The sequence below is a fragment of the Microcoleus sp. Z1_A1 genome (assembly GCF_036700305.1).
GTDB lineage: Bacteria > Cyanobacteriota > Cyanobacteriia > Cyanobacteriales > Microcoleaceae > Microcoleus.
Genome location: NZ_JAUBOR010000001.1, coordinates 197,103 through 254,773, shown reverse-complemented (window position 1 = coordinate 254,773; position 57,671 = coordinate 197,103). Strand labels below are relative to the sequence as shown.

The window sequence follows — 57,671 nt, the reverse complement described above, 5'->3', positions numbered from 1 at the left end:
AGCAAAACGATCGCCCAAATAGCCTTAGCTTACAACAGCGGTAAAAAAGTATCAGATTTGCAAAAATCTGTCAAGCAAATTATAGAAAATCAAGTCACAACAGGGGAAATAGACAGCGCGGCATTAGTTGGAAAAAACAGGCAGATAGTGGTTAGCGTCAACTCTAACCAGAAGGGAAAAAGTTTTAACCTGCAAAAAATAGTCGATCGAGTATTCGCTACAAAAGAGCCAATTACCGCCACCGAAATCATTGCTAAATCGGAAGTTCAGGAACAATTGGGATCTTTGCCGCCCGGAAAGGGATCTCGCCCTGTTCTCCTCCACTACGCAGCAATTCCCATAAAAGATCCCAAAAATCAGACCGTGATTGCTGCCTTAGTTTTAGGAGAAATTATCAGCCCAACTTCGGCAGTTGCTAGCACCGAAACCCTCAATTTACAGGGCGGGGGATATCAGGCTATCTACGCACCGCTGGCTGACGGCAAATTTGTTTTGGCAAGTTCGCAAGCAGTTACCAAAAACCAACAGTTACCAGACTTGCTGGCAGAGAAATCGCTGCTGACATCTGCACTCGCAGCAGGCGGCAAACCAGTCGCCGGAAACGTACAAACAGGCAGTCAAACTTATGCTGTAGCTGCCAAATCCCTTGGCAATTTAGCCGGAAAACCAGCCGCAATTTTAGTGCGATTCATCCCCAAAACATCAATAGAAACTTGGGGGGGCAATAACTGGCTGCTGGCAATGTCTGCGGCTGCCGTTATCCCGTTCGCCTTGGGAGTTGCCGTCACCCGCCGAATTGCCAAACCCGCTAACTCAGATTTATCAACAGCAGAGGGGAATTGGGCATTTAACTCCAGCGCCGAACCGCAGCGATCCCGGAAGTTTGATCTCATTTATGACAATTTAAATTTCGGCGAATTTCCAGATTTATTTCCCAAAAAATCGAGTTTAGATGGTAAATTAGCGGTCGATTTTCGATATAAAAAATTGGCTGACGATCGCCAAATCGCAAATCCCCACATCCCGCTCGCTTTCCAACCCCTAGAATTGCCCGAAAACTCCGTCTCAAACCAGTCGCGGCAGGTAAATACAGAAAATACAGAATTAGAAAAAAGCGCGATCGCCTTAAATCAAGTCCAGGAAGCTTGGCAAGACTTAAATCGCCTCAACTGGGAATTGCAGCCAGAAATACTCGATCGCCAAAACACTCAAAAAGCCCTGCGAAAGAGCGAAGCACTGCTGCAAGCGATTTTAGACAACTCAACAGCAGTAATTTACATCAAAGACCTTGACGGAAAATACCTGCTCACCAACCGCCATTTTGACAATTTGTTCGACATCACCAAAGAGCAAATAACAGGTAAAACTGATGGCGATATTTTTCCCCTAGACTCTTCAGCAGCCTTGCGAGAAAACGACCTGAAAGTTCTCGAATCCTCCTCGCCTCTAACCATCGAAGAAATCATCCCTCAAGACGACGGCCCGCACACTTATATTTCTCTGAAATTTCCCCTCTGCAACTCCGAAGGTAAAGCTTATGCAGTCGGTACAATTTCTACAGATGTGAGCGATCGCAAACTTGCCGAACTCACCCTAGAAAAAGCCAAAGCAGAACTAGAAATAGAAGTCGAACAGCGCACTCTATTCCTCAAACAAGCCAACGAACTCTTGCAGTTTGAACTCGCAGCCAGAGTCCGCGGCGCCATCACAGTCAGACAAATGACCGCTCAGGTAGCCCGACACGCCAGAACAGTTGACGGCATTCTCGGCGCTTCTCTTGACCTAATTTTTCTAGTGGATCGATCGGGAAAATACACCTATGTCAGCCGCACCGCCGCTCAAGCTGCCGGCATGAACCCCAGAGAAATGATTGGCAAAACCTGGCAGGAATTAGGCTGGTCGCCAACAATTATGCAGCGGGTTCACCAAGAATGCGACGGCCTATTTGCCACAGCCGAGCCCGTGAAAGGCGAAGTAATTGTCCCCACGGCAAGCTGGGGAACCCGCGACTACGAGTACATTCTCAGCCCGCTTTGTGCGACAGACGGCAGCGTCGAAGCGGTGGTGGCGACACTGCGGGATATCACCGAACGCAAAGACGCTGAGGAAGCATGGCAGTTGGCTAAAGAAGCCGCAGAACTCGCCAACCGCGCCAAGAGTGCTTTTCTGGCAAACATGAGCCACGAGTTACGCACTCCCCTCAACGCGATTATCGGCTACAGCGATATGCTGGTGGAAGATGCCGAAGAGTTGGGCAACTTAGAGGTTGTCTCGGATTTAGACAAAATTCGCACTGCTGGGAAACATTTGCTGCGCCTAATTGACGACATTCTCGACATTTCCAAAATTGAAGCTGACAAGATGGAGATTTACCTCGAAAGCTTCGATGTCGGCGGCTTAATCGAGGAGGTGGCAACAACTATCAAACCGCTAATGGATAAAAACGGCAATACTTTGGAAGTATTGAGTTCTGACAATATCGGCGCGATGCACGGCGATTTGATGAAAGTGCGGCAGGTAATGCTGAATTTGCTCAGCAATGCTGCTAAATTTTCTGCTAATGGGGCGATCGTACTTACTGTCGAAAGAATTACCAGCGAAGAATTAAAAAATAAGTATCAACCCAGAGTTGCTCAAATGTTAATTTTGGATGCAGACTTTTTAATTTTCCGAGTGACGGACACGGGCATCGGCATGACACAAGAACAGCAAGAGCGACTGTTCCAACCTTTTACTCAAGCTGACGATTCAACTACTCGCAAGTACGGGGGTACTGGTTTGGGACTGACTATCAGCCAGCGTTTCTGTCAGATGATGGGTGGCGATATTGAAGTTTCTAGCGAGTTAGATTGCGGTTCTACTTTTACTGCTTGTCTGCCTGCTTCATTGTTTAGGCGATCGGAATTTTAATATTGTAGGGGCGGGTTTTACTAACAATAAAAGCCAAAAACAAACAATACTAATAAACCCGCCCCTCCGCAACACAAAATCGCAATTTACATCTTTTGCATATCGTAAAAGGTAAGGTTGATGTAGATTATCTGCTGTGCGGGGGCGGGTTTTCTAGATGGCGACTTGCCGACATAAATGGTTGGTAAAACCCGCCCCTACGGGAAATATATAAAAAAGAAAACAATAATTATGAAATACGATGTTGATACCCGCAAGAATAGCATTTTGACAAAAAGTTTATTTTTGTTCCCGATCGCCTGTTATGCGTGCCTCGGAGCCTTGCTATGCGAGCAATCTGCGGCTTTTGCCCAGGAGCCGGTCTGCCCGACTGGCAGCGCTGCTAATTTCCCGTCGCCCCCGCTTTCGCAAACGGAAAAAAGCGTGCCGAGTCTGTGGTTAGCTCAAAAACTCTATGGCGGCAAATTGCTCGATCGCTGGTTTGTCGATCCCGGCAATACTTGGGTAATTATCATAGTCAATCGCCAACTTTGGAGTTTGCTCGATTATATGGAACGCTATCAGTTTGTCAACCGCTTCGGCACTGTCGCCAGCGATTATGGTTACAATGTGCGAGTTTGCAACCGTCAAGGCACTGCTTTGGCAGTTTATTCGTGCAAGGGCGATCGGCTTAACTGTCGGATTGATTTAGAATCTCTGTCAAATCCAGGTCTTCGAGGAGGGGTGAAAGGCTTTTAGATTAGTGTCCTTACAAGAGTTAGGACACGGCGCCGTGCCTTTGGGAGTGTCAACTTAAGGTCAAACCCATAGTCCGGCAAGGGTTGAAACCCCTGCCTCAAAGCTAAAGTCGTCTGAAGACGACTAATGAGTTCTTCAGTCCTCTTTGAGAGGACTTTAGCTATTAGACAGGGGTTTCAACCCCTGGCGGGCTCGCGGGATGACTGTAATTTAACTTCTCACTACTTGCCGAATTTCTTGCCAGAGCGATCGATACAGCGAAATGCCCGCATCCCCAAACGGCAGCAGAAAGTCGCTAGCAGCAAGAATCTTAGCATCCGGCAACAACACAGAATTAGTGCGAACAGCTTCCGGTAAATCTTCGGGTTTCATGCCGACAATTATCGGCGAACTAGCCTTAGCCAGCAAAGATAATTGAGGAGCAACCCGAGGCTGCAAGCAAAAATCAATCCATTTCTCCACTAAAGAAACTGGATTCCCTGATGCTGGTTGTACCCACAAATCTGTCCACAGTGCAGTTCCCGAAACTGGAATTACTAAAGCAATATCCTTTTGAGTTTGCAGCAGCGGCAGCAAGTCCCCAGAGGAACCTACTGCCAACCAAGTATCGCCTAAAATTAATGGTTGCAGGTAAGCGTCCGAACTATAAAGTTTAACTTGTTGGTGCAAATTTGCGAGTTCTTTTTTGAGATTTGGGACTTGATCTAATTGCTGCGTATTGTAAGATTTCCCTAGTTTTTTTAATGTTAAACCGATAACTTCTCTGGCACTGTCTGGCAGAGAAATTCGATCGCGCAATTCGACTCGCCACAAGTCTTTCCAATCTGTCGGAGTCCACCCCAAAGCCTTAAATTTGTCGGTTCGATAGGCAATTACCGTACTTCCCCAGCGGTAAGGTGCAGCCCACACTTTACCTTGAGGATCTAATTTACCCTCATCGTTGCGCCTGACGAGTTTTTGCCATCTTTCGGGCAATTGTGACCAATTAGCAAACTTACCAGGATCGATCGGCTTAATCAATTTTTGCCTAATTGCCAAAGTCAGCCAGTAATCTCCCAACATCACCAAGTTAGCTTGATTTTTGGATTCGGGAACCCGTTTCCACTCCTGCAACAGGGCGAATAATTCTTTTAATTGTGCTTCTTGCGTTACCTGCAAAAGCGGAGACGGTTGTACATCGCGGCTAAATTTGCTTACCAGTTGGGCCGGAATACCGTTTTTGAGCGATCGAATTTTGAGAATCGGCTTCGAGTCGCACCCTGCCGCCAATTGACTTAAAGTTAGGGTGGCGGCCCCCAATAGCAAAGACCTTCGTTTCACCTGTCAATCCGCTTTTCTAAATATTGACCCATCGTTTTGTGTTCTACAGCCGGGGAAATAATTGTTTGTCGAGTCCGGTAGTGGGCGCCGATTTGTCTTATTTCTTTTTCAAACACAGAGCCATTGTACTCGGTTCTGCTGCCAAGAGAGTCTGTTTGACCGAAAGCATCCAGGATACAATCCCCCGAATTTATCCATGGGATCAATTCTAAAATCTAAAATCTAAAATCTAAAATCTAAAATCTAAAATCTAAAATCTAAAATCTAAAATCGCGCAATCGATTGGCTCTTGCCCTGATTTTACCTTCTACATTGTCGATCGAGCTTTCCGATGCCGAAAACTCCGTCAACTTAACGCCTAATTTCTGTGCTGCAAGTTACTTTGAGCCAGTTTTGCTCGTCAGCCCGGTCGATCGACTGCATCTGTGTTACATTTTTTAATATAACGAAACAACGAGAGCGCTGCCATCTGCCGTTAGATGACGCTTTTTACACAACCGAAGTGAAAAAGTATTTTTATATCGGCGACAGATTAATAACTAAAAAAACTAAAAACCAATTTATCTAAATCCTGAAAGCACTAGCGAGAGCGAAGTCAATCTAATAGGACGCTCTGCCATCCGACTCTCAGAAACCCGACGTTTTATCTCTGATTCAAGGTTTGAACGAAGTATGGAGGTTAACCAACCCGGTTCCTGTGTCCAAGACTATGTAAAACCTAAAATCTAAAATCTACAATCGACTCACGAATGGCGAGCGATTATCTTCAGGCTGGCTCCCTAAATCTACCGTCAGAATTAGAAACACAACAATTACGTCAAAAATTAAATAATTTAGTGATAAATCCAAGTTATGTAAAGATTTACCTAAAATGTAAAGATATTAAGTTACGAGCCAAAGGATAATTGTATGGAAGCGCTCCGCCAGCAAGTTACAGTATTGAGCCAACAAGTCGAGGCCCTCTACAAACTCATAGAAAACCTCAATGAAAAGCTCTTGGAGTCGGCCAAGGAGACGAAGCTGACTCAGCAACAGAGAAACGATCGCTCTGGAACGCTAGGAAATGATCAAACCTCCCCCTATCAAAGCTACAGCAGTCTCGACGGCCTCCTCGAACACAAAGACATACTGTTAGATGACAGCTACTTCGACAAAAATTCTCAAAGCCTGGAAAAAGAGCTGAGCGCTGAGATTCAAATCCAGCGCTTAACAGCTCAGCTAACAGCAGCTTACAATCGAATTGCCGCCTTGGAAGAACAGTTGCTCTCCAAAAGAATGCACTCGCAACATCTAGGCGGGCCTAATTAAATATTGCTACCGGGTATCGGGTATTAATTTCAGAAAAAATACAATTTGCGTCGATTTATGCTCGTCTACTTATAGAGTGATTGTAGGGAGTTTTTGGTCTCGCACAAGTAGGATGGAAATAGCATATTAAGGCGAGATTTGGTATAGAAATAGCAATCCTCTTTGTTTGGTGAACAAGATTTTTTTTGATGAACCGCAGAGGGCACAGAGGGCGCAGAGAGAGAGCACAAAGAGCACAAAGAGCACAAAGAGCACAAAGAGCAGAAAGAGAGAAGTTCGCAAATCCGGGATCGATTGCTATAACTACGTACTTAATTTTTAACTTCACACCGCGAGGCTAAAGCTTCAACAGCGTGGAGGAGTTGAGTTGGAGTCCAATTTGCAGTCAAGCCACTGGCGATCGCACACGATCCCGCACCGACCCCTTCTTTAACATAGCCGCGATCGTAAGCTTGCAGTTGCCCGTAGCGAGATCCAGCAAAACTTAGCTGCGCCGCCAACAGAGGCACACCGCCGATATCATTCGCAAGTCCTACAGTGTCTCCTGTAGGGTCTTCGGCCACCCAGCGCGTAGTCCCCACCGCGACTTGTTCGGGACTCCATAGCAGAGCATATTCACGGGCTAAGGCTTCCATCAAAGCGTACACTGCCAGCATTTGCGTGCCCCCGGCCAGAAGCACCCCGCAAGTCCGACTCGCGGCGATCGCCATTCCCGCCACCGCTATTTGCATCGGATCGCCTACCGCCGCTACCAATTCCAAGGGAGTGCTGTTTTGTCCGCCCATTTCCCACTCGGCATTATTGAGTCCCGCTGTCACTGCAGCCAATTTTTGAGCGTGATTGCAGCGAGGATGAGAACTATTAACTTTGCCCGCCGCTGCAATACCCAAACCCATTAACACGCCCAAAGCAGTAGTCGTTCCCCCAACTACGCACTCCCCTAAAATTAAATAGCTACCATTAGTTTGAGCAGCCAATTTAGCTCCCCAAATTAATCCTTGTTCGAGCAAATGTTTGACTGTTTCGAGTTCTAAAGCATTCCCAGAAATCAGACACTTTGCCGGAGTGCCGCCCAAGTCAATTGCAGGTACGGGAGGTGGGAGGGGCAAACCAGCATTAAATAGGTAAAGCGGAAGTTCCAAAGCTTCGACTACAGCGCGAGATATCAGTACCGGCGAGGCACCCGCTTCTAGGGGCGGCAAAGGATATTGGGGCGACGGTTGGGGGCCGTTATACAAAAATTCTGCATCGGCTAAACAAGTAAATTGTCGATCGTGCGGGGTTGCTCCTGCTGCTGAAATCCCCGGAATTAAGCCTGTCGCGGTAAATCCTAACACGCAGGCAAATATCGGTTTTCGTCCTCGATAGCGATCGAGCCATCGCTGCCCCTGTTCAATTTCTGTATAAATACCAATCATAAATTAGTCATTAGTCAGTAGTCAGTAGTCATTAGTCAGCAGTCATTAGACCTCTGCAATAATTATTGTGGAACAGGCATCTTGCCTGTTCAAGACTTGCTTTGCAGGAGAGGTCTATTAGTTATTAGTCATTAGTTATTTAGTAGCCATTAGCAATTAGCAATGCCCGATGCCCCATGCCGCATGCCCCAGGCCCAATAACTACTCTTCTTGACACTCCCCTGGCTAAAGCCGAGGGGATTCTTGATTCGCAGAATCAACTTGCCGATGCAGAATTACTTCAACATCGGTAGCGGTCAACTCTCCACAAGCGTTCGGATCTAAGATCCAAGTTCCGACGTGCCCCGCCGTACTTAATCCCCGACTTAGGATATTTCTACCTGCGTTGTGATCGCGATCTAATACACATCCACACCGACAAGCGTGAGTTCGCGTTGATAGACTTTTCTTAACCATGGTTCCGCAGCTAGAACATTCTTGACTCGTCCCGTGGGCTGGCACGGCAATTGTAATCCTTCCGAATACTTTACCGAAATATTCCATCCACACTCGAAACATATACCAAGATGCGTCGTTAATCGATTTAGCTAAGCAGTGATTCTTCACCATGTTTTTGATTCTCAAATCTTCATAGACTACACAGTCGTTTGACTGGATGACGCATCTTGCTAATTTCACAGCAAAATCTTTACGCTGTCTACTTATTTTGAGGTGGCGTTTTCCTAGAATTACCCTAGCTTTTTTTCTATTTTCTGAACCTTTGACTCGCTTTGAAAGCCGCCTTTGGGCTTTCTTTAGTCGGCGCTCTCCTTTGCCCAGAAAACGCGGATTTTCGACTGTAACACCATTAGAGTCTGTGTAGAACTCTTTGAGCCCCACGTCTAATCCAATAGCATTACCTGTAACTTCAATCTTCTCGGAACGGTCAACTTGAACGCAAAACTGGATGTAGTATCCATCGGCTCGTTTGACTAAGCGTACTCGCTTAATCTGGGTAAGCTGATAAAAATGTAAGTCGCGCGTCCCTTTCAGCTTAAGTTTTCCGATGCCTTTTTTATCGGTAAAAGTGATAGATTTTCGGTCAGTTGCCATCCGCCACCCGGTCGTTTTATATTCGACCGACCGATTGTCTTTCTGAAACTGCGGAAAACCCTTTTTCCCGGTAATTTTATTTTTACAGTTGTCGTAAAATCGGGCGATTGCCGACCACGCTCTTTCTGCGCTTGATTGTCGAGCCATGCTGTTGAGTTCATCGCAAAACGTCCATTCTTTAGCTAAAACAGCACTGTACTTATTCAAGTCATACTTGTTGACTTTTTGGTTTTCCATCCAAAAGCGCAATGCTTTGTTACGGATGAATTGTACTGTTCTAATTGCTTCGTCTACAGCGGCAAATTGCTGCTTTTTTCCGTATGCTTTGAATTCAAAAACTAGCATGACTTCGACCTCATCACGATATGCTTATGCTAACAACATCGGCTTAATATCGCTTGAGTTGTTCACAAAGCTTTACACGTAAGTTTCGTATACTATAAAGTTAGTCGTAAAAACTTGGTTCTAACAAAGGAAATGGGAGGCTTTAGCCTCCTTCTGTTTTTCTTCCCCGGACTAAAGTCACGGGGTTTTCATGCTTGATCGTTATAATCGATCAAAACTTCCACCCAGCTTGGTGGGCGCGGAATTGGGTTTCCCAAACGATCTAATAGCAGCAAAGCTACTAAATGCACTACAAATAAATAGACAATATTGTTAACCAAAATCATCCCGGCGGCGATCGCCCCAATTGTGTTCAAACTCGGTACATTAAGCCAGCCCAGCTTCACAAACACCCATTCCACCATCTCTGTTACCTGGGCCGTTACGTAAACCCATAGATCCTGACCCACCAACGCTGACAGCAGCCAAAACCGAAAAAAGAAGCCGACAGTACCAATGAGAGCGCCCACACTAATAGAGAGTGACCAACTCGCTTTGCGCCTCCAAAGTCCTCCCAGCGCAACTCCCATAATTCCAAAAGGCATCACGTATAAAATGCTCCGCGTCGGGCCCATGAGTACCGACAGCAGCAAACCCGATACCAAAGCTGCCATCCAAGCTGCTCGGTTGCCCCAGCGCAAGTAAACCAGGGCGATGGGTATCGGAAAAAAAACCCGCAGCAAAGGCCCCAGCGGAAAGTAATAATTTACCAGCCAAATTAAGCTAGCGGTACTTGCCAAAAAAGCCGTTTCTACCAGCCTTAAAGGCGCTTCCCCAGAGATGTGCTTCCCCGGATCGGGATTTGGGCGATCGCCAGTCATTGCTGAAATATCGGCGGTTTGGGGCTCGTTATTTGTACTGGGTGAACTACCCGAATTAGACGCAGCATCTGCTGACAAAAAATCACTCATCCGATTTTAGATTTTAGATTTTAGATTTTACGGGACTGGCCCCCGATACGGCTGATTCCCGGTTTCAGTGTTTGGATGCCTCGCCGCCAAATTTAATATTGCTCGCAGAAACCGGGAATCAGCCAGGAGCGGAAGTCTTACAGCGGATTCCAGGTTTATAAAGTACACCCCAGAAACCGGGTTTCTTCTGGATTTCTCGCCAGAAATCGGTTTTATTCAAGAAACCCGGTTTCTCTGTACTTCACTTACCTGGAAAGTGCTGTATTTTCGATCGATTTTTTCAGCAAACATTTTCAGCAGCATTATTTTTCAATTTTGCCTTCCTGGATTACCAAAACCGAACAAGATGCGTGGTGAACGACATAATTGCTGACACTGCCGAGGAAAGCTTCTGCGAACCCCGTGCGGCCGCGCCTCCCCAATACTATTAAATCTGCGCCCCAATTTTCGGCTGCTTCACAGATACAATGCCCCGGATCGCCGTCCTTTTTGCAGTCAAATTCTACCTGCAATCCTTTTTTTGCTGCAGCGTCGCAGTAATTTTTTAGCAAACCCGAAGCGTGTTTTACGTCGCTTTCCAGCCGCAAACGTTGAGCTTGATAAGCTTGATCCATTAACTCGACATTCATGCCCAAATCTACCGGAATTGGCACTGCCGTCTCCCCCAGCGTGCTGACAGTAACGCAGTTAAATAGCATCACCTGGGCGCGATCGTTCAGAGCTAATTCTAAAGCTTGCGTGAAAACACGGTGGCCCAGTTCAGAATCATCTAAGGCGGCGAAAATTTTCTTAAAACTCACAGCTTTACCTCCTGCAGGAAATCATTAATATCACTTAGTTAACAGAGAGTGCTTTTGAATTAGATTCAATAAAAGCAAACTCTGATACTTCTAGACTAACAGACGCTCTAAGGCGTGCAGGTCGGGAATGCACAAAACGTCACGTTCGCGCTGAATAGTTCCTTTTTTTTCCAGCTTGCTGAGCACTCGCGTTACTGTTTCGCGAGCCAGCCCGCTGAGGCTGCTTAATTCTCTGTGTGGCAGGTTCGGTATTTCTGTACCTCCTGTTTCCAGGATTTTTTTGCCTTGCCCTTCGGCCAAAAATAAGAGAATATCTGCTACTCGCGAGGTACTGTCGGACTCTCGTAAACGCAGGCGGCGGTTGACTTGTCGCAGGCGACGCGCCATCAGTTGAGCTAGGCGAATGCCTGCTAGAGGCTCGGTATGAATGAGCTGCACAAAATCCTGAGATGGCATATTGCCGATCAGTGTCGGGGCTAGGGTGATCACATCTGTCGATCGCGGTGCTTCTTCGATCGCGGCCATTTCCCCGAATAATTCTCCTTTCCCTAAAATATTCAGTGTTACTTCTTTTCCGTCTAGGTTGTAGGTGCGAATTTTCACCCAACCATCCAATATAAAATACACTGATGTTCCCCAGTCATTTTCGAGTAAAATCACTTGATTTGACGGATGACTTCGGGTAACGATGTGGACAGTTGCTCTCTCGATTACAGGATCGGGTAATCCTGCAAAAAAAGGAGTAGAAACTATCAATTGATTTATATTAGAATTCGGGTCTCGGGTGTTAAAGCGGTCTTCCATGAGGCCATCATTTTAATTTATGCGCTTGAGCTGCGCTGGGCAGTTACAAATAGCTTGCAGCCGAGTCATTCGATTTGAGATTCCAGATTTGAGAAACAAGGATCTAAAATCGGCAATTTTACCTCTAAAGTTTTGCGGTCAAAGGCTCAATATGGTAATTAATAGCCTCAAGCTCTGATTGGGAGCTAGAAACTAAAGAATATACCATAATTTTTTAGATACATACCACTGAGCAAATTTTATTAACAAAATTTTAGCTATGTGGCAAACGACTGAGCCGATCGAATTACCTTTGAAAGCACTTCGCGAAGACAAGCTTAACACTGCTGAGAGATTTGTTGTCACTCGGCCTTGCTTTCGAGAAGGCAGAATCCACGATCGCAAGGGGTGCCACGGCAGACAGATCCCAAATCCGAGCAACTGCCTAGAATCTGGCCAATGTCAGCACGATCGGCAAAATCCACAGCCATTGCAAGCCTAAATACTGGCGCTCTTGGCGAGCGAAACCCTCCCACTTCCCAGCAAAATTTTCTGCTACCCAAGATTATTGTACCATTAGTATCTAGCCATGAATACAGATAATAGGCTATAATTAAAGGTTACTCAAATCCAGTATACGGGGATAATCCCGAATCTCGGTATCCCAAATCGCAAATTGTTTGAGGTTTTTTCCAAGTCGGTGAAAAATGAAGAGACAGTGGCGCGCAGACATCCTAACGAAACTCGCGGTGACAGTGTGGGGCTCTTTGTTCAAGCGGGTGAAGGCAAAAGTTGGTCGGGATCACAGCTATTCCGAGCAGGAATCAGCCTCCGGGTCAGGAAACTCGCCCCTGAGTCGCAGAATTTGAAAGCACTTGCAATTGATAGAAGCGGGCATTTGGTGCGGAAGTACCGGTTAACCTATGATAGGCAATAGAAGTTATCCGAAGACAAAAGGTTAATTAACTGTTGTCAGAAAATATTAGTGAATTATTGAGCGAAAGCATCCAGGATACAAGCCCCCGGATTCATCCGTCCAGAAATAAAAAACCTGTATCCGAGAAACTTGCCGAACGTATTTATCTCGCGCAAGTCAATGCTTCAATCTAAAATCTAAAATCTAAAATCTAAAATCGATTGACTTCAGTCTTTTGTCGGTAAAGTTTCTCCCAAGCCGCATTCCCAGAGGTTCCGCCCTTGAATTCTCAGAAGTACAAAATTCAAGCACTGATTGCTGAGATAGACGAGGTACTCAGCAAGCCCGCACCCCGCTTGCCTTGGACGGGTTCTCTTGATACTGTCCACCAGCGCCAACTTTTAGAGCGAGTTCGCGCTTATCTGGTTTCCTCAGACTCAAAGCTAACGGCCCCAAAGGCCGCGGCCCGCCAAAATGTCCGCCCCGAACCAGTTCCAGTACCCAAAGTGCCTCTGCCCCCCCCTGGCCCCTCAGCAGCAGAGCAAATCATGCTGGCAGTAACCGGAGAAATCAGCCACCTGCGTTCCAGCCTGACAGGGCCGCTCCAAGAAGACATAGAAGCTCTGCGGCAAGAGCAGCAAGCTCTCATTCAAGAAATCAAACAGCTAGAAGCAAAACGGCAGCAGCAACAATCCCTAGCTCAGCAACAAGCCAACCAACAGCAAATCATTGCTGAATTTTTGCAGGTACTGAGTGCCCGCTTGGAAGAAACCTTGACTAGCGATTTCTCCCAAATTCTAAATTCCCTAGAAAATCAGTTATTGCAAAGTATCTCAGCACCATACTCTTTGGGCAGTGCGCCTGATGAAGAATCGGCTATTGACGTAACACTTCACCGACAAACCTCAGAAGAACACCCGCTGCTGACGCCGGCTCAGAGGTTGGAGCAAATGCAACTTTTCCAATCTCATGCTGACAGTCTGCTGATGAGCCTCGATTCGAGGATGGCTATCGTGTTCGAGGCTTTGCAAGCAAATCTGCAAAGCTATCAAGCTTCCTTGAGACAAGAACTCGAAAATATGTACGGTTTGAACCAGCAGAGCGAGGCGATGTTCGCGGCTTTGGTCAACCACTTAGCTGCACAGTTGGGGCGAGAAGCTTCTTCCTACGTTCAACAGCCGATCGATTTAGCAAATAATCTCGAAACCGTTACCCCAACGGCCGCCGATCGATCTCCTGTCGCTCCAGCCCTTTCAAATACTGCGATCGAACACTCAGCCCCAGAGACTCAGACGGGAAACTCGGTGCAGTCCATTCGCAGCGGCGAATTCGGAGAAGAAGACAGATTTCCCTACGCCGGTACAGAAATTTCTCCGCAATTCAAACAGTTGAGGCGCGAACGCGATCGCATTCAAGCCCCAATTATGCTCCCGGAGTTGGAAGATAATTTGTTGGGTTATACACCCGAAATATCTCAAAATTCAACTCTAGATACGGGGGAAGAATCGGACAATAGGTTTACAGAAACAGACGAAGAGATTGAGGATTTGTATGCAAGTTTGTTCGCGGGAGAAGCGGTTCCTGAAGTAGAATTACAAGTCGAAAGTTTCCTGGTAGAAAATACTGAAATCAAGACAAAAACAGAAGGCTTAGAATACCGAGCGACGACGGATCTGGAAACTGCCGAATCGCTAAAAATGACCGAAGATTTGTTTGTAAATCTGCTGGATGAAGGCGAATCTTTGGAAGAGATTTTAGGAGATGAAAATTCAGACTTTGTAATGGGGAATTCTGTAGAGTCTCTAACTTTAGATAGTGCAGATTTATTTGAACCGCAAGTGGAAACAGTAGCTGAAGTGTCAGAAGCACCAGCCTCAACTGCTGAGGTGAAAATTGACGGGGACGATCGAGAAAATCTAGAAACGGGTCAAAACCAAGGCGAGCAGTTCGACGCTGCGATGCCTGAATCGCCACCTTTGCCGTTGAGAACGCCAGCCGAAATTAGCCCAAACCTCCCCAGTGCCGAGTCTCATGTGCCAAGTATCGGTGAGGTTCAAACTGGCGAGTCCGGCACTTCGTCGCAGCGACTCGATGAGGAGTACATCCAAGCTTCGCCGGACGAGGATTTGCTGCCGATAGAGGAATTAGAAGATGACCTCGATCGAGCTCTAAATTTGGACAACAACACTCTGGAACTTTTGGAGGCAGACCTCTACAATCTGGAGGAAGTGGAAAATACTAGCTCCCGGCGATCGAATTTCTCAGTCGCTAACAGCTTGGATTTATCGGCGAGTTCCCCCGAAGGCATTGCAAACAATCCCTTTGCCGAGGTGGCAGAGGAAGAACTCGGCACGCTGGAGGATTTGTTCTCCGATGTTTTGGAACTATCCTCGGATGATCAACCTTTTGTTTTGGAAGACGAACTTGAGGATGATTTGTTGGCTGAGGAAGACGACTCGAATTTGACGCTAGACGAGATTTTGGCTAGTTTGACCGAAACCGATCGACCTTTGACTGATTCTCCCCCTCCAGAAACTGCCGAAACTAACGAACTGCGATCGAGTCCTCCAGAAAGTCAAAAAAAAAACCTAATTTCGACAGAGAGTAAAGCAGGAGTTGTTGAGGGGAAAACCGATTTTAGCGAGTTTGCCGAAACACAGCAGCAAGAGGCGGCTGGGCATTCTGCAGCAGGTGCGATCGCCCCATCCCGACAACGCCGGAATTCTAGCTGGTATTTGGGCATTGATTTTGGTTCCAGCGGCCTGTCTGCGGCTTTACTCGATCGCACCAGTGGCGAATTGCACCCGATTTACTGGGAAGCATCGCAGGCTGAGGCTTGGCCAGCAGACGCCAGTTGTCGGATTCCCTCGGCTGCGGTGCTGACCCAAACATCCCCAGGTAGCCCAGGGTCAGAGGTGACAGTCAAGTCGGTGGGATTCCGACCCCAGGCTTTGCCTGCAGGAGAATTTTTACTGGAAAATTTTAAATTGCCTTTAAAGGTGGGCATTCCTTATCAGCGGGAGGCTGCTGGGATGTACGAACCGCTGTTGCAGTGGGATCCCTTGCAGGCTTTTTCGATCGCCTTGCCGCTGCAATGTGTGCGGGCGCTGCTGGCTACTTTGAATCCGAGTTTGCGGGGACAAAAATTTGCCGAATCGGGGGAAATTTTGGATTCTGCACCAAGGGCGAATTTTGCAGGATTGCCAGTTTCTAATTTAATTTGTAGGGCTTCGGGACTGACGCCAGAAACTCTTGATGCGGCGCTTTTAGACTTGCAGGGTGTAATTTTGGGGACTCCGGCCGGCTGGTCGGATGTTTATCGGTTTAATCTGCGGGAGGCGGTTTTGGGTGCGTCTCTGGTGGCTTCTGGTTCGCAAATTTTTGTGGTGGAAGATGCGATCGCCACTTTGCTTGCTGCTGTAACTCCTGTGAAAAATCGCATGGAAGTCGAGTCGTCAGCCGTGGATTCTGCTAAGGGCACTGAAGAAGCTGCACCGCTGACTGTGAATGCTTCGTCTTTTAGCGGGGGAACTTTGATTTTGAATGCGGGGGCGGCGACGGTGGAATTAGCTTTAGTTGAGTTGCCGTCTAATCTTCAAGATTTAACTCGTGCTGATTTTACTTGCCACAGTTTTGATGCGGCTGGCGATGCTTTCGATCAGGATATTATCTGTCAGTTGTTGGCTAAAAATGAAACTTGGGGAATGTCGATCGATTTGCCACGTCCTGGCCATCCCGATTTGCCGAGTCGCTATCAATTGCAGCAGCGGTTACAAGGTTCTGCTTTTGGCCTGCAATTGTTAGAGGCAGCAAGACAAATAAAAGTTACTTTGCAACATCAAAAAAGTTTTGCTTTGGATATTGGTCAGCAGCATTGGGATGTGAAGCGCAAAGATGTAGAAAGTCTGGTTTTAGTGCCTTTTGTGCAGCAGTTGAACCGTGAATTGAATGCTTTGCTCAGCCGCGCGGGAATGTCGCCGGCGGGGATTAATCAGGCGATTTGTGCGGGGGGTATGGGTGCTTGGCCTGCGATTGCCCGCTGGTTGCGGCAGAAGTTGCCGAATGCGATCGTGGTTCAAGACCAGGAATTGCAGGGCGATCGAGATATTTTTGAGATTCACAATTCTGCATTAAATTCTGTATCTCAAAGTACAAGTTCCCAAAAAATTGGTCGAGTTGCCTGCGGGTTAGCGAGTTTGGCTCTCTATCCTCACATTTTGGATGTGTCGCAGCAGCAGTACAGCGACTTTTTTCTGCTGTGGGAATTAATGAAGGTTTTGGGCGGGGAAACTTTGAGCTTTCAGGAAATTTTGCAGTTGTTGGAGGGCCAAGGCGTGAATACCCGCACCTGCGAACCCCGGATTTTGCGGATTTTGGAAGGAAATTTGCCGGCGGGACTTGTGCCTGCGGAGGAAGATTTCATCCTGCTTGCCGAGGAGTCAAGGCAAAATCCTGATTGGGAAGAAATTTGGGCTGAGCCGCTTTTCTTTGAAGATGTCTCACGCGGTTATCGTTTGAATCTCGAACACGCCTTTGTTGTTCGCAAATATTTAGGCAAACTCGCCTCTAGCAGCCAGCAAAAATTGTTAGAACCGCTAACACTTGCTTGGGATGTTCGCACCGATATTTATCGCTAAACGGCAAAAAACCCGGTTTCTCAGTAGAATCCTCCCTGTCTTCCGGGAAGAGTCCTAGCCGAAACCAGGTTTTTTTGCGTCCCGGACTAACTTTTTTCTGTAAATTTACGTAAGTTTACAGAAACTTTATACGTTTTTATAAAAAATACATAGAAACTTTATAAAAGTGTGATTGCTTTTTAAAGATTGTGCAAAGCTGAGTATTTCAGGTTCAGCAGATTTGGGATGGCTAATAAGATGGACGTAAGAGATCGTTAAAGTTGAGACAAATGATATGAAATTTCCGATGGGTGCCTCGTCGAAATCATTATTATCAGAAATGATGTCGTTATGTTTTCCAGAATCTACTTACAATGTCTGTGTATCAAAACAACACGCTCACCGATCCGTAACGAGCAAGGTAAAACGGTCGATCGATATTTTGGGTGCGCTGCTGGGACTGGCAATTGCTGCTGTGGTGGCGGTGCCGGTGGCTGTGGCGATGCTGTTGGACAATCCGGGCCCGCTGCTGTACAGTCAAGTCCGCTGCAGCTTCAAAGGGCGACATTTCAGAATATGGAAATTTCGATCGATGGTTGTCGGTGCAGAAAATCTCAAACATTTAGTTAGCAACCAAGCCAAGGGTCACATTTTTAAGAATGAAAATGACCCGCGAATTACCCGCGTCGGCCGCTTCTTGCGGAACACGAGTTTGGACGAGTTACCTCAATTCTGGAATGTGTTAGTTGGCGACATGAGTTTAGTGGGAACTCGACCGCCAACTCCCGATGAAGTGGCTGCCTATGACGAGTTCCACTGGCAACGTTTAAATGTCAAACCCGGTCTGACTGGGGAGTGGCAAGTCAACGGACGGTCTAGAGTTAAAGACTTTGACGAGATTGTCCGCATGGATCTCGACTATCAGCGCAAGTGGTCTGTTGTCTACGACATCACTCTGATTTGCAAAACAATTTCGGTTGTGTTGAGCAAAGACGGCGCGTGTTAGGTAAACTGTTTTGGGTTGTGTGTTTGTTTGTTATGAGCTGCGATGCGATGAATATAGAGCTAAAATCTGTTTTTCTAAAAGTTAAACAGCTACAAAAAATGTTAAATTAAGGGCAATCTTTTTACAAGGTTGCCCTTAATTTTTTTCCTCAGCCTTCTTCCTTTTTCCTTCTTCCCTCTTCCCTCTTCCCTCAGCCCTCTTCCCTCTTCCTTCAGCCTTCTTCCTTCTTCCTTCTTCCTTCTTCCTTCGTTTTATGATGAATTTGCCTAATTTGATTACTTTTTCTCGCTTACTGGGAGTGCCTTTTCTGCTCTACGGTTTGTACGACCCAAGCGCTCAAAGCCGCTGGATTTGCACCGCGATTTTTGTGGTAGCTGCGGCTACTGATTGGCTGGACGGCTATTTGGCTAGGAAGCTGAATCAAATTACCGATTTGGGTAAGTTTCTCGATCCTTTGGTGGATAAATTGTTGGTTCTCGCGCCGCTTTTAGTGTTGATTGAGTTGGGGAAAATCCCGGCTTGGGGAGTGTTTTTGATTTTTGGTCGGGAGTTGACAATTGCGGGGTGGCGTGTTAATAAAACTACGATTTCGGGAGCTAATATTTGGGGGAAGTTGAAGACGGTGAGTCAGATTGTGGCGATCGCACTTTTAATTGCTCCTCTGTCGGAAGCGTGGAATTTTCCCGCATTAATTGCTTTTTGGGTTTCTGTGGCTTTAACTTTGATTTCTGGCGCTATTTATCTGTGGCCGGAAAAGACTGGTGAGGAAAAGTAAGCTACCTTCTTGATTACTCGTTCCCAAGCTATTCCTGGTAACGAGTTAAATTCCTATTAAACTAAGCCGAAATCAAGCGACCTTTCGGTTGAGGAATAGAACGCCCCAATTCCTGAGCCGTCTCAATCCACTCCTGCATAACAATCTCGATATTTTGTAGTGCTTCTTGATAAGTTTCGCCATCCGCAGCGCATCCGGGTAATTCCGGCACTTCGGCAATAAATGCTTGGTCTTCTTGACCAGGAATTTCTTGATGGTACAAGCCCCCGGATTTATCCGTGGAATCAATCCAAAATCGAAAATCTAAAATCCTCAAGCCCCCGCATTTATCCGTGGGGTCAATCTAAAATCTAAAATCTAAAATCTAAAATCGATTGACTCCAGTAGAGGATAATTTCATAGCGAAGCATCGTTTTCACCTCCTAGTTGGTGTTTGAGAATTACCTCACGAATTTGCCGGACTTGATAGGCTTTGGCTTGCGAGCCTTTGGGTTGAAGATTTAGGATTTCTTCAACACCATCTTTAGCAAATACAGCATATTCCATGTATATGTAGTACACACAAGAAAAGCGATCGCCCGTGTAAGGTGCGTCGCCACCCGTCAATCTTCAAGTTTTATCCAATATCTCGGAGCGACGCACCCTACCGATTAACTATTAAAATCATCAGTCCTCTAAAGAGGACTTTTGCTATTAGCCGGGGGTTTAAACCCCCGGCGGACTTGTGGAAAAGCGAGGATTTATCAAGATTACTTCACTTTAATAATGACTCCCAGATTTCCGGTAATGCACCGCTGTTACGCCGTCATTATTGAGCAAATGACCGTTTTCAACCGCTGCATATACTACCCAGTGATCGCCACATTCCATCCGACTTATCACTTGGCATTCCAGATAAGCTAGAGCATCAGTCAACACCGGACAGCCGTTGCTAGCTTCCATTGTTTCGACTCCCGCAAATCTGTCTTCTCCCGGAGCAAAGTTTTTCATGAAATACTTCCGCAACTGTCGCCCTTCGGCTAAGATATTCAGCACAAACTTATCTCCGGCGTACATCAAAGCTTCGATCGATCGATCTTTCGCCACCGCAATCGTCACACCGGGCGGATTAAATGTTGCTTGCGACACCCACGAAGCCAGCATCGCACTGGCGACTTCCCCCCGCTTCGCCGAGAGTACGCACAGCGAACCAACCAATCTCCCTACTGCTTGTTCAGTGCGATCGCTCCCTGCTGCTAACTGCGGTTTCGGTGCCCGCAATTTTTGCGATCGAATCAAAGCTTGAGCAAAATCCGTTCCCGCTTCTTTACACTCGTGAATCGTCGCCGCCGTCGGCTTAAATTTGGCTCGAATCGGCTCAAATCCAATTCGATAGCCGGCATCTTTCAGCTTATTTTCCACTAAGTCGATCGCCTCTCCACTCCAGCCAAAAGAACCGAAAACCCCCGCTAGTTTGCTCTTAGTTGCTGTAGATAAAACAATTCCCAAAGCAGTTTGAATTTGCGTCGGAGCGTGTCCTGCTAGCGTGGGAGTTCCGATGATAAATCCCGCGCATTTTTCGATCGCCTCTTGAATTTCTCCCGGTTCGGCAAATTCGCAGTTAATACTTTCCACCGCCACGCCGGCTTTCGTAATTCCTTTGGCGATCGCCTGCGCTAAAGTAGCCGTATTTCCGTAAGCCGAAGCATAAATCAAAGCAACTGTCAAGTCTTTTGAATTTTGTTGCTGGCTCCATTCCCGATACAAATTGCTCAGTTCATTAAGGCCGTAACGGACGATCGGGCCGTGACCGGGAGCATAAAATGCTGCGGGTAAATCGGCGAATTTATCCATTGCCGTCAGCACTTGTTTTGCCTGAGATGCGTGCAGGGAATCGTAATAATAGCGCCGATCTTCGCTGTAAACGCTCCACCCTTCATCAAATACTTGGTCGCCGCAAACGTGAGCTCCAAATAGTTTGTCAGTGAACACGATTCGAGTGTGCGGATCGTAGGTGCAAAGTTGGTCAGGCCAGCGGGGAGTCGGAGTCGCGATGAATTTTAAGGCGTGACCTTTTCCTAAGTTGAGAGTTTCCTCTCCCCGAACGACCATAATGTTTAATTCTTGGTCGGGGAAAGCGGCGCGCAAACTAATTGCTGCTGGATTCGTGCAAACCAAAGCTGCTTCAGGAGCTAATTCTAACAGAGCTTTAATTGTTACTGATCTGTTAGCATTGAAATGCCCCAAAATTATGTAATCCAGCTTGGTCAAGTCCACCCGTTGCTGTAAAAAATCGATGTAATTTTGAGTAAAAGATTCCCCCGGCGGATCGAACAAAGCAGTTTTGTCAGCTTGAATAATATAGCTATTGGCTGTCGTCCCCTTTTGCAGCGAATACTCGACTTCAAATTTGAGTCTGTCCCAAGTGCGCGATCGCACAATAAAAGTATCGAGTGCGATCGGGATAAACTGCACATCGCGGGGTTTGGCATCCGATGCGAGTCTAGGAGTCAAAGTATTAGTCATTTATTGCACCTATGAGAAACTGAACTACAGAACTTCTTTTGATTTCGTGCCAAAACTTGGTATCTACAATGTCAAACCTTGCACCTCTACCCTGTAAATTGGTATCCAGGTCAATCAGAAATTCCCTGGTTTTCAAATCGTCGCCAATTTGGATAAAGCTCACTCCAATTTCTTCATCTTTATCTATTTTATTTGCCGCACTTACAAGAATTTCGGCAACAGCAGCGGTATTTTCGGGTTTTTGATCTAAAACTGCAACAATTATTGTTCCGTTTTTCCCTTTGGCATTTGGTTTGCTTGCAAAATAATCACTAAAAGTTGCTTTCAGAGCTTCTTCCAAATTAATTGCAGTGGGGTTTTCTGAATCCGGTTCCGTATTTTGTCGCTGCAAAATTTGAGCTAACCGCGCAACATTGGAATTTTGATACTTCCACATAGGAGTAGAAGCTTCGTAAACGGTGATGCCGTCGCTGTCAAATTGCTGACATTTTTTTGCTAAGTCGATCAGAGATGCCTGTGCTTCTACCCAATCCTCGTACCAAGGATGGTGAGGGTCTCTGCTGGCATCGCTTCTGGCAATAATAATTGTGTAATCTCGGTCTTCTAAAAGATTGGCAGGCATTGGCAATTCCCCTATTAAAATGAAGTCTAAATGACAACGGTTTGCCCGGTTTGCTGCTGGTGGCGCACCCAACACCCAGAAGCCGGTAAGGTGCGCCACAAGCACCCAAAGTTGAGAGTTTTTGGCTAGCCAGTTGTGTCCTGGACTGTAATTGTAGGGTGCGTCAGTAGATAGTCGATGATGAAGTCGAATAAAACATCGGCTGACGCACCTTACTAATACGTTTGGGGTATGTTGACTCAGACAGTCAATCAATATATCGTTGAATTTCCCCTTTGCACCTGACAACAGTCAACTGTCAACTATCAACTGACAACTGTCAACCGTCAACTGACTTCCTAATAGTGATTTCCCACTTTGCGGTGGTGAACAGCAGGCAGTGCATCGGGATTGGATACGCGGCCGCTATCAACGATCGCATATACGATATGATGATCCGAAAGTTCCATCCGGCTGACTACTTCGCATTCCATGTAAGCTAAAGCATCTGTCAGAATTGGAGAACCGTTGGTTGCTGGTTGAGTTTTAACTCCGGCAAATCGATCGGCACCAGGAGCAAAACGCTTTAAAAAGTGCCTCATCAAAGTTTGATAATTGCCTTCTTCCAGCACGTTGAGAACAAATTTATCTCCCGCGCGCATCATCGATTCGATCGCCCGATCCTTCGCAACTGCTATTGTTAAACCCAGCGGTTTAAAGCTGGCTTGCGTTACCCAAGAAGCTAGCATCGCACCGCTAACCTCGCCTTTTTGAGCGGTAATGATGTACAGTCCGCCGCTGATTCTTCCCAAAGCTTTATCGAGGTCGCTGTCGAGGGATTTCATCTGTTTGACTGCTTTGTCCCGCGTCAGCCACTGTCCTAAGTCAGTGCCGGCTTCGTCGCAAAGTTGATAACTCGCTTCAGTCGGTGATTCTTTAATTAAAATGTTGGGAAATGCTTCTTTTAAACCCAACTCTTTGAACTTGTTTCGCAGCGGGTAAATCGATGCGTCATCGCCGCCGCCGGATTCACACAAACCGAAAGATTGTTTGTTGTTAGCTGCAACTAAAATTGTGTTGATTGCGGCTTCGGCATTTACAGCAGCAGTACCGCCACTCGGTGGCGAACAAATTACGATACCGGCAGCATTACTGACAAGTTCCGCAACTTCTTGTAAGTCGGCGATTCTCAAATCCATCATTTCCACAGCGACACCTGTTTTGGTGATACCGTGGGCGATCGCTTGGCTGAGTCGATCGCTAAATCCGTAGTCGGAGGTGTAAAATACCGCTACAGTGGTTTCTGCCTTAGCTTGCGCTTGGCTCCACTTTTTGTAGCGTCCGGTAAGTTCCACCACATTGTGCCGCAGCAGCGGCCCGTGACCGGTCGCAACTGTACCGATTTCTCCCAATTCTGCCATCCGCTTCATCGCAGCGAGTACCGATCGAGCATTGGGACCCATCAAACACTCATAATAAAAGTGGTAATCTTCCTCAATTGCTGCTAAATCGTCATCGAAGGTGCTGTCGGAACAGTAGTGCATCCCGAAAGCGTCGCAGGTAAACAGCACTTGAGTTTTGCTGTCGTAGCTGAAAATAGTATCAGGCCAGTGCAAGTTCGGCGCCGATACGAATTCGATAATGTGGCCGTTTCCTAAATCTAGTTTGTCCCCGTTTTTGACCACCAATCGCTCAAATGGTTGGTGTACAAGGTTTTCTAAAAATTGAATTGCTACTTTCGCCCCCACGACAATCGCTTGGGGTGCCAGCGCCAGCACGTCTTTGACTAAACCGCTGTGGTCTGGTTCGGTGTGGCTGATAATTAGATAGTCAATCTCTTTGGGGTCAATTTCGCCCGTTAGAGTTTCCATGTATTGCTGGCGAAACTTCTCGTGCGAGGTATCCACGAGGGCCGTTTTTTCACCGCGAATGATGAATGAGTTGTATGTTGTACCGTTTTTGAGTCCGAATTCGATGTCAAAGCGGTCTCTATCCCAATCCAGGCATCGAATTGCCGTTGTGTCAGAGGCAATTTCGACTTTTTCCACCGTCAATCTGCGTTGGACTCGTTCAGTCAGCGCTACCATCAGTGCCTCCTTGTCTTTTACCCATTACCTTATTGTCTTCATTCTGACACGTTTTTTTTGTAAATCTTTATAAAATTTCCTATCACTCAGTTAAGCATCCCAAAACTGATCTCTATGTATTGACAAAAACCTAATATGTGTGCTATGGAAACCAAGTTCGATCGCCCAACCGATCGAACTTGGTTTTGCATGGAAATTGTGATCGAGCAGTCAGTTAGGATCGCGAATTAAATAACTTACAATTTTAATTGTTATTGTGGGATGGGCGTCCCGCCCGTCATGAGTGGACGGGCGGGACGCCCATCCCACTTTCAAGAGTGGAAGTTATTTAATTCTCATTCCTTAGTTAGTACCAACTTAAAAGCTGTACAAAATGTGCAGTAAGACGATCGAATAAAAAAAGCCCAAATCCACAGGGCAAAATCGATTCAGTGAAGTAAAGCTATGTCCGAAAGTTCCTTTGATAAAACTAAAAACTGCCCAAAATATACCGAATGTCAAATTGCCATCTTGGTTTGATTCCCCCATCTTGGGGGCGATCGCTAAACCCACCTTTTGGTTAATCTTAGCATTGCTCCCAGTCTGGGCGAGTTGGCAGATTTGGCAACTGTTACGTTTTTACAAAAAATTAAGGATTAAGTAGGTAATAGCAAAAAACACTAAGCTGTTGCGGCCTTTAAATTGTATGTCCAAAAAAATCAAAGTCTTGTGGGGAGTAAGGGTTGGGCGTCCAGCCCGCCCTGAATATACAATTTAAATGTGCAACAGCTTAATATCCAATCGATAATTTTCGGGGCGAATTTTTACCAACAAGAATTGCCCAAAAACTACGCTCTCAAAAACTCCATCCCAATGGCAAATCGCCATCTATTTTTTTCAAAATATAGCAATCCTCGCATCAGTTGTAAAAATATGTAGGGGTAGTGCTAAGAGTGACTACCCCAGCCTGCATCGGGGCAACCGGGCGTTGGTTTTTCCCTACAAGAATTACACAAATCATTTAGGATCGCTATACAAGAGTTCAAGGTCGTACTCGAATAACGCGCGTAGCATCTAAGAGTACGACCTTGAAATGGTTCTATAAGACCGAACTAGCAAATGGGTTGGAGGCAACGAAACTAGGACCTACCCCAGCAATAAGATTCGGGTCAGTACCACCCACAATGGGCGCTGTAGGTGAAGGAAACCAGTTCTGCGTGGCATTGACTGTCATAGTAGGATTAGCGATCGCCGCCCCGTCGAAAGAGTTGGTGATGAAATTGCTCATATCCACTGTTCCCGGCCCTGAACCACCAAGCAAGCTGGAATCCTGTAGCCCGCTATCACCGATCGCACTAGCGGAACGAAAGCCAGTAAGTAGGTCGGGGGTCATGCTCGATGAAGTTAAGTTAGTCATCACAGCAGGTGCAACATCATTGTCTACGATGTTCAAAATGGCGGTGCTTTGCGTTCCAATCGTGGCATTGCCTGTAGCAATAGCCAAACTTAAGTTGACTGTTTCGTTAGACTCTGGCAAACTATTCTCCTGGATTGGAATAGTGATGGTTTTGGCCGTGCTGTCCCCAGAGGCAAAATTAACAGCAATGGGACTAATATTGATGTAGTCATCAGGGGCAACAGCAGTACCATCGCTCAAGTTCACCGTGGCTGAGACGGCGCCAGTAGCACTGCCAATGCGTGTAACTGTCACGGCTGCATTCCGCGTGCCTTCGTTGACGCTAAAGAAGGCAGCACTAAATTGCAGCGTGCTGTCATCGTCCGCGATGTTCAAAATGGCGTTGCTTTGCGTTCCAATCGTGGCATTGCCTGTAGGGTTGATCAAACTTAAGTTGACTCTTTCGGTACCCTCCACCAAAGTATCGTTGACGATCGGAATATCGACAATTTTGGGTGCAGCATCCCCATCAGCAAAATTGACAAGGATGGGAGCATTGTCGTAGTCATCAGCAGCAACAGCAGTAAGATTACTGAGGTTTACCGTGGCTGAGACTGCACCAGTCGTACTGCCAGTGCGTGTAACTGTTACTGCTGAAACAATCCTTCCGTTTTCATTAACCCTGAAAGTAGGAGCACTAAATTGCAGGCTGCTGTCATTGTCCACTATGTCCAAGTTAGCGGTGCTTTGCGTTCCAATCGTGGCATTGCCTGTAGGGTTGGTCAAACTTAAGTTGAGTGTTTCGATACCCTCCACCAAAGTATCGTTGGCGATCGGAATGGTGACAATTTTGGGTGCGGTGTCCCCAGCGGCAAAATTGACAGTCAGGGGAGTAATGGTGTAATCCCCAGGGGCAACAGCAGTACCATCGGTCAAGTTCACAGTGGCTGAGACGGCGCCAATAGCACTGCCAATGCGAGTGACAGTCACGGCTGCAATCGGCGTGCCATCTTCGTTGACACTAAAGGTAGGGGAACTAAATTGCAGGCTGCTGTCATTATCTGCGATGTTCAAAATGGCAGTACCTTGCGTTCCAATCGAGGCATTGCCTGTAGGGTTGGTCAAACTTAAGTTGACTCTTTCGGTACCCTCCACCAAAGTATCGTTGACGATCGGAATATCGACAATTTTGGATGCAGCATCCCCAGCGGCAAAATTCACCACAATCGCCTGATTGTCGTAATCACCAGGGGCAACAGCAGTACCATCGCTCAATTCCACCGTGGCTGAGACTGCACCAGTGGTACTGCCAGTGCGTGTAACTGTTACTGCTGAAACAATCCTTCCGTTTTCATTAACCCTGAAAGTAGGAGCACTAAATTGCAGGGTGCTGTCATTGTCCACTATGTCCAAAGTGGCAGTACCTTGGGTTCCAATCGTGGCACCATTCGGGTTGGTCAAAGTTAAGTTGAGTGTTTCGGTATCCTCTACCAAAGTATCGTTGACGATCGGAATGGTGATGGTTTGGGGTGCAGCATCCCCCGCGGCAAAATTGACAGTCAGGGGAGTATTGGTGTAATCACCAGGGGCAACAGCAGTACCATCGCTCAATTCCACCGTGGCACTGGCGGCACCAGTGGTACTGCCAGTACGTGTAACTGTTACTGCTGCAACTGTTGTGCCATCTTCGTTGACGCTGAAAGTAGGAGCACTAAATTCCAGGCTGCTGTCATCGTCTGCGATGTCCAAAGTGGCAGTACCTTGGGTTCCAATCGTGGCACCATTCGGGTTGGTCAAAGTTAAGTTGAGTGTTTCGGTATCCTCTACCAAAGTATCGTTGGCGATCGGAATGGTGATGGTTTGGGGTGCAGCATCCCCAGCGGCAAAATTGACAGTCAGGGGAGTATTGGTGTAATCATCAGGGGCGATAGCAGTACCATCGCTCAATTCCACCGTGGCACTGGCGGCACCAGTGGTACTGCCAGTACGTGTAACTGTTACTGCTGCAACTGTTGTGCCATCTTCGTTGACGCTGAAAGTAGGAGCACTAAATTCCAGGCTGCTGTCATCGTCTGCGATGTCCAAAGTGGCAGTACCTTGGGTTCCAATCGTGGCACCATTCGGGTTGGTCAAAGTTAAGTTGAGTGTTTCGGTATCCTCTACCAAAGTATCGTTGGCGATCGGAATGGTGATGGTTTGGGGTGCAGCATCCCCCGCGGCAAAATTGACAGTCAGGGGAGTATTGGTGTAATCATCAGGGGCGATAGCAGTACCATCGCTCAATTCCACCGTGGCACTGGCGGCACCAGTGGTACTGCCAGTACGTGTAACTGTTACTGCTGCAACTGTTGTGCCATCTTCGTTGACGCTGAAAGTAGGAGCACTAAATTCCAGGCTGCTGTCATCGTCTGCGATGTCTAAAGTGGCAGTACCTTGGGTTCCAATCGTGGCACCATTCGGGTTGGTCAAAGTTAAGTTGAGTGTTTCGGTACCCTCTACCAAAGTATCGTTGGCGATCGGAATGGTGATGGTTTGGGGTGCAGCATCCCCAGCGGCAAAATTGACAGTCAGGGGAGTATTGGTGTAATCATCAGGGGCGATAGCAGTACCATCACTCAATTCCACCGTGGCACTGGCGGCACCAGTGGTACTGCCAGTACGTGTAACTGTTACTGCTGCAACTGTTGTTCCATCTTCGTTGACGCTGAAAGTAGGAGCACTAAATTCCAGGGTAATCGGATCTTCAGTTCCTTGATATTCAATGTTCCGCACCAGGTAGTCGGAACCATCGTCTTTAAAGGGGGTAGCGACGTAGGCAGCGGTGGGGCTATCGTAGGCTTTGGTGGAGAACCGCAGTTCGTCAAAAGTAGCGCCGCCCAGAGGGTTTGCATCTATCTTGAATTGGAAACTGCCATCGGTGCGATCGCCAATGAAAGTAACCCCATCTGGAGACACAGCGATCGGTTTTGCAGCGATCGGAGCGTTGAGGCGAGTGAAAGTAAAATTGCTAATCGATACCGGAGCCCCATTATTAAAGAGTTGTAGGAAACCAACTTCATTACCTTGATCGCCCAAACCAGGACTTGTTTTGGGACTCAATGAACTTAGATCGATCGTGGCGCTAGTAATGTCTTGGTTATCTGCCCATTTCACCTTCAGCGCCTGAGATTGATCGGTGTTGGGGTTATGGTTGATTTCTGCCCGAATTTTCTTGGCGTCGGTGAACCAACCATCATAAGAAGATGGGACACCAATACCACCAGTAGTGCCGTAGCTCAACCAGCTTTTCGGGTTTTCGTTACTTGCTAAGGTGAGGTTGCTGATGACAGTAGGGTTAAGGTAGTCAGTTTCCACGCCATCAAAAGCTATCCCAGACAGTTTGATGCCTTGATTTTGGGTGGCAGTAGGCCATTTTGCGATCAGCTCATTGAGAGCGCTGTAATTATTGGTTTGACCCAAAGAACCAGTGATTGGAGTAGCCATAGCTTCTGTGTTAATGATGAGTAATTAAGGATTAGAAGTGACTGAAAACCAGAGGTTGGGCTTTCTTTATCGTTATCGGTCACTGCAAGAAAAATTTCGTCATAAGTAGGTGCAGGTAAATCCAATAAAAATGCTTACCCTGCCCAAATGCTTGCCCAATAAGCAGTTCAAGGCTTGATTGCCCCTGATTAAATGTTAAGTGTAATTACTTCCCTACTTAATATAGATGCTTATTCTGGCGCTGCTGAATCAAAGCTTGTAGGGGTAATTCTAAGTGCTTAGCCCGTCAGCGGTGTGGCAACCACGGGGGTATTTGCCCTACAAATTGCATACCCTATTCAGCAACGCCGGTTCACAATATCTTTACAATCTAGATATCGTGGGTTGACTTTCCCCTCTCTCTATCATGGCTTAGAACCCCTGTCTCTGTAAGTCGGAAAAGTCGGATCCTAAAGTCGGAAAAGTCGGATCTTTGCCATGAGTACATAATTTAGGATGTTGCTGAATACAGGTATGAATTCAAGATTGCCAAATGACTATAAGCCCGCTTGAGGGTGAGTTGTGTAACATCAAGCGAAAAGTTGATTTATACCTGTATTCAGGAACGCGATTATTCCTTACTTTCATCATCAATAAGTTTTATCCGGAAAAATTGCGATCTTTTTTTCTGCCCCATAAAAAGCGGGTTTTCCATATCTGTAGAGGAGAGCTTAAATCCCACATTCGCCGCCCCCCAAGAGGCAGCTTTCACTGCTTCAGCGGACAAAAGTGAATCAGCAGAGACAATTATTAGTAAAAATACTTAGAATTTTAGGCGTTGCTGATTTACAGTATGAAACGCTAAATATGCCCGTCATAGAAACCTGTATCCACAAAGCTTTTGGATTTTAAAGTGATTTTTTTCATACCCTGATTAAGCAACGCCAAGATGTCAAATGAGTTCTATACTACTGTCAGAGTGACAAAACAGAGTTAATCTGACTAAAGCACGAATTATGCACTTACCCTCTGATTTTTCAGCGGCAACTCTACAATAAACTCAGTTCCTTCGCCAACCTGACTGACGCAACGGATCTTGCCACCGTGAGCTTGGACAATTACCTGATAGCACACGGAAAGTCCCAAACCAGTGCCTTTACCCACAGGTTTAGTAGTAAAAAATGGGTCAAAAATCTTGTCTTGAATTTCTGCAGGAATTCCACTTCCCGTGTCGCGGACAGAGATTGTTACCCAGTCCGGCTCGCTTTGCCAACTGCGGATAGTTAATTCCCCCGGTTTGCTCGTTGACTGAAGCGCGTCTAAGGCATTGTCAATCAAATTATAAAATACTTGGTTAATTTGACTCGCATGACATTGGACTGGCGGCAAACTGCCGTATTGCTTGTCTATTTTGATATGAGTTTTTAGCTTATTTTGCAGCATCAAGAAACTGCTTTCTAAACCTTCATTCAAATCTACTGGTTTTAATTCAGCGTGGTCTAAACGAGAAAAATTTCGCAGCGTCATCACGATCGAGCGAATCCTCCCGCTGCCTTCTCGCATTGAATTGAGCAGTTTACCAAAGTCTTCTCGAATGTAATCGAGTTCTAGTTCTTCATTGATTCTGACAATTGCCTCTGTCGCTTCCGGGTAGGCATTTCTGACCTGTTCTAGAGCTTCGTTCAAGGCTTTAAAATATTCTTGAGCGTGAAACAAGTTAGCGTGGATGAAATTGTTGGCGTTGTTAATTTCATGAGCAATTCCCGCTACCATTTGCCCCAAACCTGACATTTTTTCGCTTTGAATCAATTGCTGCTGTGCCGATCGCAATTCTTCTAACGCAGCTTGCAACTGCTGGGTTTGAGCTTGAGATTTTACCGCAGCATCTTGGACTTGGCTGTAAAGTTCTGCTTGCTGAATGGCGATCGCCATTTGGTTGGCTATCTGAGAGAGCAACTCCATTTCTTGCCACTGCCAATTGCGGGTATCTCGGCACTCGTGAGCAATCAGCAAACCCCACAGCCTACCGGGAAATTTAGGATTATAGTTTCCGGCTGTGTCGGAGGTATTTTCTTCAGTTCTTGCTGTAACAATTGGCACTATCAGATTAGCTTTTACCTGCAAACTATCTAAGAAATCTACATGACAAGGCTCTAAACCAGCATTAAAAATATCATTAATTGCTTTGACTCGCCCTTGCTGGTAAAGATCGGCGTAATCTCCCCGGAAACACTTATCAGCCCCCATATCTCCTAAAATTGAAGGCCAAGGAACTGTCATATTTTCAACAACAACTTTTCCTTGCCAGTTGTCTTGAAACTGATAGATAATTACTCGATCGCACTGCAACATTTGGCGGACTTCCCTCACCGCTGTTTCCAGGATAGTTCCCAGATCCAGGGTACTGCGAATTTGATTGCCGATCAGCCGTAGCAGCGATTCTCGTTCGGCTTGACGCCTGGTTTTGCTATATAGTTTGGCTTGATTAATCGCGATCGCCAATTGCGATCCTACCCCTTCTAAAAGCTGCCTTTCCCAATCAGTCCATTCCCGTTCGCGATCGCACTGATGCAAGCCAATTATGCCATTCACTTCACCTTGATAGCGAGTAGCTACTGCCAGCATTGACTTAATCTCCAAAGCTTCGACAATTTTTCGGGTTTGTGGGTTCAATCCCGGAAAATCGAGAAAGTTCGTCAGTGCTAGGGACTCTTGCTGAGACACGACGGCAGCCAAATGCGGGTTGTCACTCATCGGTACTTTCATTCCCAGTTGAATCGGATAGTCCCCCGCGTTGTACTCTCCGCGCGTGACTAAAGTTTTTTCTGTATTTGATTCTTTGACCAAAATGCTCACGCGACTTGCCTGTAGCGCTTGTCCCAGCAATCTGCAGGCTGATGTCAAAATTTCTTCTATGTCAAGTGTACTGCGAATTTCGTTATTAATTTGGTTCAGCAAGTTTGATAACTGAACTTGCTGCTGCATCTGTACAATTATGGCTTTTTGTTGGTCTACTTCCGGCAGCGAAAGACTTTCTTGCTGCATCCAGTTTTCAGATTCAGGCAACCGCGAAGTTACTCTGTGCCAGGGGTTTTCGTGTTCTTGTATTTGTAAAGACATATTTACTCAGCAGTTGTACAGTATTTTGATTGAGTCTGGTTTTATAAACCTGTGCTTACCCCGCCAACAGCCCCATCGCAGCTACCAGGACTTTTGGAATATCTTAAGACATTATAAAGGATGCCGCCTGAGCAAAGCAATTATTTGCTTTACAAATATTTATATTTAGCAACTCTGCCCTCTGCCGCCGACAATACTATTTGGCGCATGGCATGGAAGTTGGTCAGATGTCAAATAGAGTTAACCGCCCGCTTAAGCGAATAAAATTAATCTAAACTCTATCTTTAGTTCAATGTTTGCGCCGGCTAGCTCAACATGGAAAACTCAATTCCCGACAATTTTCGTTCGCCAGCAAGCACCGACAACATTACTTCTGGATTGACAGGTAAAGCCCAGATTAAAATAGCTTTGGCGATCGGCAACTCCCGACTGCACTGGGGATTATTTGCGGGCAAAACTCTGAAGAAAACATGGGATACAGAGCATCTCAATGCTGATACTGTTTCCTCGCTCTCGGAGCAGGAAAAGGCAGAATATTTGGTGCAAACAGTAATGAGGTCGATCGAGGAAATATCTGCTCAAAATCTCCTTTGTCTTCCTGCTACTCCCGCTTTTTCTAATCCTCACACACTTTCTTTCGTGCCACTGCCTCTAATTTTGGCTTCAGTAGTTCCCCAGCAAACAGCAATTTGGCAGAGTTATCCAGATGTCCGAATTATTACTTTAGACCAGTTGCCGATCGGGGGACTCTATCCTACCCTGGGAATTGACAGAGCTTTGGCTGTAGTGGGCGCTGGCAACCAATTGGGTTGGCCAATTTTACTTATAGATGCTGGTACAGCTTTAACATTTACTGGGGCTGATGTCAATAGGTATTTAGTTGGGGGCGCAATCTTACCAGGTTTGGGTTTGCAGTTATCGTCGTTAGGTAAAAAAACTGCTGGATTACCTTTAATCACTTTACCACAAAATTTGCCATACCGCTGGGCGACAGACACTGCTGGGGCAATTCAAAGCGGAGTTGTGTATGCGACGGTGGCAGGAGTTAGGGATTTTATTGAAGATTGGCGGGGTTGGTTTCCTGATAGCAAAATTGCCGTCACGGGGGGCGATCGCACTATGCTTTTAAAATACCTCACCGCAGCCTTTCCTGATACAGCCTCCGGCTTAATTGACGCACCAGAGGCTATTTTTTGGGGAATTAGCCTGTTAAATGTTGACTGTTGACTGTTGACTGTTGACTGTTGTCATTTTATCAATGACCAATGACCAATGACCAATGACCAATGACCAATTCACCTAGCAAACTCGCGAATATAGTTAGCAACAACATCCGGGACTTCCTGGGGCAAATTGCTTTCCCCCGGACTGACTAATTGTAGTTCGGCATTAGGAGCCAGAGCAGCATAGGATTGACACAGAGAAGAAGCTGCGGGAGTCTCTTCAGAACCGTGCAACAGCAAAACAGGCGCTTTCAGCAAAGGCAAATTCTCATCAACTAATTCCGCTGTAATTTCAGCCCGCCGCCGCCCGAACAGCAACTGCACAGCAACAGGGGACTCCATCAACTGCTGTCTGAAGTTGAGCAATCCGTCAATCTTTTTTTGGCTACCCAGCAACTTAGCAATTGGATAGATCGATCGCAGCCACCACAAAGCCAGCGGAGGTTGGCCGATTAGCCAGCTAGCCGTCTGCCACCGCCCCCGCCGGTTGCCAACCTTGACGCCTTCTGGGGCCAACAACACCAAACCCTGAACTCGATCGGGATATTTGATAGCGTAGCTGGTGGCCACCCAGCCACCCACAGAGTGAGCGATTAAATAAACCTCTCGCAGCTTCAAAGTATCGAGGTATTGGGCGAGACACTCTACTTCCAAGTCGATCGAATAATGAAGATTCGGGCGTTCCGAGTCGCCAAACCCCAGCAAATCCGGTGCGAAGCAGTGGTAGTAGGCGCTCAAATGTTCGATCGTCCTCAGCCACTGACTGCTGTCGTGCCAAGAACCGTGCAAAAATACTAAATTCGGGCCTTGACCGACTTCGTGCCAAAAGATTTGCCCTACAGAGAGTTTTACCCTAGAATTGCGTAGCGGTGAGTACATCCGGTTAAATATTTAGTAATAAAAAGATGATTAATTTAATGTTCAGAGATTGTGAATAAAAGTAGGAAAACAGTGAAAATTAATTCCACATTCATAACAGACAATTTTTGACCGCGAGGTAATTTCCGACTTTTCTCAAATTTGGATGCCCTGCCGATTTACGCCAAAGTTGTTCGGCCTTGAAAATAGTCCTGTAAGTGTTGGTCGTTATCGTGGCTGAGCTGGCCCTCCGGCAGCGATGCGGGTAAAAAAGCCTCAACCTCGCTGACTTCAAGCGTATCCTGAACTTGCATCTTGCCCTGCACCTCTGCCGCCACCACGATACAAATCGAGTGCAGGCGAGGGTCTCTATCGGCAGCCGAATAAACGCCCACCAAGCGATGGATTTTGACTAACTCGAGTCCTGTTTCCTCCGCTAATTCCCGGCGCACAGTTGTGGGAATATCCTCTCCCCAATCCACCATACCTCCCGGCAGTCCCCAGCGACCGTTGTCGCGGCGGCGAATTAACACAATTCGCCCGTCAGGCAATACAGGAATCACCGCAGTACCAGTGACGGGATGTCGAAAAATCAGTCCCAGCACAGTTTGTACAATTTGCCACAATCGACGCATAAACTCAAAAGCTTGTTTAGGAGATAGTAATTTCAGGGCTCCTAGCTCGCAGCTCCGGAGTCTTAATTTTTAATTTTTCATTCAGGCCAGAGGTCTGGCAAATCTGCTAATATCTCCGCTGCGTGAGATTCTGGTTTGACTTTGCGGTAAACCTTTTCAATCCTACCATCACGGTCGATCGCGAAGGTCGATCGAGTAATTCCCATAAATTCTTTTCCCATAAACTTTTTGAGTCCGTAACAGCCGTAGGCGGTAGCAACTTCAGCGTTTAAGTCGCACAGCAAGGGAAAAGGTAGTTGATATTTAGCTGCAAACTTGGCGTGGGCCCCGGCCCCGTCTGTACTGACGCCGAGAACTGCTATATTGCGCGACTGGTAGTCTAAGTAAATGTCGCGAAAGCCGCAAGCTTCTTTGGTACAGCCAGGGGTATTGTCCCTAGGGTAAAAATACAGTACAACTCGCCGCCCTCGAAAATCTGCAAGGCTGACGATATTGCCTTGCGCGTCGGGCAGGCTGAAGACAGGAGCTACGTCACCGGGATTTATAGTCATTGGTCGTATTTGTCAAGAGTTTATAGAAATCTTCTGCAAGATTGACAACATTGCGTCCCGATCACACCCAGATTCCCAGCGACTTGAATCCCCGTGTTCTTTTTTCTGGGTCTTGTACCGGGTGTGCTATGATCGTCATCGGTCTAAAATTGAGTATAACTAGCCAACGTAAAAACTTAACTGGATTAGTTGAGTGCGTAGTCACACCTAACGGTGTTGCGGTTTAGGAAAGCTAAATTTGAAGAAAACCTAACTACATAAAGAGAACTGATCGAGTACGGTAGGACATACCGGAATTTACGCTTGGGGAGAAGACACCTATATTTTGGCTGGAGAAATCCTGTCACAAGCAAGTGAATTCGCTGAACCAAGAATCTCAGTCACCAAGAGTGCACAGAGTGTCAAACTTAAGAATCCCCGTGCGTGAAAGCCCGGGGACTGTCAATGTTTATTAGTGAGGTCAGAATGGCTAAGCGCCGCAATCTCAAGAAAGAAAAGGCACAACGAAATCAAGCATACGCTCGCAAGTTTCGCAAGCGGAGAAATCAAGATATGTTCTCCAACAAGAGAAGGCGATTTGACGGCGGTAACGGCGGTGGCATGGGCGCCATGAGCGGTGGCGGCAGAGACAAAGACATGGCTGCTGCTGAAGATTAATTGATTCAGGCTATCTGCCGAACTTAGAACCAGAGTGGAAAACACGATAGTTCTAAGGAGAGATAGCCAGCCGGAATTTGTCCAATAATTCAACGATGTTTAGGCGATCCGATCGCGCGCAGCGATAAGTGATTTTCTCACTTGTTCAAACCCGGTACCCCCGTAACTATTGCGAGCCGCCACCACTTGCTGAGGTGCGATCGCGCTGTAAATGTCTGTCTCAAAGGCTGGGTGCAAGTCTTTCCACTCCTCAAGTGTCAAATCTTTGAGGAGTTTGCCCCCCGAAAGGCAAGTTTTGACGACTTTGCCGACAAGGTTGTAAGCTTCCCGGAAGGGAACGCCTTTGGCGGCCAAGTAGTCGGCTACGTCTGTAGCATTAGAAAAGTCTTCTGTAACGGCAGCGGCGAGGCGATCGCCATTAAACTCGATGCCTTCCCGCAGCAAAATGGTCATTGCTTCCAAGCAACCTTGTACCGTTTTGACGGTATCAAACAAAGCCTCTTTATCTTCTTGCAAATCTTTGTTGTAGGCCAAAGGAAGTCCCTTCACTACTACCAACAAGGCTTGCAAGTTACCGAACACCCGCCCCGCTTTGCCTCGCACCAACTCCGGCACATCGGGATTTTTTTTCTGGGGCATGATGCTAGAACCAGTAGCGCAGCTATCTTTGAGCGTAATAAATCCAAATTCGTGAGAAGACCACAAAATCATTTCTTCTGACAAGCGGCTCAGGTGTACCAGAATCAAGCTGGCTGCAGCGAGAAATTCGATCGCAAAATCTCGATCGCTCACTCCATCTAAGCTATTAGCATAAACCTTGTCAAATTGCAAGAGTTCTGCAGTATAATGTCGGTCGATCGGGAAAGTCGTCCCCGCCAGCGCGCCACAACCCAAAGGCGAAACATTCACCCGCTTGCAGATATCGCCGAGACGTTCCCAATCGCGATCGGTCATTTCAAAATAAGCTAACAGGTAATGAGCCAAACTGATCGGCTGAGCGCGCTGCAAATGAGTGTAACCGGGAATTAAAGTTTCCACGTTACGATCGGCAAGATCGAGCAAAACCCCTTGAAATTCCCGCAATTGCTCACGAATTTCGGCGATGCGATCGCGCAAATACAAACGAGTATCAGTGCCGGCTTGATCGTTGCGCGATCGGGCAGTGTGCAACTTTTTCCCCGCATCTCCCACAATCTCCGTCAGCCGCTTCTCTACAGCGAAGTGAACGTCTTCGGCATCAACTCCCGGAACAAAAAGTCCTTGGCGGTATTCGCGGCGAATCTGTTCCAAACCATTGACTAACTGTTCGCCTTCTGCTGCGGAAATAATCCCCGTTTTGGCCAGCATTTTAGCGTGAGCGACAGAACCAGTCAAGTCATACTCAATCAATTCAATATCGAAGCCAATACTAGCATTAAATCGGGCGATCGCCGGGTGCAGCGCCGATTCAAATCTTTGACTCCAAGTTTTTTGTTGTGTTGTCATTGCTGAAGCTAAAACTAGATTATATCTCTGTTGCAGAAGTCTATAAAAACCGATTTTTAGCAAAGACTAAAGTCCTTCCTGCGGTTTGTAGTCAGGACTTTAGTCCTCCATTCCCAACTCGGCAATAAAAAACTTAACTCCTGACTACCCACTTTTTATACATCTTTTGACCCGAAAAAACTGAAGTCTGGACTACAAAATTGTGAAAGTTTTGCTGCATCAGAAAGAAGTGAAGTTTTGTTGGCTAAAAACATTTTAAATCCGTTCCAGATAACTTCTTGGACAATAACTCTAACGAAAAATCCCTTTCAAGAACCAGCCAACAAAAATACCTATAAAAAAAGCTCCTATTTGACCAGTCGAAACAAAATTGTTCCAAGCTTTCTGGAAATTCGTAAAAATTTCGTAACTTTGACCCAAAAACACCGTCGAACTCAAATGAGATTTCAAAACTACCACGTGAGCGACATCGTTCCAAGTAATCGAACTGGTTAATCCAGCAGTAATTTCCGGGATTAAATTAACTATCATGGTGATTTTCTCCTGCTAAAGGTGTTACCCTCAGAACAACCAGTGTCATGTCATCTTCGTTACGATTGCCGATGCCGATAAACTGGTGAACGCGATCGAACAAATAATCCAAAATTTCTTCAGACTGCTGGTAATTTTGACAGGCCCACTGAAAAGCCGAGGTCAAGTTATCCTCATCAAAGCGATCGCCCCTTTGATTAGAAGCATCAGTAAATCCGTCTGTGTAATAAATAATAGTATCTCCGGGCTGCAATTGCACGCTTGCTTCTTGGTAATGCGAATCAGCATCCAGCCCAATTAACATCCCCTCCAAAGTATCAAGCTGAAGAATCGAATTAGTTGCAGCTTGCCACAGCAAAGGCGGGTGGTGAGCAGCATTGCTGTAAGACAAAACGCGAGTTTTCGGGTCATACTCCGAATAAAACAGAGTCACAAAACGGTGGGAATTTTCCAAATCCGCGTGCATAACCCGGTTTAAATGTTGCAAAATTCTCGACGGCGAGTGGCGGTTCAAAACCTCCGCCCGGAGCATACCCCGTGTCATCGTCATCAACAGGCCAGCCGGTACTCCTTTGCCCATCACGTCGCCGATCACAATGCTCCAGCGGCCCTTGTCGATTTTGGACTTGAGATTTTTAATTAGGGATGGGGGGTGTTCTCCCTCATTCTCCTTGCCGATCGGGTCATAGTCAGCCGGAATAAAATCATAATAATCTCCGCCGACTCTGCTAGCAGTTTGGCAGCGGGCGGCCACGTCAAGGCCGGGAATTTTCGGACAACTGCGGGGTTGCAGTCGCAATTGAATTTCCGCCCCGATTTCTAACTCTCTGTCTAAGCGGTCTTTTTCCGCCAACTTAACAGTAAGTTCGTCTTTGCAAATAGCCACAGCAGTTTGATCCGCCACCAACCGAACTAATTTCTGTCTGCTGGGAGTCCAGATATATTGCGGATCACTGCTAAAAACATAAAGCCGCCCGCGTTCCAAATTGTTGACCAAAATTGGCGCCCCAAACAAATGAACATCCGGGCCCAAATAACGACCAACTTGCAGGTCGAGACTAGAAGTTTGCCCAGAGGTTTCCGAAAACGTTCCAGCAGTAGCGCCCGCACCTGCTGTAGCTTGCCTGGTGGCTATTTCCAGCGCTTTTCGCATATCTTGGCACTGCCGTCCTTCCTGACAATGCAACTGCTGGAACCTGACTTGACCGTTGGGTTTGAACAGCACTAAAGCTCCCCCGTCCGCGTCCGTAACGCGAGTCGCCACCAAAGGCACCAACTCCAAAAATTGGTTGAGATTGTTAAAACTTCGCAGGGCAAATCCCAGCGAACCCAACATATCTTGAACGTTGTGCTGATATCGGTGCAAACGCGCCACCAGTTCTTTGAGGGCAAATACTGGCGTCGCGTCGGTGGAATTGCGACCCGAAGGGCGGTCAGCAGGTTGAGGTGAGGGGCGAGGCAAAGGCACAGCAGTCATTCGATTTTAGATTTTAGATTTTAGATTTTGGATTGATTCGACGGATAAATTCGGGGGACGCAAGGATTTTAGATTTTAGATTTTGGATTGATTCGACGGATAAATCACGTGGCGGGTACCACATGAAGAAATTCACAGGTCATTTTAGATTTGTGATTTTCGATCTTAGAAAGAGGATATTTGATTGAGGAGTTACACGCCAGTGAACCCAAACCCGGTTTTTTTTCTGTTTAGTAGAGGAGTGCGATGCTAGTTTGAGGTTAAGGATTGGAGATTTTGAAGCTCTCTACCCGTCCCGATTTTTGGAGGCGGATAGAGATACTTCATCCATCTAAAATCTAAAATCTAAAATCTAAAATCGAGTAGGGCTTCCACAAATTCGTAACTAGAAAACGGGCGCAAGTCTTCGATGCTTTCCCCAACTCCAATAAAGCGGATGGGCAGACCAAGCTGCTGCACTACTGCTAGGGCAACACCACCTTTAGCAGAACCGTCGAGTTTTGTCAATACTACTCCACTTAATTTGGCCGATTCTGCGAACACTTCTGCCTGTCGCAAACCATTTTGACCCAGTGTGGCATCCAAGACCAGTAGAGATTCTACGGTAGCGCCTGGGGCTTTCTTATCTACAATGCGACGGATTTTACTTAATTCGTCCATCAGATTTTTTTTGTTTTGCAGGCGGCCTGCGGTGTCTACGATCAGCAGTTCTGTGCCTCGGGCGCTGGCGGCGGCGATCGCATCAAACACGACAGCAGCCGGATCGGTATTTTTCCCTGGGTTGGCAATAATTTCGACCCCGCTGCGGGAACCCCAAACTTTCACCTGTTCGACGGCGGCGGCGCGGAAAGTGTCGGCGGCAGCAATCAGGGTTTTGTAGCCGGATTTTTGAGCAATGTGGGCCAGTTTGCCGATCGTCGTAGTTTTGCCCGCACCGTTGACTCCTACGATTAACCAGATGTTAAAAGTCTCTTTTTCCGGGGCAAATGTCAGGCTGTAGAGGGGATTACCGGCGGCGGTTTCGGCACAGGGAGCGTCCAGAATGTCGCGCAGGATGGTTTTCAGGTAGGCTAGAGCCTGTTCTGGCGGCAGCACTTCTTGTTTGAGTCTTTCTTGGAGGCGAGTGATAATGATGTCGGTGGCTGCGACTCCGACATCGGCTTGCAGGAGCAAAGTCTCAATTTCGGCTACTGCGTCTTGATTGAGCGGGCCTTGACCGACGATCGCCTTTAGTCGATTAATTAAGCTGCGGCGCGTTCTTTCTAAGCCTTTCCGCAGTTTTTGCAGCCAAGTGATTTCTTCGACTGATACTTGGTCTGGGCGGCGGCCTTGACTGGCTAAGATTTCTGAGGACCACAGGAAGCCTTCGTCAAAGGCGAAACCGGGAATTTCTTCGATAATTGCCGCTCTCTCGGCGGCGGCTGCAATTACGTCTGGTTCTTCAAGGGCGGTTTCTTTGAGGCGTTCGATGCGCTCCATGCGATCGGCCTGAGCTCTGGCCCAAAACGGCAGGGCTTCCGCTACTTCGCCGTCGGATGCGAGTGATTCGGTTTCTACAACCTCAGTTGCAGGTTCGGCAATTTCTATATTTTCTGCTGTAACTTCTAATTGTTGAGCTATAGGTGCAATGTCGATCGCCCCGGCTGTTGGTTGCAGAGTTTCTGGAATTTCTGCGGGTTCTGTTGCATCGATTTCTATCGCCTCGGTTGCTTCAACTGTTGCTGGTGCTGCAACTTCTGGAACTTCTGCAACAGTTGGTGCTGTGGGTGCTGGTTCAAGTTCGATCGGCTCCGTTGCTTCAATAGTCGCGGGTTCTGCAACTTCTGCCACTGTCGCGATTTCTGCTTCGGCTGCTGGAACTTCAGCCGCTGCTGTCTCGGAAACTTCTGTTTCGGGTTTTTGCTGTTTTTGAATATTTTTGTAAGCAGCTTTCGCCCAATTGAGATAATCTTCGGCTACAGCAGGAGAGCCTTGCTCCGTTGCATCTGTTTGAGGCTCAACCGGTGCGGATTTTGCCGACTCATCTTGCGGCTGTTCGGGGGTTGCTTCTGTTTCAGAAGATTTATTTTCGCTGTACTGGCGACGAAACCAATTAAAAACCATAAAAGTAAATGGGGAATAGAGAAGAGTTATTAGTCCAGTCCTGGACGCCTTAAGGCCAGAGAAACCGGGTTTTTTATCTTACTGTGGACTATAACGAAGGATTTTCGTAAAAAACCCGGTTTCTGACTACCCGTGCGTCCAGGACTATAGTCATTAGTCATCAGTTCTTAGTGTAGAGCGGATTGCCGATCGCAGATTGCCGATCGCTATTGACCAATGACTGATGACTAATGACTGCTGACTATCGACTACTGACTAACAACTTCTGCATTGATTTTATCGACTACTCGGCGGAGGACTCCGTTGATGAAGCGATGTCCATCGTCACCGCTGTAGCGTTTTGCCAGTTGGACTGCTTCGTTGACGCTGACTTGTTCGGGTAAGCCGAGATATAGCATTTCGGCGATGGCGATTCTCATGATATCTCGATCGATCCGGGCCAACCGTTCTATTTGCCAGTCTACTAGCGCTTCCGAGAGCAATTCATCAATTTGAACACGGTTGGCGCTGACTTTCGTCAGGATTTGCAAAGCGTAGGTGCGGACATCTTGCTGGTTGGCTAGCTGGATCAGTTCTGGAAACTCCATTGCTGAACCGAGACGGTTGATTGCGGTTTGGGTGAGTTCGACTGCTTCCCGCACCATTGCTCTAGCACTTTGTATATCGGCGGCGCGGATTTCGCTGGCAAGCAGTTTGTCGCTACTCCGCTGCACTTCGGATGCTGCTGCTTCTAAGGATTCTTGAACTTCTGTTGTCAGGGTGCGGATGGCGGCGAGGAGAACATCTTGCAGTTTCTTGGCTTCTAAGAGTTCTGGATTCGTCGGCAGTTGGCTGATGCCGAGGAGTGCGAGTTCGCGTGCTGTTTCGCGGGCTTTTTTCATAATTTTTAGATAGGAATTGAGAATTTAGGAAGTTTTTCGATCGCGCGCGGACTTGAACTTTAGCAGAAAACTCGACTAAAAGCTCTACCAGACCGACAGTCTGACTCGCCAGCGGCGGGTAGTTTACAGATACTTCGCTGTCAAACCCAAGATTTATCCTTGAAACCGGGTTTCTGAGTTTAGGCTTTCTCGGTTTGGGCTGGTTTTGTCGAAATATTATCTGCTATGGGGAAAGTTTACACTGCCTTACGGGCGACTAAGGAATGAGAATTAAATAACTTCCACTCTTGAAAGTGGGATGGGCGTCCCGCCCGTCATGAGTGGACGGGCGGGACGCCCATCCCACAATAACAATTAAAATTGTAAGTTATTTAATTCGCGATCCTAAAGATGTCTTGGTTCAATCTTCTTCGACTGGGACAGGCTGGTATCTTGATTCGGATACAAAGGGTTCGAGTGTTTTGCCCTTGATGTTTTCGGGGGTTACTGCAATTGAGTTGTTGGGGTTGACGATGCCGCCGGAGATGATGACTTTAAAGGCATCTTCGATCGACATTGACAAGTTGACTAAATCTGCCTCCGGCACTATAGCGTACCATCCGGTAGTGGGGTTGGGAGTGGTGGGGATGAAAATGCCGATCGGGGTTTCACCGGAAAGGTGAGGTGGGATGTCGTTACTCTCGATCGTACCGGTCACAAATGCTAAAGTCCAGATTCCCCGCCGCGGATATTCCACTAACACCACGCGGCGAAATTTGTCGTTTGATTTGAGGAGGGTTCCCAGCAGTTGTTTGAGGGTTTTGTAAACCGAACCGGCTAGGGGAATTGCCTGCAACACCCGTTCGCCAAAGTCTAGCAGCCACTTACCGAAAATGTTGCGGGCCATTAAGCCGATGACTAAGATGCTCAGCAGGGGTACAGCCAGCCCTACTAAAAGATTGAGCAGATTCACCAAAATCGGGTGGAGTCCGTCAAAAGGGTTGATCTGCTTGGGAATTTTGGTGAGAAAATTGATCACCCAACTGGCGACGGTAATTGTCAGCCAGATGGTGGTAGCTAAGGGTATCACTACCAATAGTCCTGCGATCAGGTCGTTTTTTAAGTCTTGTTTGATGCGTTGGAGCACGGCGGGTCAAATCTCCTCGTAACTGGTTCCCAATAACCTGAATAAAGCTGAGACTAAAGCAACTGCACGGGCTTTACTGGATGTCACCATAGACGATCGTCTTCAATTCTGCTAAACCCTACCCTTTCTGAGGGGGAAGAGTTAGGGATCGCCGGTGCTGTACCTTTATTTTAAAGAATTATTGCAAGTTGGCGCTTGATTTTAATATATGCGGGCTGTGCAGCAGCTCACCGTATTGTATATTTTAAGACATTTTGGGTCGGTTCAATCAATAAGCCGATCGGTCAATCGATTTTAGATTTTAGATTTTAGATTTTAGATTTTAGAATTGACTTGCGCGAGATAAATGCTCTTTCTTGAGGATTTTCGATTTGGGATTGATTCCACGGATAAATCACGTGGCGAGTACCACATGAAGAAATTCGTGGTCAGAGACGGCCTGGGAGTCGAAGTGTAGCGAGTCCAAATAAAATTTTCTGTGATTTGTATCGGAAATTAATTGGTCGATCGAGCTTTCTCAGATTTTCGGCGGGGCGGCACTTCGTTTTACTTATATCTTGCACCCTTTTCCATAAGCTTTTTAGGGACGGGCTCTCCTGCCCATCCCACAATCAAATTCACTCTTTGACAGAACAGGCCGGAAAGCCTGTTCTTGAAAATGGTGCAACCTATGAGTTTTACCTGATATCTTGCACCATTCTCAATTAGCCCTAGGGGCGGGTTCGCCAACAGCCTTAAAGCTTGCAAATAGGTTCTATAAACCCGCCCGACCCCACGAAAAATCCTCTTATTGATATTGCTGCAAGATGTCAGATGTAACCGAATTCAGGGGAATATATGTAGGTTGAGTGCTGTGTGCCTGCAAAAATATATCTGTGGATAGATGCAGTGTAACCTGTGGCAACTAAATTAGCGGTAATTTTTGAGGGCGACTGCGCTCGACCATCCAAGCGTTGCCTACCATGCAACGCTTGGATGGTAGGCAAATCCGGCAAAAAGTAAAGCAGACATACCAGCAACTTTGACTTTTTTTGACAGGATTAATCGATATTCAGGAAATAAGGGCAGGATTCCAGCGAATTCCAGCTTGAGACGAGCGACAAAGCAATATAGAATTAACAGGGGCATCACTACAAAAAAATAATCTGCCAAACGAGGTAGCAGTAGTTAGGAGCAAGCGAGATAAATTACTACATAGCTAGTTGTTTCTAGCCAGAAGCGCGAAACTATTTGTTCAACAGGGTATAGCTAAACTGCTGCATACAAGCAAGACTCCAGCGGTGCCGATTCCTTGGAAACCGACGAAAGTTAAGGAAAAACAACCGTACTAGCCAATCAAGTCAGAGCGGGGATTCACCCCTCAGCAAGAAGCAATAGACTTGATGAGAATTTAGAATTGAGATATGAATGCTCAACTGATGAAACCAATTGGTTTTTACATTTTTTTATGCCATTCACAACCCAAGACTTTTTTTGGCTTCACTTAAAGCCGCAGCCCGATAAAATTTTGTATCCGCTAATTAATATTTAAGTAAAAGGAATTTTTGTGAAAACGCTCAGTATCCTCTTAGTAGAAGACAGTCCCCTAGATGCCGAACTGATTGAGGCATATCTAATGGATGGCGGGCTCCAATTTTCTCTGGTGTGTGTGGAAAATCGAGAAGACTTTGCCACGGCGCTGGAAAAACAAAGTTTTGACATTATTTTGGCAGATTATATGCTGCCTTGTTTTAACGGGATAGCGGCACTGGAAATCGCCCACACTACTTGTCCGGGAGTGCCTTTTATTTTTGTTTCGGCTACTTTGGGCGAGGAAGTGGCGATCGAAACTTTGAAAAGCGGGGCTACTGATTATGTTCTCAAACGCCGTTTGATACGCCTGGTGCCGTCGATTCAGCGGGCGCTGCGCGAAGTTCAAGAACGGAACGAGCGCAAGCAAGCGGAAGCACAGCAGCAGGAGAGCGAAGCTCGATTTCGGATTATGGCGGATACCGCGCCGGTAATGATTTGGATGTCGGACACTGACCAACTTGGCGATTACTTTAACAAAGTTTGGCTGGAGTTTACCGGTAGAACTTTGGCGCAAGAAATGGGCACGGGTTGGATGGAAAGCTTGCACCCAGATGACTTGCCAGAATGTCTGGATATTTACCAAAAAGCCTTCGACACTGGCAGCGAGTACCGGCTCGAATGCCGCCTGAGACGCTATGACGGGGAATACCGCTGGGTTTTGGGTACGGGCGTACCCCGGTACAGACCCGATCGCACTTTTGCAGGTTACATCGGTTCTTACATCGATATTAGCGATCGAAAACTGGCAGAACAAGAACGCGCTGCCGCTTTGTCCCGCGAACAAGCAGCGAGGTTGCAAGCAGAAGAAACTGCTAAAGCGCTGCAATCGGCAAACGATCAAATTACTAACATTCTCGAAAGCATTACCGATGCTTTTATCGCTGTTGATTTAAATTGGAACTATACCTATGTCAACCACCAAGCTATTGAGCTGTTAGGCAGACCAAAAGCAGAACTGATTGGTAAAAAAGTTTGGGATATATTTCCCTGGGCTGTCGATTTACAGTTTTACAAAATGGCGACCAAAGCACTAGCAGAAAAGGTAACGATCGAGTATGAAGAATTCGTGCCGCTATGGAATAAGTGGTTGAAGGTGCGTTTTTATCCTTCCGATTCTGGTTTGTCGGCTTACATCCAAGACGTTAGCGATCGCAAGCACACAGAATCTGCACTTCAAGCTAGCGAAGAAAAGCTGAGAATGTTAGCCGAAGCTAACTTGATAGGAATTATCTTCGGGGATGTTAACGGCGGTATCATTGAGGCAAACGATGAATTTTTGCGGATAGTTGGTTACACGCGGGAACAGTTGCAGGGCGGTGAATTAAACTCGATTGATATCACGCCGCCGGAGTACCAGTCTCTCGATAAGAAGGGGATGGCAGAGGCACAAGCAACGGGGGCTTGCACTCCCTACGAAAAGGAATTCTGGAGGAGAGACGGCAGCCGGATTCCGGTGTTGATCGGATATGTTTTGCTGGCCCAAAAGCGGCAAGAATCTGTGGCTTTTATTCTCGATTTGACGGTTGGCAAGCAGTTGGAAAGAGAACTGCACGATCGAGCCCAGGAATTGGCGCGGGCGAACCGGATTAAAGACGAGTTTCTCGGAACTTTGTCCCACGAATTGCGAACGCCGCTGAATGCGATGCTGGGATGGGCGCAACTGCTGCGAAACCGCAAGTTTGACGAAAAAACGACTGTTCGGGCTCTGGAAACGATCGACCGCAATACACGATCGCTGGCAACTCTGATCGACGATTTGCTGGACGTGTCGCAGATTATTACCGGGAAACTGTCGCTGAATTTGCGGTGGGTGGATGTGATTTCGACTGTTGAGGGTGCGATAGATACTCTCGCGCCCGCGATTGCTGCCAAAAATATTGAAATTGTGACGGATTTCGACCCAACTACCGGGCGGATTTTTGCCGATTCGGGCCGCTTGCAACAGGTAGCCTGGAATTTGCTGTCGAATGCGATTAAGTTTACTCCCGATGGCGGACAGGTGAGGGTGGGGGTGCGAAAGATGGAGAGGACTTTGGACTCTCAGGAATCCGCTTGCTGCAAAAATTTGTCGCCCGCTAGTGTCGAAATTGAGGTCAGCGACACGGGACAAGGGATTTCAGAAGAGTTTTTGCCCCACGTTTTCGAGCGGTTCAGCCAAGCTGACAGCTCTATAAGACGATCGTACAACGGATTGGGTTTGGGCTTGGCTCTAGTGCGACATTTTGTGGAAATGCACGGGGGGACGGTGCAAGCCGAATCTGCCGGGAAGGGAAAAGGATCGAGGTTTTTAGTGAAATTGCCAATTCAACAGCTTCATTGCGACGGCGGATTGTCTGTTGCTGGACTCGGGGAGTGGGCGATTCCTCAAAGCAAGGCGCGAGCCCCTGTAAAGGAGTCTTTTGTCAGCAGCAATCTTTCTGGAGTGCGGGTATTGGTGGTCGATATCGACGCGGATTCCCTGGATTTTGCCTGTACAGTGCTCGAAGATTGCGGGGCCCAGGTGGAGACTGCTAGCTCTGGAAAGGATGCTCTGGAGGCGATTGAAAGGCTGAATCCGAATGTGTTGGCGATCGATATCGGGATGCAGGCCCTTGATGGAGAGGCTTTGCTGCAACAAGTGCGATCGCGGATGGTGGACAGGGAAATTCCGGCGTTGGCCTTCACGGCGGTTGGTAGGGTAGAGGAACGGGTACGGGCACTGCAGGAAGGTTTTCAAATTTATGTACCCAAGCCGATCGAGCCTGCTGAGTTGGTGGCGGTGGTGGCAAGTTTGGCGGGACGCCGGAAGGATTTTAGATTTTAGATTTTAGATTTTAGATTGACTCGGCGATGACGGATGTCGTAACTACAAACCAATTTTCTTGCATTCGAGCGATCGGATAATTCCTAGGACTAAGGCTAACTGGCACTAGATACTTAAAATTTAAGCTTTATTTGCGAGACTTGCCCGGTTGTCCTAATCCTGCCGAAAAACTTTTTTTAGTATTAGTTAGACTTAGAGCTAATTTGTCAAGTCCCGAAAGTTATGAATTTAATTTAGGTCACAGTGTGTAGTTTTTGATACTGATAGCAGTTTCTCAAAGGAATGCAACTGTAGACAAGTTTCAAACCCTGATAATCATCAGTAGTCGGACTTCTCAAATCTCAAATCTCAAATCTCAAATCTCAAATCGATAGATTCTAAGGAATGAGAATTAAATAACTTCCACAAGATTGTGGGACGGGCGGGACGCCCATCCCACAATAACAATTAAAATTGTAAGTTATTAAATTCGCGATCCTAAGTTACACTTAACCTAATTTGTCATACCCCAAAAGTTATAAATTTAATTTAAGTCAAAGTTTTTAGCTTTCGATCGCAGGTGCAGGGACGATCGCCCATCACACTATCTCCTCAAATATCAAGTTCAGCAACCAGATGCTTCATGAGAAAAATATGCGGCCGGCGTAAATGCTTCTAACACGCCTCTATTGCCCGCCCTGCAAAGATTTTTGGTTTTTTGGATGTGGACTTATCGCCCGCTTCCCACTATCTATGGCTAGATACCAATTGCACCCGACCGGCATCCATTTCATCCATTAATAACTCTAAAGCCTCATAATCAATATCCGAGATGTACCCCAAACGGGTGAGCTCGTAGTTGATTTCGTTTTCAATGTCAGGCGTCAACTGCTTAATGTAGAGGGCTTTTTCTACAAGTTGACGAATAGCATGAGTTGCTTGCATAGTAAGTCGGAGAACTCCGTACATTTTTATTCTCCTCTGAAGTGTCTAGCAAACAGGTGATCTAGATCAGAACTCACAAGTGATTTAAATTACAATGTTCAGTTTTATCTAACAGCTAGGGCCAAGTCGATCGCAATTTTTATAGTTACCAAGACTCAACCTGCAGGTATCAATAAAAAATAGTATAGTAGCTTACGTTTCCTCCCCAAATCTTATGCAAAACTTCATAAAAAAGAGTCAATAAATAAAGATTCAGTAAAACTACTGACAACAACTGGTCAGTTTGCCTCGGATTAAGTTAGGCTCAGAGGAATCAAGTAGGTTTAGGCTTACATCCGTCCAGCGCAGTAGTTGAAAATACGTAGCAATCATAGGTTTGACATATGCAGACACTTCTTGCCCATAAACCAATTACGGTGATTCGACCCCTAGACTACCTGAATGCAGCCACCTGCGGAGAATTCGGCGTACAACTAATGACAGCAATTGCAGCCCCCGGTGTTGTATCGGTACTCGTAGATTTGGACGCGGTAAAATTTATTGACAGTGCAGGTTTGATGGCATTGGTTTCGGGCCTCAAGCAGGCGAAAAAAATGGGGCGCAGGTTTAGTCTTTGCTCGGTATCCCCTGGGATTAAGATGATTCTGGAACTCAGCCAACTGGATCGAGTGTTTGAGATATTTGAAAATGTCGATAGCTTTGAAGCCGAAAACTCCTGCGTAAAACAACACTGATAGAGCCTCCTGGGCGACGAGAACAGGCAAAAAAACACAGCAAATTCGGTTAAATGCCCGAAAAGACAGACGACTGTCGTTGGCGTGTTGGCAGATTTTAAGGTAGGCTGCTTAAGAGTCGCAACTATTTAGCGAGTCGAGCCGTGGCAGTAAAAGTCGAAGAATTACTTACAGCAGAGATTAATCAGCCTGCTCGTTATCTGGGAAACGAATTGGGGGCGACGCACAAGCCTTGGGACGCGGCGTCTTTGCGCTGGGTTCTCACTTACCCAGAAGTTTATGAAGTTGGTGCTTCCAATCTGGGGCACATCATCCTTTACAACATTTTGAACGCAGGGCCGAGACAGTTGTGCGATCGGGCTTATTTGCCCGCCGCCGACTTGGCAGCAAAACTGCGATCGACCAAAACTCCGCTGTTTGCCGTAGAATCGAGGCGATCGCTCACAGAATTTGATATTCTGGGCTTCAGCCTCAGCTACGAACTCGGAGCCACAAACATTCTGGAAATGCTGGATTTAGCCGGCATTCCCCTAACTTGGCAAGAAAGAGCGACCAATCCCCAAAACGGTCAAATGCCACTGATTTTTGCTGGCGGGCAAACGGCAACTTCCAACCCCGAACCCTACGCAGACTTTTTTGACTTCATCGCTTTGGGAGATGGAGAAGAGTTGCTGCCAGAAATTGGCTTGATTTTGGCAGAAGGCAAAACAAATAATTTGAGCCGAGAAGCATTGCTGCTGGATTTAGCGCAAATTCCAGGCGTCTACGTCCCGCAATTCTACGATATGGCGGCCGACGGTTCCGTTCATCCCAACCGCCCGCAAGTTCCAGAACGAATTCTGCGCCGCGTGGCAACTCCGATACCAGCTTATTCGATCGGCCTGGTTCCCTACGTCCAAACAGTACACGACAGGCTGACAGTAGAAATCCGCCGGGGATGCACTCGCGGCTGTCGCTTCTGTCAGCCGGGAATGCTGACTCGCCCCGCGCGCGATGTCGAACCGCAGCAAGTCGTAGAGGCGATCGAACAGGGGATGCAAGCCACCGGGCACAGCGAGTTTTCCCTGCTTTCCCTCAGTTGTTCCGACTATCTGGCACTCCCAGCAGTCGGCATGGAAATCAAAAATCGCCTGAAAGATAAAAATATTTCTCTGTCTCTACCCAGCCAGCGGGTTGACAGATTTGACGATAATATTGCCGACATTCTCGGCGGTACGCGACAAGGCGGTTTGACTTTTGCGCCGGAAGCTGGTACTCAGCGGATGCGCGACATCGTTAACAAAGGTTTGACCAACGAAGAATTGCTTCGGGGTGTCAAAACTGCGGTCGATCGCGGCTGGGATAAAATCAAGCTGTATTTTATGATCGGTTTGCCGGGAGAAACAGATTTTGATGTTCTCGGCATCGCCGAAACAGTCCGCTGGCTGCACAGGGAATGCAGGATCAATGGCCGGCGGGGACTGAATTTTAACTTGACAATTTCTAATTTTACCCCTAAGCCTCACACTCCTTTTCAGTGGCACTCGGTTTCTACTGCTGAGTTTTCCCGCAAGCAAAAACTCCTGAAGGAAGAGTTTCGGGGGATGCGGGGCGTCAAGGTGAATTACACTGATGTGCGGATTTCGGCAATGGAGGATTTTGTCGGACGGGGCGATCGACGTTTGGGCGCTGTAGTCCGCCGCGCTTGGGAACTTGGCGCGGGTATGGATGCGTGGTGGGAAAGCTTGGATCAGGCTTACAAAGCTTGGACTCAGGCGATAGATGAGTCGGGCCTTACCTGGAAATACCGCCAAGTCGAAAGCGGCGAGTGGAATCTTTTTGATAAGGAAGAGGAGCACGACACGGATGCGGACACGGATACACGGATGAATTTGACGGCGGGGGCGGGCACGGGGGCACCGCTTCTACTGGATCAACCTTTGCCTTGGGATCATTTAGATACGGGAATCGACAAAAACTGGCTGAAAATTGACTTGCAAAAGGCTTTGGAAGCAGCGACGGTTCCCGACTGTTCCTTTGAAGGGTGTTCGCGCTGCGGGGTTTGTGGCACCGATTTCGGACACAATGTGGTTGTGGATGCGCTGCCAATTCCTGAGTTTGCTGGGGAGTTTGTCCCGAATACGGAGCGGAAACAGCGTTTGCGGGTTTGGTTCGGGAAGGTGGGCGATATGGCTTTGGTTGGTCATTTGGATTTGATCCGATTGTTCGATCGAGTAGTCCGCAGAGCCGATTTGCCGATTTCGTTTACCGGCGGGTTTCACCCGAACCCTCGGATTTCTCTGGCAAATGCTCTGCCTCTGGGTGTTACCAGCACTGGGGAAATTGCCGACTTTGAGCTCACTGAGTCGATCGATATTGAGAGTTTTCGGGAAAAGTTGGGGGCTAAGCTGCCGGAAAATATTCCGATTTACAAGGTTGAGTCGATCGATCTTAAGGCTCCTTCTGCTAACCAGTTGTTAGAAGCAGCGGAGTACGTGATTACTGTGGCTTTAGGGGGTTCGCTGACAGAAAATGGCGAATTAGACCATGAAAATTCTGCTCCTGTCTCCGTGGCTCCTGATGCCAACTGGGAAGCTTGGGTCAAGACGATCGCCGAAACCGAGGCTTTTTGGCGGGTGCATACTACTAAGTCGGGAAAGACGAAGGATGTCAATTTGCGCGATCGGCTGCACAAACTAGAACTTGTAGAGCACAAACCCGACAGCAGCACATCTGCTAGGGGTGCTACATCCGAAGGTAGAGCCGTCTTGCGGTTTACCGGCAGTTGTCGCAGCGATGGCAACTTGCTAAAGCCAGAACATATTGTGTTCATGCTCGAACAAGTCAGCCAGCAGGAAATTCAGCTTCTACAGGTTGAGCGTAGTCAGCTAATCCTGGGTTATGGTTAAAATAGGGAAGCCGCGGTGGAATATTTCACCTTCGGCTTTCGATCGGGATGTGTCGTTTCACGCTATAATCGCTTGTTATGGAAGCCGCGGTGGCTCGAGCGCTTTAGTCGCTCGCCGCCCTCGTCAACCAGCAACGCGGGCTGGGTGCAATTTGCTTCTGTTCAAGACTTTAAGCCTTTTTGTTGTACATTCACGGGCTAAATCTAGCGCCAAACCCGCCGGAGCGGGGTCTGAACCAAATTTAGCGATTAATTTCGATCGACTGGTTGTCGGTGGTCGGCTTATTCAAAAATTTTACGGTTCAAACCGCAGAGCGGGTATTCAACAATAAATGTTTTTGGCGGGTCAAAAAACGGAGATAAGCCCCCGACTTAAGTCGTGGAGAACCAAAAATTTTAGACTTTAGATTAAAGTTCCAGCTCCCAGATTCATCTGTGGAGTAAATCTAAAATCTAAAATCTAAAATCTAAAATCTAAAATCGACTGACCCGTCAAAAAACGGAGATAAGCCCCCGACTTAATTCGTGGAGAACCAAAAATTTTAGATTTTAGACTCTAGTTCAATCTCCTAGATTCATCTGTGGAGTAAATCTAAAATCTAAAATCTAAAATCTAAAATCGACTGACCCGTCAACAAACGGAGATAAGCCCCCGACTTAATTCGTGGAGAACCAAAAATTTTAGATTTTAGACTCTAGTTAAATGTCCCAGATTCATCTGTGGAGTAAATCTAAAATCTAAAATCTAAAATCTAAAATCGACTGACCCGTCAAAAAACGGAAATAAGCCCCCGACTTAAGTCGGAGAGAACCAAAAATTTTAGATTTTAGACTCTAGTTCAATCTCCCAGATTCATCTGTGGAGTAAATCTAAAATCTAAAATCTAAAATCTAAAATCGACTGACCCGTCAAAAAACGGAAATAAGCCCCCGACTTAAGTCGGAGAGAACCAAAAATTTTAGATTTTAGACTCTAGTTCAATCTCCCAGATTCATCTGTGGAGTAAATCTAAAATCTAAAATCTAAAATCTAAAATCGACTGACCCGTCAACAAACGGAGATAAGCCCCCGACTTAATTCGTGGAGAACCAAAAATTTTAGATTTTAGACTCTAGTTAAATGTCCCAGATTCATCTGTGGAGTAAATCTAAAATCTAAAATCTAAAATCTAAAATCGACTGACTAGGTTTTAGGGTTGGCAGGGGCGGAGGTTGCAGTCGAATGCCAAGCTGCGGTATGTTGAGTGCGATCGCACAAGAATTCAACAAAAGTCCTTACGCTTTCACTCCTACCTACTTTCCCTCAAAACCAGCCCTCAACCACCACGCAAGCGGAGTTATCAGTTCGTAGTGTTAAGTTGTGTGTTAAGAAATTAGTACGGTGTCAATGAATTTATTCGCGCTCGTTCAAAGGAAGAGTTGTAAGTGTTGAATTTTGAGTATTGATTTCGCAATTGTCAACTCAAATCTCAATATTGCTAACTCGATAAAAGCCTCCTTATTTCTATCTCTCAGATTTATCTGCTGAGCATAACTCATAACTCTGTACGGGCGGGTTTAACTACTTTATCTGTAACAGTTAACAGTGAACAGTCAATAGTTAACAGTTAACAGTGAACGGTCAACAGTTAACTTTCTTTCCACCCTGCACCAACTCACAGCTAATAACTCTTCAAGCTACTACTAATTACAGTCTAAGTCAGAGGCACTATGAGTGCGTAAGTGTCTCTAACTTGCTGCCAGTTTTTTGAGGAAATTGAATGACAAAGCAGATAGTTATAGCAGAGCAGCATCGCATTGCTGCCGTATTTTCAGAAGATCAAATCCAAGAACTTGTGGTAGCCACAGGCAGCCACCAAGTCAGTGACATTTACTTGGGAATTGTTGAAAATGTACTCCCTGGGATAGATGCGGCCTTCGTCAATATTGGCGACCCAGAACGTAACGGGTTTATGCACGTCACAGACCTCGGCCCGCTGCGCCTTAAACGCTCGGCAGGAGCAATTACAGAACTCCTGACCCCCCAGCAGAAAGTGGTGGTACAGGTAATGAAAGAACCGACGGGCAGCAAAGGCCCCCGGCTAACAGGCAACATTACCCTGCCCGGCCGCTATTTGGTACTGATGCCCTACGGCAGGGGAGTCAATCTCTCGCGGCGGATCAAGTCGGAAGCCGAGCGCAACCGCCTCAGAGCCCTGGCTATTTTGGTGAAACCGGCCGGGATGGGGCTGCTGGTACGCACTGAAGCTGAAGGGATGACTGAAGAAGCCATCATGGAAGATTTGGAAGTGCTCCAAAAACAGTGGGAAGCTGTTCAACTCGAAGGCGGTACTTCGCGGGCGCCGGCACTGCTCAACCGGGATGACGATTTTATCCAGCGGGTGCTGCGGGATATGTTCAGCGGTGACGTGAATCGGATTGTGGTGGACTCGCAAAATGGAATTAAGCGGGTGAAGCAGCAGTTGATGAGCTGGAACGGTGGTAAACTTCCTGCGGGAGTTTTGATCGACCACCACCGAGAGCGCGCCTCGATTTTAGAATTTTTCCGGGTTAACGCTGCGATTCGAGAAGCCCTCAGACCAAGGGTTGATTTGCCTTCGGGTGGTTATGTGATTATCGAGCCGACTGAGGCGCTGACGGTGATTGATGTCAACTCTGGCTCGTTTACTCGATCGGCCACGGCTAGGGAAACGGTACTCTGGACAAATTGCGAAGCAGCCACGGAAATTGCTAGACAACTGCGGTTACGCAATATTGCCGGGGTGATTATTGTTGACTTTATTGACATGGAATCCCGCCGCGATCAGTTGCAGGTGCTGGAACATTTCAATAAAGCTCTCAAAGCTGACAAAGCTCGACCGCAAATCGCTCAACTGTCGGAATTGGGGCTGGTAGAACTGACTCGCAAGCGCCAAGGTCAAAATATTTACGAGTTGTTCGGCCACAGTTGCCCTACTTGCAGCGGGTTGGGTCATCTGGTGCACTTGCCGGGGGAAGAAGACTTCGCCGCAGCGGTGCGGGAATCGGGCGATCGCACTGTTGCTACGTCGAACCGCGTTTTGTTGAATTTGCCAGAAGGATTGGAACGTCGCAGCTTGACGCCTGTGGCGGCTGCAACTTCTGCCCCGGTGCGGGAAGAACGCCCCCCCGAACCTGCTAGGGCTGCTTGGGAGCCTCAAAGCGAAAGTTTGGATTTTGAGAGCGGCAGCAACGCATCGCCTTTGGACTTGCTCAACCATCCCAGCTATCAGGATTTGGGGAACGGAACTAGACGGCGCCGCCGCCGCCGGATTGGCGAAGAGCCTTTTGCTCTCCCGGCGGAGGAGGAACCGGTACGTAGCAAGTTGCGACTGCCGAATACTTCGAGCGCGCCCGTTGCGGATACGCGCTCTGAGTATCTGGCACCCCCCGGCATCCGGGCGGCTTCGGAGGGCTTCGGGCTGGTGAATATGGCTACTGTTGGCAGGCGCGAGGATTTCGAGCGTGTGCGTCCGGCTAAGTCTGAGTTGATGAAGCCGATGGTGGAGCCTCCGGAGGTGATTTCGGTGGAAATGACGGCGGAGGAGCAGGATGTTTATGCTCTGATGGGGGTTTCTCCTTTGGTGCTTACTGATCGCAGTGTCAAAAATCCTAAGAATGCGATCGTTTCGGTGACTCTCCCCGGAGCGGCCCCGAACAAGCCGCCTTTCGAGCAGCTCGAATTTGAATTTGAAGCGACGACGCCTCCCCAGAATGTTGAGGATGAGGAACGGGATTATTATCCAGAAAGGTCGGTAGTTGAGCCTGTTTTTTCTGAGGCCGATGATGATGATGATGATGATGATGATGTCCAAATTTATGGCGAGAGTTTGATCGACGAAACTGATGATTTTGATCGGATGGAGGAACCCAGTGATGTGATGGACGAATCCCAGGAGCCGATCTCACTCAATGAGCCGATCTCACTCAATGAGCCGATCTCACTCAATGAGCCGATCTCACTCAATGAGCCGCTCCAATCCCCTGAGCCGCTCCAATCCCCTGAGCCGATCGAATCAAGCGAACCCGAGGAGCCTGCTATCAACCGTCGCCGGCGCCGTCGCTCATCTGCCCTTGTGGATGAATAGTTATGAAAGAAGAGGGAAGAGAGAAGAGGAAAGAAAGAAGAGGGAAGAAGGAAGAAGTTGAAATTTTTACTCTCTTCCCATCTTTCCATCTTCCCCTTTCCCCCTCTCCCTCGAATGCTCTGGTAATTGCGGGTGTGGATGAAGTCGGACGAGGCGCTTTGTTCGGGCCGGTGGTGGCTGCAGCCTGCATTTTGCCCGACGAAGTTCTCGATGAATTAGCAAGTTCCGGGGTTCGCGACAGCAAGCAGTTGAGTGCCACAGCCCGGAGTCGGTTAGCTGTGAAAATCCGGGCTGTGGCGGTTGACTGTCAAATTGGTGTGGCTTCGGTGCGGGAGATCGATCGCCTCAATATTTTGCAGGCTTCTTTGTTGGCGATGAAACGGGCGATTTTGAAGTTGAAGGTGACGCCGGATTTGTGTTTGGTTGACGGGAATCAAAGGATTCCCAATTTGGCGATCGAGCAAGAGACGATGATTAAAGGTGATGCGCGATCGATTCAGATTGCTGCAGCTAGTATTGTGGCGAAAGTTTGGCGCGATGAATTAATAATACGTTTGGCTGTTAAGTATCCTGAATATGACTTGACAAATAACAAAGGATATGGAACAGCTAAACATAAATTGGCTTTGGAACGCTGCGGTGTATCTGTCTTTCACCGATTATCATTTAGCCCTTGTCAAAAATAGTTAGTTGTATCTGAAATGTTGCACCAATGTCAATAAGCTTTTATGAACAGGCTTTTCGGCCTGTTCCACAAAGAGTGAATTTCCTTGTGGAACAGGCCGAAAAGCCTGTTAAGCGAGAATGGTGCAATATCTCAGTTGGATCTCACATCTTGCACCATTCTCAACTAGCCCTTGCATTTTGTCCCAAAAGGTGAAAGAAAGGGCGTAAAAACAATCAGGTAGGTCAATGTTAACCATTCGTGAACGAACCTGACTGTCAACGGATTACCGTTAGACCGCAGGCTTCTTTTTCCTTTTTTGCAAAG

General features: G+C 47.2%; 41 protein-coding genes (1 of these 41 only partly in view). 16 read left to right on the top strand and 25 right to left on the bottom strand.

All coding sequences use genetic code 11. The features are described 5' to 3' along the window. Both QT973_RS01070 and QT973_RS01065 read left to right on the top strand, forming a co-directional pair. Nucleotides 1-2,910 carry the 3' portion of a PAS domain-containing protein gene (locus QT973_RS01070; RefSeq protein WP_333390341.1) on the top strand. The gene continues 315 nt to the left of window position 1, outside the view, so 2,910 of the gene's 3,225 nt are visible here — the last part of the coding sequence; its start codon lies off the left edge, out of view; the stop codon is at nucleotides 2,908-2,910. A 231-nt stretch (nucleotides 2,911-3,141) separates the two neighbouring features. Further along, complete coding sequence (locus tag QT973_RS01065) at nucleotides 3,142-3,648, top strand: hypothetical protein (RefSeq protein ID WP_333057986.1); 507 nt, start codon at nucleotides 3,142-3,144, stop codon at nucleotides 3,646-3,648. Nucleotides 3,649-3,858: 210 nt separating this feature from the next. Here the strand turns inward: QT973_RS01065 and QT973_RS01060 are convergent, their stop codons facing one another. Further along, a complete protein-coding gene (locus QT973_RS01060; RefSeq protein ID WP_333390338.1) occupies nucleotides 3,859-4,968 on the bottom strand; it encodes an extracellular solute-binding protein in 1,110 nt (369 codons plus the stop codon). Beyond that, a complete protein-coding gene (locus QT973_RS26965) occupies nucleotides 4,965-5,174 on the bottom strand; it encodes a phycobiliprotein lyase (protein ID WP_445243076.1) in 210 nt (69 codons plus the stop codon). The genes QT973_RS01060 and QT973_RS26965 overlap by 4 nt, the downstream gene beginning before the upstream one ends. Before the next feature lie 76 nt (nucleotides 5,175-5,250). On the opposite strand from QT973_RS26965, the gene QT973_RS01050 reads away from it, so the two are divergent. After that, nucleotides 5,251-5,409, top strand: coding sequence for a hypothetical protein (locus tag QT973_RS01050; RefSeq protein ID WP_333057988.1), 159 nt, complete (start codon nucleotides 5,251-5,253; stop codon nucleotides 5,407-5,409). A gap of 468 nt (nucleotides 5,410-5,877) precedes the next feature. Then, a complete protein-coding gene (locus QT973_RS01045; protein WP_242715966.1) occupies nucleotides 5,878-6,276 on the top strand; it encodes a hypothetical protein in 399 nt (132 codons plus the stop codon). Between the two features lie 311 nt (nucleotides 6,277-6,587). On the opposite strand, the gene cobT is transcribed toward QT973_RS01045, so the two are convergent. The 5 genes from cobT to QT973_RS01020 all read right to left on the bottom strand — a co-directional run bounded on the left by cobT (nucleotide 6,588) and on the right by QT973_RS01020 (nucleotide 11,685). Further along, nucleotides 6,588-7,694, bottom strand: a complete 1,107-nt coding sequence (gene cobT / locus QT973_RS01040) for a nicotinate mononucleotide-dependent phosphoribosyltransferase CobT (protein ID WP_333390335.1) — start codon at nucleotides 7,692-7,694, stop codon at nucleotides 6,588-6,590. A 225-nt stretch (nucleotides 7,695-7,919) separates the two neighbouring features. Continuing rightward, on the bottom strand, nucleotides 7,920-9,131 hold the full coding sequence (locus QT973_RS01035; RefSeq protein ID WP_333298332.1) for a transposase: 1,212 nt from the start codon (nucleotides 9,129-9,131) through the stop codon (nucleotides 7,920-7,922). Nucleotides 9,132-9,319: 188 nt separating this feature from the next. After that, nucleotides 9,320-10,081, bottom strand: a complete 762-nt coding sequence (locus QT973_RS01030) for a DUF2232 domain-containing protein (protein ID WP_333233756.1) — start codon at nucleotides 10,079-10,081, stop codon at nucleotides 9,320-9,322. 302 nt (nucleotides 10,082-10,383) lie between these two features. Next, on the bottom strand, nucleotides 10,384-10,881 hold the full coding sequence (locus QT973_RS01025) for a universal stress protein (RefSeq protein ID WP_333058207.1): 498 nt from the start codon (nucleotides 10,879-10,881) through the stop codon (nucleotides 10,384-10,386). A gap of 90 nt (nucleotides 10,882-10,971) precedes the next feature. Continuing rightward, nucleotides 10,972-11,685, bottom strand: coding sequence for a Crp/Fnr family transcriptional regulator (locus tag QT973_RS01020; protein ID WP_190663937.1), 714 nt, complete (start codon nucleotides 11,683-11,685; stop codon nucleotides 10,972-10,974). Nucleotides 11,686-11,944: 259 nt separating this feature from the next. Between QT973_RS01020 and QT973_RS01015 the strand changes: the two genes are divergently transcribed. The 4 genes from QT973_RS01015 to pgsA all read left to right on the top strand — a co-directional run bounded on the left by QT973_RS01015 (nucleotide 11,945) and on the right by pgsA (nucleotide 18,977). Then, nucleotides 11,945-12,166, top strand: coding sequence for a hypothetical protein (locus tag QT973_RS01015; RefSeq protein WP_333260648.1), 222 nt, complete (start codon nucleotides 11,945-11,947; stop codon nucleotides 12,164-12,166). Between the two features lie 695 nt (nucleotides 12,167-12,861). After that, complete coding sequence (locus tag QT973_RS01010) at nucleotides 12,862-17,217, top strand: hypothetical protein (protein ID WP_333390332.1); 4,356 nt, start codon at nucleotides 12,862-12,864, stop codon at nucleotides 17,215-17,217. A gap of 319 nt (nucleotides 17,218-17,536) precedes the next feature. Continuing rightward, nucleotides 17,537-18,202, top strand: a complete 666-nt coding sequence (locus QT973_RS01005) for a sugar transferase (RefSeq protein ID WP_333390329.1) — start codon at nucleotides 17,537-17,539, stop codon at nucleotides 18,200-18,202. 256 nt (nucleotides 18,203-18,458) lie between these two features. Continuing rightward, nucleotides 18,459-18,977 (top strand): CDP-diacylglycerol--glycerol-3-phosphate 3-phosphatidyltransferase, encoded by a 519-nt coding sequence (gene pgsA, locus QT973_RS01000; protein ID WP_333150896.1) that lies wholly within the window; start codon nucleotides 18,459-18,461, stop codon nucleotides 18,975-18,977. A 61-nt stretch (nucleotides 18,978-19,038) separates the two neighbouring features. Here pgsA and QT973_RS00995 read toward each other — a convergent pair whose 3' ends face one another. From QT973_RS00995 to QT973_RS00960, 8 genes are all read right to left on the bottom strand, one after another. Next, entirely contained in the window at nucleotides 19,039-19,239 is a 201-nt protein-coding gene (locus QT973_RS00995) for a type II toxin-antitoxin system HicB family antitoxin (RefSeq protein ID WP_333390326.1), read from the bottom strand. Between the two features lie 134 nt (nucleotides 19,240-19,373). Continuing rightward, entirely contained in the window at nucleotides 19,374-19,583 is a 210-nt protein-coding gene (locus tag QT973_RS00990) for a hypothetical protein (RefSeq protein ID WP_333337965.1), read from the bottom strand. Between the two features lie 153 nt (nucleotides 19,584-19,736). Then, complete coding sequence (locus QT973_RS00985) at nucleotides 19,737-21,482, bottom strand: diflavin flavoprotein (protein ID WP_333390323.1); 1,746 nt, start codon at nucleotides 21,480-21,482, stop codon at nucleotides 19,737-19,739. Continuing rightward, nucleotides 21,475-22,104 carry a hypothetical protein gene (locus QT973_RS00980; RefSeq protein ID WP_333058218.1) on the bottom strand — a complete coding sequence of 210 codons (630 nt, stop codon included), beginning with the start codon at nucleotides 22,102-22,104 and terminating at the stop codon, nucleotides 21,475-21,477. Before QT973_RS00980 ends, QT973_RS00985 begins: the two co-directional genes overlap by 8 nt. Before the next feature lie 338 nt (nucleotides 22,105-22,442). Beyond that, nucleotides 22,443-24,170 (bottom strand): diflavin flavoprotein, encoded by a 1,728-nt coding sequence (locus QT973_RS00975; RefSeq protein WP_333207639.1) that lies wholly within the window; start codon nucleotides 24,168-24,170, stop codon nucleotides 22,443-22,445. Nucleotides 24,171-25,248: 1,078 nt separating this feature from the next. After that, nucleotides 25,249-29,028: a Calx-beta domain-containing protein gene (locus tag QT973_RS00970; protein ID WP_333390320.1), complete on the bottom strand. Its 3,780-nt coding sequence runs from the start codon at nucleotides 29,026-29,028 to the stop codon at nucleotides 25,249-25,251. A gap of 610 nt (nucleotides 29,029-29,638) precedes the next feature. Beyond that, the gene (locus QT973_RS00965; RefSeq protein WP_333233749.1) at nucleotides 29,639-29,794 is read right to left on the bottom strand and encodes a hypothetical protein; all 156 of its coding nucleotides are present in this window, start codon (nucleotides 29,792-29,794) and stop codon (nucleotides 29,639-29,641) included. 227 nt (nucleotides 29,795-30,021) lie between these two features. Next, nucleotides 30,022-32,127 carry a GAF domain-containing protein gene (locus QT973_RS00960; RefSeq protein WP_333390317.1) on the bottom strand — a complete coding sequence of 702 codons (2,106 nt, stop codon included), beginning with the start codon at nucleotides 32,125-32,127 and terminating at the stop codon, nucleotides 30,022-30,024. 315 nt (nucleotides 32,128-32,442) lie between these two features. Between QT973_RS00960 and QT973_RS00955 the strand changes: the two genes are divergently transcribed. Next, complete coding sequence (locus QT973_RS00955) at nucleotides 32,443-33,354, top strand: pantothenate kinase (RefSeq protein ID WP_333058359.1); 912 nt, start codon at nucleotides 32,443-32,445, stop codon at nucleotides 33,352-33,354. A 68-nt stretch (nucleotides 33,355-33,422) separates the two neighbouring features. On the opposite strand, the gene QT973_RS00950 is transcribed toward QT973_RS00955, so the two are convergent. The 3 genes from QT973_RS00950 to bcp all read right to left on the bottom strand — a co-directional run bounded on the left by QT973_RS00950 (nucleotide 33,423) and on the right by bcp (nucleotide 35,394). After that, the gene (locus tag QT973_RS00950; protein ID WP_333246567.1) at nucleotides 33,423-34,229 is read right to left on the bottom strand and encodes an alpha/beta hydrolase; all 807 of its coding nucleotides are present in this window, start codon (nucleotides 34,227-34,229) and stop codon (nucleotides 33,423-33,425) included. Between the two features lie 158 nt (nucleotides 34,230-34,387). Further along, nucleotides 34,388-34,843 carry an NUDIX hydrolase gene (locus QT973_RS00945; RefSeq protein ID WP_333058363.1) on the bottom strand — a complete coding sequence of 152 codons (456 nt, stop codon included), beginning with the start codon at nucleotides 34,841-34,843 and terminating at the stop codon, nucleotides 34,388-34,390. Nucleotides 34,844-34,920: 77 nt separating this feature from the next. Continuing rightward, nucleotides 34,921-35,394 carry a thioredoxin-dependent thiol peroxidase gene (gene bcp / locus QT973_RS00940; protein WP_333058366.1) on the bottom strand — a complete coding sequence of 158 codons (474 nt, stop codon included), beginning with the start codon at nucleotides 35,392-35,394 and terminating at the stop codon, nucleotides 34,921-34,923. Between the two features lie 465 nt (nucleotides 35,395-35,859). Between bcp and QT973_RS00935 the strand changes: the two genes are divergently transcribed. Beyond that, a complete protein-coding gene (locus QT973_RS00935; RefSeq protein ID WP_190738786.1) occupies nucleotides 35,860-36,051 on the top strand; it encodes a hypothetical protein in 192 nt (63 codons plus the stop codon). A gap of 99 nt (nucleotides 36,052-36,150) precedes the next feature. On the opposite strand, the gene argH is transcribed toward QT973_RS00935, so the two are convergent. The 6 genes from argH to QT973_RS00905 all read right to left on the bottom strand — a co-directional run bounded on the left by argH (nucleotide 36,151) and on the right by QT973_RS00905 (nucleotide 43,654). Continuing rightward, a complete protein-coding gene (gene argH / locus QT973_RS00930; protein ID WP_333233743.1) occupies nucleotides 36,151-37,536 on the bottom strand; it encodes an argininosuccinate lyase in 1,386 nt (461 codons plus the stop codon). A 291-nt stretch (nucleotides 37,537-37,827) separates the two neighbouring features. Continuing rightward, a complete protein-coding gene (locus QT973_RS00925) occupies nucleotides 37,828-38,067 on the bottom strand; it encodes a hypothetical protein (protein ID WP_333058370.1) in 240 nt (79 codons plus the stop codon). Beyond that, a complete protein-coding gene (locus QT973_RS00920; protein ID WP_333058372.1) occupies nucleotides 38,057-39,544 on the bottom strand; it encodes a PP2C family protein-serine/threonine phosphatase in 1,488 nt (495 codons plus the stop codon). Before QT973_RS00920 ends, QT973_RS00925 begins: the two co-directional genes overlap by 11 nt. 345 nt (nucleotides 39,545-39,889) lie before the next feature. After that, nucleotides 39,890-41,647 (bottom strand): signal recognition particle-docking protein FtsY, encoded by a 1,758-nt coding sequence (gene ftsY / locus QT973_RS00915; protein ID WP_333058374.1) that lies wholly within the window; start codon nucleotides 41,645-41,647, stop codon nucleotides 39,890-39,892. A 248-nt stretch (nucleotides 41,648-41,895) separates the two neighbouring features. Beyond that, entirely contained in the window at nucleotides 41,896-42,528 is a 633-nt protein-coding gene (nusB, locus tag QT973_RS00910; RefSeq protein ID WP_333058376.1) for a transcription antitermination factor NusB, read from the bottom strand. A 400-nt stretch (nucleotides 42,529-42,928) separates the two neighbouring features. Next, nucleotides 42,929-43,654 carry a DUF502 domain-containing protein gene (locus QT973_RS00905; RefSeq protein WP_333058302.1) on the bottom strand — a complete coding sequence of 242 codons (726 nt, stop codon included), beginning with the start codon at nucleotides 43,652-43,654 and terminating at the stop codon, nucleotides 42,929-42,931. A 1,546-nt stretch (nucleotides 43,655-45,200) separates the two neighbouring features. On the opposite strand from QT973_RS00905, the gene QT973_RS00900 reads away from it, so the two are divergent. Beyond that, entirely contained in the window at nucleotides 45,201-48,029 is a 2,829-nt protein-coding gene (locus tag QT973_RS00900) for a PAS domain S-box protein (RefSeq protein ID WP_333058301.1), read from the top strand. Nucleotides 48,030-48,755: 726 nt separating this feature from the next. On the opposite strand, the gene QT973_RS00895 is transcribed toward QT973_RS00900, so the two are convergent. Further along, the gene (locus QT973_RS00895; RefSeq protein WP_333058304.1) at nucleotides 48,756-48,953 is read right to left on the bottom strand and encodes a hypothetical protein; all 198 of its coding nucleotides are present in this window, start codon (nucleotides 48,951-48,953) and stop codon (nucleotides 48,756-48,758) included. A 383-nt stretch (nucleotides 48,954-49,336) separates the two neighbouring features. Between QT973_RS00895 and QT973_RS00890 the strand changes: the two genes are divergently transcribed. From QT973_RS00890 to QT973_RS00870, 5 genes are all read left to right on the top strand, one after another. Then, nucleotides 49,337-49,687, top strand: coding sequence for an STAS domain-containing protein (locus QT973_RS00890; RefSeq protein WP_333058300.1), 351 nt, complete (start codon nucleotides 49,337-49,339; stop codon nucleotides 49,685-49,687). 143 nt (nucleotides 49,688-49,830) lie between these two features. After that, a complete protein-coding gene (locus QT973_RS00885) occupies nucleotides 49,831-52,575 on the top strand; it encodes a TIGR03960 family B12-binding radical SAM protein (protein WP_333260670.1) in 2,745 nt (914 codons plus the stop codon). Between the two features lie 1,221 nt (nucleotides 52,576-53,796). After that, nucleotides 53,797-53,925 (top strand): hypothetical protein, encoded by a 129-nt coding sequence (locus tag QT973_RS00880; RefSeq protein WP_333058298.1) that lies wholly within the window; start codon nucleotides 53,797-53,799, stop codon nucleotides 53,923-53,925. Between the two features lie 409 nt (nucleotides 53,926-54,334). Further along, nucleotides 54,335-56,680: an Rne/Rng family ribonuclease gene (locus QT973_RS00875; RefSeq protein WP_333058297.1), complete on the top strand. Its 2,346-nt coding sequence runs from the start codon at nucleotides 54,335-54,337 to the stop codon at nucleotides 56,678-56,680. Between the two features lie 2 nt (nucleotides 56,681-56,682). After that, nucleotides 56,683-57,366 (top strand): ribonuclease HII, encoded by a 684-nt coding sequence (locus tag QT973_RS00870; RefSeq protein WP_333207648.1) that lies wholly within the window; start codon nucleotides 56,683-56,685, stop codon nucleotides 57,364-57,366. The last annotated feature ends 305 nt before the right edge of the window (nucleotides 57,367-57,671 follow it).

Coding starts and splice junctions, on each gene's coding strand:
- QT973_RS01065 (WP_333057986.1), top strand. CDS start 3,142: ATGAAATACGATGTTGATACCCGCAAGAATAGCATTTTGACAAAAAGT.
- QT973_RS01045 (WP_242715966.1), top strand. CDS start 5,878: ATGGAAGCGCTCCGCCAGCAAGTTACAGTATTGAGCCAACAAGTCGAG.
- cobT (WP_333390335.1), bottom strand. CDS start 7,694: ATGATTGGTATTTATACAGAAATTGAACAGGGGCAGCGATGGCTCGAT.
- QT973_RS01035 (WP_333298332.1), bottom strand. CDS start 9,131: ATGCTAGTTTTTGAATTCAAAGCATACGGAAAAAAGCAGCAATTTGCC.
- QT973_RS01030 (WP_333233756.1), bottom strand. CDS start 10,081: ATGAGTGATTTTTTGTCAGCAGATGCTGCGTCTAATTCGGGTAGTTCA.
- QT973_RS01020 (WP_190663937.1), bottom strand. CDS start 11,685: ATGGAAGACCGCTTTAACACCCGAGACCCGAATTCTAATATAAATCAA.
- QT973_RS01015 (WP_333260648.1), top strand. CDS start 11,945: ATGTGGCAAACGACTGAGCCGATCGAATTACCTTTGAAAGCACTTCGC.
- QT973_RS01005 (WP_333390329.1), top strand. CDS start 17,537: ATGATGTCGTTATGTTTTCCAGAATCTACTTACAATGTCTGTGTATCA.
- pgsA (WP_333150896.1), top strand. CDS start 18,459: ATGAATTTGCCTAATTTGATTACTTTTTCTCGCTTACTGGGAGTGCCT.
- QT973_RS00985 (WP_333390323.1), bottom strand. CDS start 21,482: ATGACTAATACTTTGACTCCTAGACTCGCATCGGATGCCAAACCCCGC.
- QT973_RS00980 (WP_333058218.1), bottom strand. CDS start 22,104: ATGCCTGCCAATCTTTTAGAAGACCGAGATTACACAATTATTATTGCC.
- QT973_RS00975 (WP_333207639.1), bottom strand. CDS start 24,170: ATGGTAGCGCTGACTGAACGAGTCCAACGCAGATTGACGGTGGAAAAA.
- QT973_RS00970 (WP_333390320.1), bottom strand. CDS start 29,028: ATGGCTACTCCAATCACTGGTTCTTTGGGTCAAACCAATAATTACAGC.
- QT973_RS00960 (WP_333390317.1), bottom strand. CDS start 32,127: ATGTCTTTACAAATACAAGAACACGAAAACCCCTGGCACAGAGTAACT.
- QT973_RS00955 (WP_333058359.1), top strand. CDS start 32,443: ATGGAAAACTCAATTCCCGACAATTTTCGTTCGCCAGCAAGCACCGAC.
- QT973_RS00950 (WP_333246567.1), bottom strand. CDS start 34,229: ATGTACTCACCGCTACGCAATTCTAGGGTAAAACTCTCTGTAGGGCAA.
- QT973_RS00945 (WP_333058363.1), bottom strand. CDS start 34,843: ATGCGTCGATTGTGGCAAATTGTACAAACTGTGCTGGGACTGATTTTT.
- bcp (WP_333058366.1), bottom strand. CDS start 35,394: ATGACTATAAATCCCGGTGACGTAGCTCCTGTCTTCAGCCTGCCCGAC.
- QT973_RS00935 (WP_190738786.1), top strand. CDS start 35,860: ATGGCTAAGCGCCGCAATCTCAAGAAAGAAAAGGCACAACGAAATCAA.
- argH (WP_333233743.1), bottom strand. CDS start 37,536: ATGACAACACAACAAAAAACTTGGAGTCAAAGATTTGAATCGGCGCTG.
- QT973_RS00925 (WP_333058370.1), bottom strand. CDS start 38,067: ATGATAGTTAATTTAATCCCGGAAATTACTGCTGGATTAACCAGTTCG.
- QT973_RS00920 (WP_333058372.1), bottom strand. CDS start 39,544: ATGACTGCTGTGCCTTTGCCTCGCCCCTCACCTCAACCTGCTGACCGC.
- ftsY (WP_333058374.1), bottom strand. CDS start 41,647: ATGGTTTTTAATTGGTTTCGTCGCCAGTACAGCGAAAATAAATCTTCT.
- nusB (WP_333058376.1), bottom strand. CDS start 42,528: ATGAAAAAAGCCCGCGAAACAGCACGCGAACTCGCACTCCTCGGCATC.
- QT973_RS00895 (WP_333058304.1), bottom strand. CDS start 48,953: ATGCAAGCAACTCATGCTATTCGTCAACTTGTAGAAAAAGCCCTCTAC.
- QT973_RS00890 (WP_333058300.1), top strand. CDS start 49,337: ATGCAGACACTTCTTGCCCATAAACCAATTACGGTGATTCGACCCCTA.
- QT973_RS00880 (WP_333058298.1), top strand. CDS start 53,797: ATGCCAAGCTGCGGTATGTTGAGTGCGATCGCACAAGAATTCAACAAA.
- QT973_RS00875 (WP_333058297.1), top strand. CDS start 54,335: ATGACAAAGCAGATAGTTATAGCAGAGCAGCATCGCATTGCTGCCGTA.
- QT973_RS00870 (WP_333207648.1), top strand. CDS start 56,683: ATGAAAGAAGAGGGAAGAGAGAAGAGGAAAGAAAGAAGAGGGAAGAAG.